The organism is Microcoleus sp. K4-B3, assembly GCF_036704615.1.
In the GTDB taxonomy this organism is placed as follows: domain Bacteria; phylum Cyanobacteriota; class Cyanobacteriia; order Cyanobacteriales; family Microcoleaceae; genus Microcoleus.
In genome coordinates this window covers 1-49,702 of sequence record NZ_JAUBSF010000046.1, presented here as the reverse complement: position 1 = coordinate 49,702, position 49,702 = coordinate 1, and the positions used below count along the sequence as shown (strand labels likewise).

The 49,702-nt window shown below is 45.6% G+C and carries 47 protein-coding genes, 1 tRNA gene, 1 other RNA gene and 2 pseudogenes; 27 read left to right on the top strand and 24 right to left on the bottom strand.

Annotation, left to right across the window (positions count from 1 at the left end):
- Positions 1-550: 550 nt before the first annotated feature.
- Positions 551-1,096 carry a LeuD/DmdB family oxidoreductase small subunit gene (locus QUA78_RS19220; protein WP_333303277.1) on the bottom strand — a complete coding sequence of 182 codons (546 nt, stop codon included), beginning with the start codon at positions 1,094-1,096 and terminating at the stop codon, positions 551-553.
- Between the two features lie 178 nt (positions 1,097-1,274).
- Here QUA78_RS19220 and QUA78_RS19215 point away from each other — a divergent pair, with 178 nt between their 5' ends.
- The 3 genes from QUA78_RS19215 (at position 1,275) to QUA78_RS19205 (ending at position 7,020) form a co-directional block, all read left to right on the top strand.
- A complete protein-coding gene (locus QUA78_RS19215; protein ID WP_333303278.1) occupies positions 1,275-2,150 on the top strand; it encodes a hypothetical protein in 876 nt (291 codons plus the stop codon).
- A 529-nt stretch (positions 2,151-2,679) separates the two neighbouring features.
- Positions 2,680-4,902: a GAF domain-containing protein gene (locus tag QUA78_RS19210; protein WP_333303279.1), complete on the top strand. Its 2,223-nt coding sequence runs from the start codon at positions 2,680-2,682 to the stop codon at positions 4,900-4,902.
- Positions 4,903-5,340: 438 nt separating this feature from the next.
- A complete protein-coding gene (locus tag QUA78_RS19205) occupies positions 5,341-7,020 on the top strand; it encodes an AarF/ABC1/UbiB kinase family protein (RefSeq protein WP_333303280.1) in 1,680 nt (559 codons plus the stop codon).
- A 531-nt stretch (positions 7,021-7,551) separates the two neighbouring features.
- On the opposite strand, the gene QUA78_RS19200 is transcribed toward QUA78_RS19205, so the two are convergent.
- Together QUA78_RS19200 and QUA78_RS19195 are read right to left on the bottom strand one after the other, a co-directional pair.
- Positions 7,552-7,624: transfer RNA gene (locus tag QUA78_RS19200), tRNA-Glu, on the bottom strand.
- An 84-nt stretch (positions 7,625-7,708) separates the two neighbouring features.
- A pseudogene (locus QUA78_RS19195) lies at positions 7,709-8,377 on the bottom strand (M42 family peptidase); the annotation flags it as partial.
- On the opposite strand from QUA78_RS19195, the gene QUA78_RS19190 reads away from it, so the two are divergent.
- The 5 genes from QUA78_RS19190 to QUA78_RS19170 all read left to right on the top strand — a co-directional run bounded on the left by QUA78_RS19190 (position 8,326) and on the right by QUA78_RS19170 (position 11,583).
- A complete protein-coding gene (locus QUA78_RS19190; protein WP_333303281.1) occupies positions 8,326-8,586 on the top strand; it encodes a hypothetical protein in 261 nt (86 codons plus the stop codon). The pseudogene QUA78_RS19195 and the gene QUA78_RS19190 sit on opposite strands and share 52 nt — an antisense overlap.
- Positions 8,587-8,763: 177 nt before the next feature.
- On the top strand, positions 8,764-10,482 hold the full coding sequence (locus tag QUA78_RS19185) for an ATP-binding protein (RefSeq protein ID WP_333303282.1): 1,719 nt from the start codon (positions 8,764-8,766) through the stop codon (positions 10,480-10,482).
- A gap of 240 nt (positions 10,483-10,722) precedes the next feature.
- Positions 10,723-11,007, top strand: a complete 285-nt coding sequence (locus QUA78_RS19180) for a hypothetical protein (RefSeq protein WP_333398968.1) — start codon at positions 10,723-10,725, stop codon at positions 11,005-11,007.
- Between the two features lie 208 nt (positions 11,008-11,215).
- Positions 11,216-11,353, top strand: a complete 138-nt coding sequence (locus QUA78_RS19175; RefSeq protein WP_333303284.1) for a hypothetical protein — start codon at positions 11,216-11,218, stop codon at positions 11,351-11,353.
- Between the two features lie 56 nt (positions 11,354-11,409).
- Positions 11,410-11,583 carry a hypothetical protein gene (locus QUA78_RS19170; protein WP_333303285.1) on the top strand — a complete coding sequence of 58 codons (174 nt, stop codon included), beginning with the start codon at positions 11,410-11,412 and terminating at the stop codon, positions 11,581-11,583.
- 50 nt (positions 11,584-11,633) lie between these two features.
- Here the strand turns inward: QUA78_RS19170 and QUA78_RS19165 are convergent, their stop codons facing one another.
- Both QUA78_RS19165 and QUA78_RS19160 read right to left on the bottom strand, forming a co-directional pair.
- Positions 11,634-12,371 carry a hypothetical protein gene (locus tag QUA78_RS19165; RefSeq protein ID WP_333303286.1) on the bottom strand — a complete coding sequence of 246 codons (738 nt, stop codon included), beginning with the start codon at positions 12,369-12,371 and terminating at the stop codon, positions 11,634-11,636.
- Positions 12,286-12,795, bottom strand: a complete 510-nt coding sequence (locus QUA78_RS19160) for a hypothetical protein (protein ID WP_333303287.1) — start codon at positions 12,793-12,795, stop codon at positions 12,286-12,288. The genes QUA78_RS19165 and QUA78_RS19160 overlap by 86 nt, the downstream gene beginning before the upstream one ends.
- A 22-nt stretch (positions 12,796-12,817) precedes the next feature.
- On the opposite strand from QUA78_RS19160, the gene QUA78_RS32935 reads away from it, so the two are divergent.
- The 5 genes and pseudogenes from QUA78_RS32935 to QUA78_RS19135 form a co-directional block, all read left to right on the top strand.
- Positions 12,818-13,372 carry a hypothetical protein gene (locus QUA78_RS32935; protein WP_445302375.1) on the top strand — a complete coding sequence of 185 codons (555 nt, stop codon included), beginning with the start codon at positions 12,818-12,820 and terminating at the stop codon, positions 13,370-13,372.
- 111 nt (positions 13,373-13,483) lie between these two features.
- Positions 13,484-14,002, top strand: coding sequence for a hypothetical protein (locus QUA78_RS19150; RefSeq protein WP_333303288.1), 519 nt, complete (start codon positions 13,484-13,486; stop codon positions 14,000-14,002).
- Complete coding sequence (locus tag QUA78_RS19145; protein ID WP_333303289.1) at positions 13,995-14,336, top strand: hypothetical protein; 342 nt, start codon at positions 13,995-13,997, stop codon at positions 14,334-14,336. The genes QUA78_RS19150 and QUA78_RS19145 overlap by 8 nt, the downstream gene beginning before the upstream one ends.
- 58 nt (positions 14,337-14,394) lie before the next feature.
- Positions 14,395-14,766, top strand: a complete 372-nt coding sequence (locus tag QUA78_RS19140) for a transposase (RefSeq protein ID WP_333303290.1) — start codon at positions 14,395-14,397, stop codon at positions 14,764-14,766.
- A gap of 26 nt (positions 14,767-14,792) precedes the next feature.
- Positions 14,793-14,985 (top strand): annotated as a pseudogene (locus tag QUA78_RS19135) (ISKra4 family transposase); the annotation flags it as partial.
- Positions 14,986-15,392: 407 nt separating this feature from the next.
- On the opposite strand, the gene QUA78_RS19130 reads toward QUA78_RS19135, so the two are convergent.
- The 8 genes from QUA78_RS19130 to QUA78_RS19095 all read right to left on the bottom strand — a co-directional run bounded on the left by QUA78_RS19130 (position 15,393) and on the right by QUA78_RS19095 (position 21,112).
- Positions 15,393-17,588, bottom strand: coding sequence for a diguanylate cyclase domain-containing protein (locus QUA78_RS19130; RefSeq protein WP_333303291.1), 2,196 nt, complete (start codon positions 17,586-17,588; stop codon positions 15,393-15,395).
- Entirely contained in the window at positions 17,585-18,193 is a 609-nt protein-coding gene (locus tag QUA78_RS19125; protein WP_333303292.1) for a chemotaxis protein CheC, read from the bottom strand. The genes QUA78_RS19130 and QUA78_RS19125 overlap by 4 nt, the downstream gene beginning before the upstream one ends.
- Positions 18,190-18,567, bottom strand: a complete 378-nt coding sequence (locus QUA78_RS19120; RefSeq protein ID WP_333303293.1) for a response regulator — start codon at positions 18,565-18,567, stop codon at positions 18,190-18,192. The genes QUA78_RS19125 and QUA78_RS19120 overlap by 4 nt, the downstream gene beginning before the upstream one ends.
- A 237-nt stretch (positions 18,568-18,804) precedes the next feature.
- Positions 18,805-19,335, bottom strand: a complete 531-nt coding sequence (locus QUA78_RS19115; protein WP_333303294.1) for a tetratricopeptide repeat protein — start codon at positions 19,333-19,335, stop codon at positions 18,805-18,807.
- Between the two features lie 273 nt (positions 19,336-19,608).
- On the bottom strand, positions 19,609-19,965 hold the full coding sequence (gene rplT / locus QUA78_RS19110; RefSeq protein WP_333109051.1) for a 50S ribosomal protein L20: 357 nt from the start codon (positions 19,963-19,965) through the stop codon (positions 19,609-19,611).
- A gap of 19 nt (positions 19,966-19,984) precedes the next feature.
- Entirely contained in the window at positions 19,985-20,182 is a 198-nt protein-coding gene (gene rpmI, locus QUA78_RS19105) for a 50S ribosomal protein L35 (RefSeq protein ID WP_194009999.1), read from the bottom strand.
- A 27-nt stretch (positions 20,183-20,209) separates the two neighbouring features.
- Positions 20,210-20,386 carry a hypothetical protein gene (locus tag QUA78_RS19100; protein ID WP_333303295.1) on the bottom strand — a complete coding sequence of 59 codons (177 nt, stop codon included), beginning with the start codon at positions 20,384-20,386 and terminating at the stop codon, positions 20,210-20,212.
- A 123-nt stretch (positions 20,387-20,509) separates the two neighbouring features.
- On the bottom strand, positions 20,510-21,112 hold the full coding sequence (locus QUA78_RS19095; RefSeq protein ID WP_333303296.1) for a hypothetical protein: 603 nt from the start codon (positions 21,110-21,112) through the stop codon (positions 20,510-20,512).
- A gap of 53 nt (positions 21,113-21,165) precedes the next feature.
- Between QUA78_RS19095 and QUA78_RS19090 the strand changes: the two genes are divergently transcribed.
- The gene (locus QUA78_RS19090; RefSeq protein WP_333303297.1) at positions 21,166-21,456 is read left to right on the top strand and encodes a hypothetical protein; all 291 of its coding nucleotides are present in this window, start codon (positions 21,166-21,168) and stop codon (positions 21,454-21,456) included.
- Positions 21,457-21,747: 291 nt separating this feature from the next.
- Here QUA78_RS19090 and QUA78_RS19085 read toward each other — a convergent pair whose 3' ends face one another.
- From QUA78_RS19085 to QUA78_RS19070, 4 genes are all read right to left on the bottom strand, one after another.
- The gene (locus QUA78_RS19085; RefSeq protein WP_333303298.1) at positions 21,748-21,909 is read right to left on the bottom strand and encodes a hypothetical protein; all 162 of its coding nucleotides are present in this window, start codon (positions 21,907-21,909) and stop codon (positions 21,748-21,750) included.
- Between the two features lie 655 nt (positions 21,910-22,564).
- Positions 22,565-22,897, bottom strand: coding sequence for a hypothetical protein (locus tag QUA78_RS19080; RefSeq protein WP_333303299.1), 333 nt, complete (start codon positions 22,895-22,897; stop codon positions 22,565-22,567).
- A gap of 279 nt (positions 22,898-23,176) precedes the next feature.
- Positions 23,177-24,232, bottom strand: a complete 1,056-nt coding sequence (locus QUA78_RS19075) for a hypothetical protein (RefSeq protein WP_333398967.1) — start codon at positions 24,230-24,232, stop codon at positions 23,177-23,179.
- 182 nt (positions 24,233-24,414) lie between these two features.
- Positions 24,415-24,912: a hypothetical protein gene (locus QUA78_RS19070; protein ID WP_333303301.1), complete on the bottom strand. Its 498-nt coding sequence runs from the start codon at positions 24,910-24,912 to the stop codon at positions 24,415-24,417.
- A 399-nt stretch (positions 24,913-25,311) separates the two neighbouring features.
- Between QUA78_RS19070 and QUA78_RS19065 the strand changes: the two genes are divergently transcribed.
- On the top strand, positions 25,312-25,509 hold the full coding sequence (locus QUA78_RS19065) for a ribbon-helix-helix domain-containing protein (protein WP_333303303.1): 198 nt from the start codon (positions 25,312-25,314) through the stop codon (positions 25,507-25,509).
- 208 nt (positions 25,510-25,717) lie between these two features.
- Positions 25,718-25,858, top strand: coding sequence for a hypothetical protein (locus QUA78_RS19060; RefSeq protein ID WP_333303304.1), 141 nt, complete (start codon positions 25,718-25,720; stop codon positions 25,856-25,858).
- 116 nt (positions 25,859-25,974) lie between these two features.
- On the opposite strand, the gene ssrS is transcribed toward QUA78_RS19060, so the two are convergent.
- Both ssrS and QUA78_RS19050 read right to left on the bottom strand, forming a co-directional pair.
- Positions 25,975-26,162, bottom strand: a non-coding RNA gene (ssrS, locus tag QUA78_RS19055) — 6S RNA.
- A 50-nt stretch (positions 26,163-26,212) separates the two neighbouring features.
- Positions 26,213-27,475: a 5-(carboxyamino)imidazole ribonucleotide synthase gene (locus QUA78_RS19050; protein ID WP_333303305.1), complete on the bottom strand. Its 1,263-nt coding sequence runs from the start codon at positions 27,473-27,475 to the stop codon at positions 26,213-26,215.
- A gap of 338 nt (positions 27,476-27,813) precedes the next feature.
- On the opposite strand from QUA78_RS19050, the gene purD reads away from it, so the two are divergent.
- The gene (purD, locus tag QUA78_RS19045) at positions 27,814-29,094 is read left to right on the top strand and encodes a phosphoribosylamine--glycine ligase (protein WP_333398966.1); all 1,281 of its coding nucleotides are present in this window, start codon (positions 27,814-27,816) and stop codon (positions 29,092-29,094) included.
- A 170-nt stretch (positions 29,095-29,264) separates the two neighbouring features.
- Positions 29,265-31,430 (top strand): ATP-binding protein, encoded by a 2,166-nt coding sequence (locus QUA78_RS19040; protein ID WP_333304295.1) that lies wholly within the window; start codon positions 29,265-29,267, stop codon positions 31,428-31,430.
- A 272-nt stretch (positions 31,431-31,702) separates the two neighbouring features.
- Here QUA78_RS19040 and QUA78_RS19035 read toward each other — a convergent pair whose 3' ends face one another.
- Complete coding sequence (locus tag QUA78_RS19035; protein ID WP_333304296.1) at positions 31,703-33,058, bottom strand: O-antigen ligase family protein; 1,356 nt, start codon at positions 33,056-33,058, stop codon at positions 31,703-31,705.
- Between the two features lie 34 nt (positions 33,059-33,092).
- Between QUA78_RS19035 and QUA78_RS19030 the strand changes: the two genes are divergently transcribed.
- On the top strand, positions 33,093-34,523 hold the full coding sequence (locus QUA78_RS19030) for an SLBB domain-containing protein (RefSeq protein ID WP_333304297.1): 1,431 nt from the start codon (positions 33,093-33,095) through the stop codon (positions 34,521-34,523).
- A gap of 396 nt (positions 34,524-34,919) precedes the next feature.
- Entirely contained in the window at positions 34,920-36,776 is a 1,857-nt protein-coding gene (locus QUA78_RS19025; protein ID WP_333304298.1) for a polysaccharide biosynthesis tyrosine autokinase, read from the top strand.
- Between the two features lie 246 nt (positions 36,777-37,022).
- On the opposite strand, the gene QUA78_RS19020 is transcribed toward QUA78_RS19025, so the two are convergent.
- From QUA78_RS19020 to QUA78_RS19010, 3 genes are all read right to left on the bottom strand, one after another.
- Positions 37,023-37,922: a S1 RNA-binding domain-containing protein gene (locus QUA78_RS19020; RefSeq protein ID WP_333203958.1), complete on the bottom strand. Its 900-nt coding sequence runs from the start codon at positions 37,920-37,922 to the stop codon at positions 37,023-37,025.
- A gap of 106 nt (positions 37,923-38,028) precedes the next feature.
- Positions 38,029-38,775 carry a dienelactone hydrolase family protein gene (locus QUA78_RS19015; protein ID WP_333304299.1) on the bottom strand — a complete coding sequence of 249 codons (747 nt, stop codon included), beginning with the start codon at positions 38,773-38,775 and terminating at the stop codon, positions 38,029-38,031.
- A 246-nt stretch (positions 38,776-39,021) separates the two neighbouring features.
- The gene (locus QUA78_RS19010) at positions 39,022-41,487 is read right to left on the bottom strand and encodes an ATP-dependent helicase (protein ID WP_333304300.1); all 2,466 of its coding nucleotides are present in this window, start codon (positions 41,485-41,487) and stop codon (positions 39,022-39,024) included.
- A 456-nt stretch (positions 41,488-41,943) separates the two neighbouring features.
- Between QUA78_RS19010 and QUA78_RS19005 the strand changes: the two genes are divergently transcribed.
- Together QUA78_RS19005 and QUA78_RS19000 are read left to right on the top strand one after the other, a co-directional pair.
- Entirely contained in the window at positions 41,944-42,951 is a 1,008-nt protein-coding gene (locus tag QUA78_RS19005; protein WP_333304301.1) for a DUF4349 domain-containing protein, read from the top strand.
- 18 nt (positions 42,952-42,969) lie between these two features.
- Positions 42,970-43,125, top strand: a complete 156-nt coding sequence (locus QUA78_RS19000; protein WP_333304302.1) for a hypothetical protein — start codon at positions 42,970-42,972, stop codon at positions 43,123-43,125.
- On the opposite strand, the gene QUA78_RS18995 is transcribed toward QUA78_RS19000, so the two are convergent.
- Complete coding sequence (locus QUA78_RS18995; RefSeq protein WP_333304303.1) at positions 43,122-44,216, bottom strand: RuBisCO accumulation factor 1; 1,095 nt, start codon at positions 44,214-44,216, stop codon at positions 43,122-43,124. The two genes, QUA78_RS19000 and QUA78_RS18995, sit on opposite strands and share 4 nt — an antisense overlap.
- Before the next feature lie 156 nt (positions 44,217-44,372).
- Between QUA78_RS18995 and QUA78_RS18990 the strand changes: the two genes are divergently transcribed.
- From QUA78_RS18990 to QUA78_RS18970, 5 genes are all read left to right on the top strand, one after another.
- Positions 44,373-45,317: a response regulator gene (locus tag QUA78_RS18990; RefSeq protein ID WP_333304304.1), complete on the top strand. Its 945-nt coding sequence runs from the start codon at positions 44,373-44,375 to the stop codon at positions 45,315-45,317.
- A gap of 326 nt (positions 45,318-45,643) precedes the next feature.
- On the top strand, positions 45,644-46,345 hold the full coding sequence (gene ubiE / locus QUA78_RS18985) for a bifunctional demethylmenaquinone methyltransferase/2-methoxy-6-polyprenyl-1,4-benzoquinol methylase UbiE (protein WP_333304305.1): 702 nt from the start codon (positions 45,644-45,646) through the stop codon (positions 46,343-46,345).
- Between the two features lie 89 nt (positions 46,346-46,434).
- Positions 46,435-47,667, top strand: a complete 1,233-nt coding sequence (locus QUA78_RS18980; RefSeq protein ID WP_333398969.1) for a DUF445 family protein — start codon at positions 46,435-46,437, stop codon at positions 47,665-47,667.
- Between the two features lie 168 nt (positions 47,668-47,835).
- The gene (locus QUA78_RS18975; protein WP_333205267.1) at positions 47,836-48,144 is read left to right on the top strand and encodes a DUF3493 domain-containing protein; all 309 of its coding nucleotides are present in this window, start codon (positions 47,836-47,838) and stop codon (positions 48,142-48,144) included.
- Between the two features lie 335 nt (positions 48,145-48,479).
- On the top strand, positions 48,480-49,055 hold the full coding sequence (locus tag QUA78_RS18970; protein WP_333307276.1) for an alpha/beta hydrolase: 576 nt from the start codon (positions 48,480-48,482) through the stop codon (positions 49,053-49,055).
- Positions 49,056-49,702: the final 647 nt, after the last annotated feature.

Here is a 49,702-nt window from a genome sequence, read left to right as displayed (position 1 = left end):
AGAGGGCTTTTTCATAGTTTTGAAGGTTGCTATACTGGCACAAATTATTATACCTTAAAAAAACCTCAAATGATTGCATAGCAATCATTTGAGGTTTTGGCAATTCTGAATTTCTTTGAAATTAAATCTGCGTGAATATCTGCGGAATGTGGGCTATAAATTTATGAAAAGGACTTTTGCAAGAGGTCTATTGTCTGATCCGAGACCCCGATTGCTTCCCCTAAATCCCGATCGCTAGCCAAGAAAACCTTTACTCAGCAACGCCAGAGTTCCCAAAAAACTCTAGCAAGTATCCTTACTTTAGGAATTACGGAAGTCTGACAAGTATTAAGGTACTCTACTATTTCAAACTTTCAATCGTCGCCCTATAACGAAAGTAGTAAATCACCCTACAAGTCAAGAGAAATGAGCCACTTGCGTAATTCTTATACTTGTTAGGCACTACTAACTTTCAAAATTAAAGTAGGCAGACATCCATAAAAACAAAATCAAGAAACCCGGTTTTTGTAGGCAATCCCCCCGTCGTTGCCCTCGGGTTTCTTTGCAGTCTTTACCTAGCAGCAATCATTCCCGTTTGGCGCGCGTAGTCAAACAACCCTCCGGCATCTATTACCGGACCTACTTCTCCTAAAGGTTTGAGCGAGAAAGTTCGATCGAGAGTGTGGTTGACAATTTGCTCTGCTGTAAAGTCGATCGTCACTTCTTGGCCCGTAGCAAACAAGTCGCACAGCCGCTCGACTGATTCGATCGGGTACAATTCGCCAGTAGCCGAGCAATTGCGAAAGAAAATGCGCGCGTAAGACAAAGCCACCACCGCTGTGACGCCCGCAGCCCCCAGAGCGATCGGAGCGTGCTCCCGCGAAGAACCGCAGCCAAAATTTTCGCCCGCTATTATAATCGGATACCGGGTTTTCTGTTCGCCGGATTCGATAAACTTACCGTAGCGATCGGGCAACCCAATCATCGCATAACTGCCTAGTTTCTCATACTCGTCCGGCTTCGAGGGAACCAGGGTCAGGTATTCGGCAGGGATAATTTGATCTGTATCGATGTTGTCGTCTACAACAAAAATTTGACCGCTAATTACTTTACCCATAGTTTATTTCCTGTTAGCCTCGCTTGATGCTGCGGTGATAATTTTAAGTGGATCGGTATGCAAGATTTGCATCTGTTCATTTTAACCTGGCAGTGTCAGTGTTAACCTGTATGAGTAAAAATTAGATCCGAGACTTTGGGTTAACAATTAACAGCTTGCTAAGCGTCAAGATAGTTTTATGGCGAATCCAATAGATGACATTGCTCGACAAGCTCGCGAGGGCTCGGTTGCAGCGATTATTCAAATCCTTAACGACAAACTGGCACAGCTAGGTGTCAGAGCCAGAGCCGTGTTTTCCCAGGGAGTGCTGCAACTGCTGTGCGAAGCTGCAACACCCCAACTGCTCGAACAGTCTAGCTTGGTCGATCGCATCCGAGAAATTTTGGAGGGCATTTCGCCCCACAATATTCGCCGAGTCAACATCAACAGCCGGCTTGTCCGAGAACACCAATTGCTGTGGCTCGAAGAAATTAGTCGCGATTCGGAGAATCAACTGCTGTGGTCTCAAGAAATTAAACTCAGAAAGCCGAATTTGTTCAAGCGTTTAGCAACGGCCCATTACGAACGCCAAGCTCTTGCAAGCAAGCGGGCTTTGCCGAGAATGGCTGCACCTCGATCGATGCAGGAACCGCGGCAATTTCAGCGCGGTATCGTCGGCGGCATCAGCTTGACCGTGCTGTTGCTCGCCGCAGCGGCCGCCATCCACAAAGGACTCAATTCCCAAGAGCTCAACAGCACACAAGCCACCACCCAAGCAATTGGCAATGCCGCTCCCTCGGAGGCAAAAGCTGCTTTAAAAATTTCTAAGGAGACTGTTAATTCTGCTGTTGACTCTTTTGCACAAGCAGTGCGAGTCGCCTCGCAAGCAGCCACCGACAGCAAAACCGCTCAATCTCGCGAGGATTGGTTAGTCGTAGCTGCTAAGTGGCAGCAAGCTTCGGATTTGATGGCCGCCGTGCCCTCTAAGCATCCCCGCTACACAACGGCTCTCAACCGGACGGCACTTTACCGCCAAAATAGCGATAAAGCCCAACAGGAAGCACAAAATAAGTAAGCAGGTAAGTCGGATAAATCTAACAAGAGAGTTTGCCCTGCTGCTCTAGAAGTTGTGAAAAATGAGTTTTTGAGAAAACACTCGCAAACTCTCAGCTATGTTATGAGTGATAACTTGGGGATTTTCAATTTTTGCGCTCAGTGTGACTCGATCGGCGGATTTGTATCAAAATAAAAATTTGTTAGGATCACAAACTTAAATAGGAAATATCACGGGGTGAGGAGAGGGGTGTCACTAAGCGGTCTGTAGAAAAGCTTCATACTATCAATAACGGTCCAAATTAGCGGGAAGGGGATTTATTATCATCCGGTCAAGGAGGGTAAAGTTCCTCCCGTACAGATCGAAGGGTAGAAAACAGGAAAATAGAACTCAGTCAAATCTGGGTATATTTTCAGATATCTAGTGACCCCCCGACAGGCTGCGCAAATACAGAAAGCAGGCTCATAACAGTCAAGGCGACAGTTATGGATAGGTTCTATATTTGCAGCGCGAGCCGGCTCAAACATCTTAGAATAAAGGCTTGGTTGCCATGATCGATCGCCAGGGAAATCAAGAGTTTACGTCGATCGACCGATCGCCGTCAGAGTCTTGCACTTTGCATTTACCGCAAATCCCAGAACCAGTATCAATCCAAAAATTTCTGGATCGTCTTATGCAGTACCAGGTCGATCCTGCCCTCCTCGGGCGACAAATTTGCCAAATTCTCGCGACCAGCTTTGATCGACAAATCCTGCTGCAAATAGCAAATACTTTGGGGGTTGCATGGGGGGCAGATTTCTGTTTGGTTGCTGCTGTGGTTGACCAGAAAGTAGTAAATCCGAATGCTTGCTGGCAAAATAGCAGCGATCGCCCAAATGCTGCCGATGCTGCAGCGGATTCAACTCAAACACCGGAACACTCCCAAACCACCAAATTAAAATCGCCTAGCATATTACTCGAACATCCCATCTGGGCAAACCTGCTAGCAAACGGCGAGACAGTGGCGATATCCGACTATCAAGATAGTCTGGCAGCTTCATCGCCGAATTTCCCTGTGACACCGCTGCCTTTGCGGGCAATTTTGGCAGGGCCTGCGCGATTTGGAGGGGCTGTAAATGGCATGATGATTCTTGGTAAGTCGCACCCTCACGAGTGGTCGGCAGCCGACCTGCAGCGCCTAGAAGCAGCATCGGACGGGATCGGTATCGCGATTTCTCACATTCAAAAAACTCAAGAAATTGCCAGCTTAAACGAACAGTTACAGCGACAAGCTAAATACAAAAATCTACTCATGTCAGTTGCTGCATCGATCGACACAAATTCAGAAGTCGATCGAATATTGCAGCAAGTTATTGAAAATACCGTCGATACCCTGGAAGTAGATAGAGGTCAAATCCTGCTATTGAAATATACAGATCCTCTCTTTAAAACTCGCTCCCCCAATCAAACGCCCAAAGCCAAAGTCGAATTAGTTTGCGAAGCCGCTCTGAAAAAAGATGCAAACCAACAGGCAATAGCACAAAGCGATCCGGCAAAGAAAAGCTCGACATCCAAAACAAAAAACAAGGAGAAAACTGCTAATTCCAAATCCAAAATTCCCAACTCAAAACCAAATAACTCTCCCCCTTTGTTGCTGTCGGAATCTAATTTGTGCGGCAAAGCATTCCACAGCGCGCCCAAGCCCCTCGCCCTCGCTGACGCAGACGAATTAATCGGCAACGAACAAGAGGGCGCCACAGAAATCTTGAAACTCCAAGGCATTCGCGGCTTGCTGCTGGTTCCCCTCACGGGCGATCGCAACCAGGAAACAGTCTTGGGGTTCTTGGTTTTGCAGCACTCCGAGCCGCGCGCTTGGAGCCCTGAAGAATTAGAAGTTCTCGAATCAGTCAGCGCTCAAGCGAGCAGGGTGATTATCCAAACTCAGACGCTCAAAGGAGCGCAAACCCTAGTCGAAGACAGAACCGCTCAGTTGCAGCAAAGTCTCGACGTGCAGGGGAAACTGTACGAACAATCTGCCATTCAACTAGAGCAACTACGCAAATTGAAGCTGATTAAAGACGAGTTTCTCAGCACTATGAGTCACGAGTTGCGCACCCCTTTAACAATCATGAAGCTGGCGATTCTGATGCTCAAACAAGCTGAACAGCCGTCAGCGAGTCGGGCTAAGTATCTAGACATTCTAGAGCAGCAGTGTGCTAAGCAAACCTCTCTGATTAACGATTTGCTGACCCTCAAGCAGTTTGAGCCTCACCAAGTCCCGATTTCTCTAATCAAAATCGATCTCAACCGTTTAGTTCAAGATTTAGCTGGGGATTTTGAGAAATGGTGGGCGGATAAGCAATTGACTTTGAAGGTGGATTTGCCCAAGTTAACCCCTTGCTGGGAGACCGATCCGGATATTCTCAATCGGGTGCTGCTGGAACTGCTGACTAATGCTGGAAAATACTCGGCTTCTGGAACGGCGGTAGTTTTAGAGGCGTCTGAGGTGGCCGGCTATATTATCCTGAGCGTTTCTAATTTCGGACGCGGCATTTCTGCTGCTGATTTGCCCTACATCTTTGACCAGTTCCGCCGCGGCACTGGCATTACTGACCAAGCTATCGCCGGTACGGGTTTGGGTCTGGCGCTGGTAAAGTGTTTAGTACAGCACTTGAATGGTACTATTGATGTGTCTAGCTGTCCGGCAGAAAGTTTTGAAGCTGACAAGTTGTGGCGCACATCTTTTACTCTGACTCTGCCACAATTTTCAGCGGAACTCTGTAATCTAGAATAATAGTTTGGTGGAAAAGCGGTTGTGAATTATTGGCAGCGAACAGGCGAAGACTTGCTTTTAAAGGGAGATTTGGATCTGGCAAACGCTACTACCAAATCCTCCTTTTTGATTTGTTTGTCTGGTTTCGCTTCTAAATTGCCGATTCTTCATTGCTGATTCTCCCCAAGACTTATATGATGTTCGGTTATTAACCCGTAATTAGCGTATTTGTAGTGAGTACGATCGTCCTCTCTTAATGAATTAATCAGGACTAAATCCCTTGCTGCAAACTGAATTATGATTGTATAACCGGAGATGATATTATGCAGTAGAGACCAAAGAAACTCAGTTTTTTAACTGTTTCAAAAGCCTACGAAGTATTTTCGTAAAAGCCGATTTAAGCGTCTTTGACTATCCTCTAAAAATTGTCGCGGTGCATGGAACTCGATAGCCAATATTATGCTCATAAAAGCTGCACCTAAAACCCTCCGTTGGCAACGTTCTAAATATTCGCCGCTGGCACGACAAATAGACATTTTTGCAGCGGCGGGAAAGTTTATGTTTTTTTTGTGGTGGGATGGACTGCTGCAAAATAATTCTCCTCATACTAGAAGAATTCGCGCTCATTGGTTGGTCAATACTTTGCTTAATTTAGGCCCAACCTTTATTAAAATCGGGCAGTCTCTCTCGACTCGGGCGGATTTGCTGCCGCTTGAGTATGTGAAGGAACTCGAACAGTTGCAGGATCGGGTTCCTCAGTTTAGTTCCGAAGAGGCGATCGCTCTTGTAGAATCAGAGTTAGGCAAGGATATTTATGCTTTGTACCGCGATTTTGACCCGTTGCCGATAGCTGCTGCGAGTCTGGGACAGGTGCACAAAGCGAGGCTGCACACCGGGGAAGATGTGATTGTAAAGGTGCAGCGTCCGGGTTTGGAAAGTTTATTTAATTTGGATGTGAAGGCGGTGCGCCAAGTGATGCGTTTTTGCGATCGCTATTTGCCTGGGACTCGCAAGTACGGTTTGGAATCTATTTATCACGAGTTTTTTAAGATTTTATATCAAGAAATTGACTACGTCCAAGAAGGTAAAAATTCCGATCGCTTTAGCCATAATTTTCGAGAATATCCTCAGGTTATTGTCCCGAAAGTCTACTGGCAATACACGACTAAAAAAGTGCTGACTCTAGAATACGCACCAGGCATTAAGGTGGACGACCGCATTAGTTTAGAGGCGATAGGAGTAGATATTGCGAAGCTCAACCAACTCGGAATTTGCTGTTATTTGAAACAGTTGTTAATTGACGGTTTTTTTCAAGCTGACCCGCATCCGGGAAATTTGGCGGTGACAGAAGATGGCAGCTTGATTTTTTACGATTTTGGGATGATGGCTGAGGTTAAGTCTCTGGCTAAAGACCAAATGGTCAAGACTTTTTTTGCTGTGCTGAGAAAGGATACTGACGAGGTACTCAATACTTTAATTACTATGGGCTTAGTTGAGCCAATGCCGGATATGATGCCGGTGCGCAGGCTGATTGCTTTTCTGTTGGATAAGTTTATTGATAAGCCGATCGACTTTCAAGCTTTTAATGAAATTAAGAACGAACTTTATATCATGTTCGAGCAGCAACCGTTTCGGTTGCCTGCAGAAATGATGTTTATTGTCAAGTCGGTGACCACTCTCGACGGCATTGCTAGAACTCTCGACCCTCACTACAATTTCATAGCATCCGCTCAGCCTTTTGTCAAGAGTATTGCAGTGAGCAAGGGGCGGGGAAATGCGATCGGAGAATTGGCAAGGCAAGCGCGAAGTTTTATCACATATAAGTTACGGCAGCCGAGCAAATCGCAAGTTTTTCTCAAACGTTTGGAGCAGCGAATTGAAGATGGCGAATTGCAAATTAGAGTGCGAAATATCGACAGCGAAAGAGCCTTGAAACGCATTAACTTAGCCCTGAAAACTCTAATTTTTGCTTGTCTGACTGGTTTTGTGTTTCTGTCGGGTGCAGTGCTGTTGGTGGGCGGATACAAAACGGGGGCGATCGCAGCTTTTGCTGTTTCGGGATTCGGCGGCTTATTTCTGTTGCGCTCGTTGTTAGATTTGTTGGTTAAGGAAAAGCTCGCTCAAATCGTTGAGAAATAAATATACTTGGGAATTGGGAATTGCGATCGTAGTCAGGACTTTAGTCCTGATTAAAAGCACTAAAGTCCTCACTACAAACTGCCGGAAATTTTATCGGCTAAGTCGAGCGCGAAAACTGCTTTGGAAAGTGCCTGGATGCTCTACAATCGCGAAAGGTTCAGAGAGCCGGCACAACTTTTAGAACCCACATTCTGCCCTTTGACTGTCACATTCAGATATTTTTGACGAAGCCATGAGGTTTGGATCTATTTTGACTAAATTCCAAGTCAACAGTCGCTAGTTTTTGAGAATTGGTTAAAAAGGAGATGGTTTTTCCTATGAAGGTCTGAAACTTTTTCACAGTAGGAGGTTCAGACTCGTCAAAGGCGAAAATTATCACGGTGTGACAGTCAAAGAGCGCAATGTGGGTTCTAACCCAAGACCCAATTTCTCGATCGCCCCAAAAACAAAAATGATACCTAGCGTGTGGATCGGGCTTTTTGCCTTTACCAGTTGCTAGATATCACTTTGATATCAGAGTTAAATTTTCAATACCCCCAGGGGAATTCGAATCCCCGTCGCATCCGTGAAAGGGATGTGTCCTAGGCCTCTAGACGATGGGGGCGCGTTGCGTTTGCTTGTGTTCCGCACCTTTATTACCTTAACTAATCTTTCCCAATCTGTCAACTACTTTGCGAAAGTTTTTTTTCTACTTGTCCCAAAGCTCGTCACAGTAGGCTTTGAGGATACGATCGCAATTGTCGGTCGCCCGCCCGGTGAGCAATCTCGAACCCGTGGGTGTTCTGGGTGGGGAAGCCCAAACAAGCGGCGCGGGCCACGTAGCCGAACTTCATGGCGATCGAAGCATCGCTCCCAAAACCGCTAATTGCGACCAACTGCACCTCTACGTCGGCTGCTGCGCGCAATTCCCCGTTCAACCCTCGATCGTACACTCCGTAGCCGTCTTGAACCAGCAAAACCGGGTTTTCCCCATCAAGAATCGGGTATTCAGCTAAAAGAGGAGAGCGCCAATTTCCAAAGCGATCGGCGCGTCCAACGGCTGGCGCTGCCTAAAATACAAAGCTCCGATCGCCCCGATCAATTCGCAGACGCCACCAAATAAACATTCACCCCAGGCTCTTTCAAACATTGCGCCAGAACTAGCAAAATAGCCACAGAAACCTTGCTGTCGAGGGTGTAGCTCGCGATCGTAATCCTTAAACCGCAGCCGGCGTTTGCGGTGCTTTCCGACCACCATCCGCGTTCTCGATCGAATTCCCGCCGACGCTAATTCCTCGGGGGTACATTTACTTTCGATCCAGGTATTTGCCCACTTTAAAGAAACATCTTCCTCCTGAGCTTTTTGAGGAGATTCGTTGGGGTTTCACCTCACCCCCGGACAAGCTGGTGACGCGAGAAGGAGCCGACCAACAGCAACCGTTACTGGTGGCGAATACACTGCTCGCTAACAAGGGCTATGATGCAGATCGGGGCGTGATTGACTCCCTCAATGCCGAAGGGAAGATCGCCGTTATTTCACCTCGGCACCACCGCAAGATCCTGCGAACTTACTATACGGAATTGTAAAAAGCCCGTCATTTGATTGAGAACTTTTTCACCAAGCGGCTGCTGTATCGGGCAATCGCGACGCGCTATGACCCGTCAGGCGGTGAACTTTCCGGCGTGCGATTCTTCTCCCTGCTGCGGTCATCTGGTTGAATTGATGACACGCCCTAAATTAACTTGACAGTGCCGTAAACTAATATGCCTGACCTCTTGAGCACCTTATTTTCAACTAATTTCATTCCTCACGGGCATTGTTACCTCTGGAAACCTGGGTTAGTTTGGCTGCACTTAACGTCAGATGCAGTGACTGCCCTCGCGTATTACTCGGTGGCGGTTGCCATTATTTACTTTACGAATGAGCGTAAGGATCTGCCTGCCCAGACGGTAATGCTGCTGGTGGGTTTCTTTTTTATTTTTGCCTTATGTGGCACAACCCACCTGATGGAAGTAGTGACACTCTGGCACCCCATCTACTGGGTTTCAGGACTGATCAAAGCGGCCACTGGTGCTTGGTCTTTCTATACGTTCACCTTTTTACTGATTCCCTTAATTCCAGTGGCGATCGATGCGCCCAGTCCAGCCCAACTCGCGCTTACAAACCAGGAACTAGAGGAGAGTCGCCGCCGTATCCAGGCGATTAATGTGGAGCTAGAGCAACGGGTGCAGGAACGCACCGCCCAACTGGAAGCGTCTAATCGCATCAAAGACGAATTATTGATGCGCGAACAAATAATTCGGGCAGAGGCAGAGGCAGCCAACCGTGCCAAGGATGAGTTTCTCTCGATTCTTTCTCATGAACTCAGAACTCCTCTCAACGCCATCTTAGGATGGTCAACGATGTTACGGCACCGAACCCTGAGTGAGGATAAGGTCGTGCGGGCTTTGGAGACGATCGAGCGAAACGCAAAGTCTCAAGCCCAGCTCATCGAAGACATTCTCGATGTTTCTCGCATCATTACAGGTAAACTGCGCCTCCAAGTCCGTCCCGTCAACCTCGTGTCGGTGATTGAATGTGCGATAGAGTCTCTACACTTGGCGGCTGAGGCAAAATCAATTCGCCTGCATAGCGTGCTCGATTCTGAAGCTGGTCCGCTCTTGGGTGATGCCGATCGGTTGCAGCAAGTTGTGTGGAATCTACTTTCTAACGCCCTCAAATTCACGCCTAAAGACGGGCGAGTCCAGATTCGTTTGGAGCGGGTTAATTCCCATCTTGAAATTACTGTCAGCGACACTGGACCAGGCATCAGCTCGGACTTTCTACCCTTTGTGTTCGATCGCTTTCGCCAGCACGACAGTACGACCACTCGCAGTTATGGGGGGTTGGGTTTAGGATTAGCCATTGTGCGTCAATTAGTTGAATTGCATGGCGGGACTGTAACGGTAGTGAGTCCAGGGATAGGACAGGGGACGACTTTTACAGTCAAACTGCCCGCGACGATTATCCATGCACCAGCCAGCGACCCAGAGCGATTAAACTCGATCGTGGAGGCGAATGGGAGGGTTGAGGTGTCGCTGACCCTTGAAGGCTTACAAATCTTAGTGGTAGATGACGAGGCTGACGCGCGAGAGTTGCTGAGTACGATTCTGCAAAAGTATGGTGCTGATGTCATCGCTGTTGGTTCGGTCAAGGAAGCGTTGACCATTATCGAAACCACAACCAATAGCAGCCCAGATGTTTTAGTGAGCGATATTGGGATGCCGGATGAGGATGGCTACTCCCTGATCTGCAAGTTACGGCAAGTTGAAGCGCAGCGAGGCGGTCGGCTACCCGCGATCGCGCTGACGGCTTATGCCCGGAATGACGATCGTCGGCAGGCACTATTAGCAGGTTTTCAGATACATTTAACAAAACCCGTAGATGCTGCCGAGTTAGTGGCGGTGGTTGCCAGCCTCACCGGACGTACAGCCAGGTGCTAAAACCCAGGTGTATTTAGCTCGTCCTTTTACTGCTTCTGTCGCAAAAACTGTTCAATAACAAATGTCGGGTTTGAGGATAATTGGCTTCTTGTCAGCTTGGGGTGAAGGCTAGGGCGTCGGTACAGTATTGAACATTGACAAAACCGGGTAGATATGATGTGTGAATTGAGGAGCCTGTTAAATTCTCACCATCAGGAAGAAAGAAAAAACCCTATGAGTCCTCCCTTATGGCATCCTCCAATGGAACTTTTAGACCATGAAGCGCTAATTATCAAAGGCATTAAACGAGCCAAGCTATTCACGTTTCTTCGACTTAACCGTTTATTCATCTTTAATGATGAGTTCCAAGAAGAACTCGCTACCATCTTTAAAGACAGCACCGTAAGTAATAGCCCAGTTGCTCCGGCACAAATTGCCAAGGCAATTATTCTGCAAGCGTATCTAGGGATTTCTGATGATGAAGTGATTGAAGAAATGAGTCGTGGCTCAACGTTAGCAGTTAGTTCTCGATTGTCTCAATTGTGAAACTCCGCCTTTGAGCAAACCCACTTTGATTAGATTCAGAAATGGCTTAATTAAAAAAGAATTAGACCAAGGTTGAATTGACCGCACCGTAGAAATTGCCAAGCAAAAAGGTGGGTTTGGCTGATCTCAACTCAAAGCGGCTTTAGATTCTTCCCCGTTATGGGGAGCTGGTAAAGTCGAAGATACATATAATCTATTAGGTCATGCTTTGCGTAAAGCAGTGAGTGCGATCGCCCGTGCTGGACAGGGGCGGGAGCTAGCAGAAATTGCCGAGTCAGCCGGTGCACCAATTCTCAATAGTTCCAGCTTAAAAACGGCCTTAGACTTAAACTGGGATGATCGGTAGAGCATCAAAATACACTCTCAATTCTTCTAAAAAGCTTATATTCTGTAGAATAATGGATGCAAAGCCAGTCTGATTGTGATGAGTTTGAAGTCGCCCAAGAGACTCTGGATGTTTCCCGAATGATTGAATATCAAAATGTGACTTTCGACTCTCAAAGCGTTCCGAGTTTAAGCAAAGGGGTGGCCGCATACCGTCGCATTGCTATTGAAGACCCAGAGCGGCGCCCCTGACAGGTGTAGGTTTTTTACAACGAGGAGGAGTTACAAGCATAAAAGGCATCCTATTGAGTTTGAGGGAAGGATCTCCAACGCTCAAGATGTATCGGAATATTGTTGAGTAGATTAGCCATCAGAGTCACAAAGCCGAGAATAAAACAAGACAAATGACGCTGTTTTTTGAGGCTCCGAGGCTGATTTAAAGCAATATGTCCAGGGGGAAGTTGTTGAAAATTTGAGGTAAGCGATCGACCCTCCTGAGTGCCACCCAAGATCACCATCCATAAAGTGGAAACAGCTAGCACTAACCACATTCGTTCGGCTCGTTGTGGTAAGAGTAAACGGGTATGATGCCATTGCCAGCCATCTGATTTGAGATCGCGGTAAACACCTTCGGTACAAGAACGCAGTCCATACCAAAGAACGTTTGCTTCTTGAGGTTTGAAGTCTGTCAGAATCAACCACGGGTCTTTGTAATCTAGAGCCCAACGAGCTAGGAGCGTACAAGAAAGAGGGTTAGTTTTAAAGCACAGGACTTCTGCGGCCCACGATTGTCCGCCTGGACGAACCAGATCTGCCAGTGGCTGCCATGTTTGTTGAGATGGCAGACGATAAGTTTCTTGATGGTTGATACGTAGGAAAGGATGCGGGCCCACACTTTTAATTAATTGATCAAGCCAATCAGCAGACAATCCTCGCTCGGTCGCCACGATCACCCTAAAGTTGGCCGGCATTACGCCTTGAACTTGGGAAATGAGTTTTTGCTGCGGAGGTTTCCAGCTTCCGGGTTCTGTGGCATTCACCACGCACGCCCGCTACTGGAATTCCCGACCCAGCTAACAAGATGTTCATCGATAGCACTGTAAATTTATCTCCGATGCTAGTGGCATCCAATGCTAAGCCAATGTCTTCGACATTTTTTGGCAGTAAGCTCAGCACCCACAACAGTAAAGGAGCAAAACAACTACCAACATCCAACTCACGACGGTGAAGTCCTTTTTTGGCTGGGGCTTCCTGATACCATTCTTTTAATCGCTGACGAACTGTATTCGTTTTTTCTCCGTTGATTTGGGCAATTAAATGCGAAACTTGGGTTAAGCTGCTAGATCTAGCCATGACTGTGCCAAAGCTCCATGTCGCTAACCCAATCGCTTGAGGTATCGACAAATGAGCCATTCGTTGAGACACGATACATGACCAATCTTTGAGATGCTTATTGTTCAGCATTGAGGTTGTTTCCGCATTCGGAGTGTTTCGTTCGATTGCCTTGATTATCGCCCGTGACAAGAGCCGATCGCCCGTGACAAGAGCCGATCGCCCACGACAAGAGCCGAGCCTCATCTGCTGGCGATCGTCAAAGTATCCCAAATGGGTTCCATACTACCTCCCTGTAAAAAACCTACACCTGTCAGAGGGGTGTCACTGGCTTGATTATAAAGCTGTTCGGCTTCATGACAGCTTTTATGCTGGATATTTTCAAGAAAATGAAGTCTTGATTGATTATGTCAATCGTCAGCCGTTAAATTCCCTACTGGCTTGTTTAGGCGATGGACACGATGGGATTTGGAATCTCATCGGTAAATTTAATCCAGACGGCAATCGCCGAGAAATCTTAGACTGGTTTCATTTACTTGAAAATCTCCATAAAGTAGGAGGGTCTAACAAACGGCTAGCACAAGCGAAAAAATTGTTGTGGCAGGGTCGTATAGATGAAACAATTAAGTTGTTTGAGTTGTGCCGTCGCCGTCAAGCGGAAAACTTTTGTAACTACCTAAAAACAATACTTCGGACAGTTTTGGAATAGGGACGCTCCGCGAGCAGAGCTAAAAAAGTCACTGGTATCTTAACGAAAAAGACAAAAAAAGGCAGTTTTTACGTTAAGCTCAAAAAACACACGAACTCAAAAAACTGCCTGATGAATATTATTGAATCAATCTTACAACAAATGCCAGGGATTAGTCAAGCGCAAAAGAAGTTTATGGTGATTTTATTTTCCACCATTTTACTTGTTTATGGCAAAGTTAATTTTACCAATCTGGGCCGTTATAGTTCTTTGAGTGAAAAGACCTATCCTCGCCACTTTTTTAAAGGCTTCGATTTTCCAGAATTTCATAAATATTTTATACATCAAGCCTTAAACCATGAGCGAACACTGATTGCAGTTATCGATTGTTCTTTTATTCCCAAAAGTGGCAAAAAAACTGAAGGAAAAGCTAGTTTTTATAATGGTGTAGCTGGCCGACCTGAAGAGGGATTAGAAATTTCTGTAATTGCTGTTGTCGAAGTTGAAACTCACTTGTCTTATAGTCGAGCGTGTACAACAAACTCCGTGGCGTCCGACAACAGAACTACCGAAAAATTCCCTAACTGCCAAGGTGAAAAAAAACTCAAAAAAACGGCGGAAAAAAATAGCTCCATCAAGCTCAATGCCTGAAATAACAAGAGTTGATGACTATGCTCAACATTTAATAAAGACTCGTTCCTTGTTGCCAGATTCTGTCCGTTACTTGGTCGCTGATGGTTATTATTACCGCTTTAAATTCTGGAATGCTGTACGTGATGCAGATTTAAATTTGATTGGTAAATTAAGAGTTGATGCCAACTTGAATTACATTTATACAGGTGAAAGAAATAAACGGGGCGCTCCTCGCAAATATGATGGTAAGGTTGACTGCAATAATTTGAAAAAATTAACTTTTATCAAAGAAGTTAAGCCGGTAGTCAAGCTTTATTCATTAGTAGAAGGCGAGTTGTTGTTTAAAATGTAAAATACGTTTAGCCTGTCTGTCTGAACTTCAACCCAACGGTAAAATCAAAAATATTTTATTGTTTAGTACCGATATTAATCTCCCAGCCCAGCAAATACTTGAGTATTATCAGGCTCGTTTTCAGATTGAGTTTATTTTTCGTGATGCCAAACAATTTACGGGTTTATCTGATTCTCAATGTCGCAGTAGTCAACGGCTTGATTTTCATTTTAATGCCAGTTTAATTGCTTTAAATGTAGCCAAATATGAAGCCTATAATTGTCACTTTTCTCCGGCTCCCTTCGTGTTTTCAATGGCCTCTTATAAACGCCGGGAATTCAATAGACATCTACTTTACACCTTTATTCACAAGTTAGATGTAGACCCTAACTTAATTTTAAATCACCCTAACCTCCCCTCCGTCCTCTCCTATGGTACTCTCGCTGCTTAAAAACTGTCCGAAGTATTGTAAAAAAACATCGACATCGAATCGTCAACTATCAACTCTTGTCCACTCAAAAAAATTGCTCGCCGAGGCTCGGGAGCTGTGGAATCATCGGTGAAACAGATTGATAGAAGATTGAAAATTTCCGGCGATGAGTGGCGAGCTGAAAATATTAATCAAATGCTTAAACTGAGGTGTGCTTACTTGAATGATTTAATAAGGTAGAAGTTTATAGACGCCTGCTTCTTTTCCATTCTCCTAGCTTCCTGTCTAAATACTTTAGATGTTCCTAAAAGCCTGTTTGGTTAGGGTAGGGCGAAAATTTTGGCGTTCTTTTCTATAGTTTAGAGCGAAAAGTTTTGTACCATATCATACTTTTACTCATTTACAAAACCGGGATGCTCCCTATTCTCCGTTCTCTCAAAACGACAAATTATCAAAAATTAGGAAAGGCGATAGATTTTGCATGCAGTTAAGTTTCTAACAATATCTTTGGAACTGGTTTGCAAAGTGCTGTTATTGTACCTCATCTATCTGAGAAACGCTAGATCCGGGTTTGGAAGACGGGCTTACAGTGGCATTCTTTTTGCGGACTGGTATAACTACTTTGGATTCACAAATATTGCAATTCGTCAAGCGCTGGTGGGAGAGGGCAAATTAGTATTCGGTATAGAAAAATCCACAGGAAGCATCGAAGCGGCTGTCCCGTTTGGCTTGCCAGCAGCAGGGTCGGGCTGGTAAAGTTGGATACGATCGCGCCCAAGTCGTTTAGCTTGATAGAGCGCTTGGTCGGCTGCTGCAATCAGAATTTCGGCTCCAGATTCAGATGCAGGAACAATACTCGCTACGCCCAGACTGAGAGTGACGTACGGGCTCACCTGAGAACCAGCGTGAGGAAGCTGCAAAGCTGCGATTTTGATCTGTATGTGTTCGGCTACCAGCACGGCGCCTTGAATCGCGGTATTTGGTAAAATAACGGCAAATTCTTCGCCTCCGTAGCGAGCTACTAAATCAGCGGGGCGATTGACTGCATTGCCGATCGCCCCGGCGACTTGCCGCAAACATTCGTCTCCCCCTGGGTGCCCGTAGGTATCGTTGTAACTTTTAAAAGAATCAATATCGCAGAGAATCAGGGACAGAGGCGTTTGTTCCCGCGCTTGTCTGCGCCACTCCATTTCTAAATACTGATCGAACCGGCGGCGGTTTGCTAGCTGCGTGAGTTCGTCTAAAGTTGCCAAGCGCTCTAACTTGAGGTTGGCCGCTTGCAACTGCTGATAGAGTTCTGCTTGCTTGATGGCGATCGCCAACTGGGTAGCCAGAGAAGACAGCAACTCTACTTCCAACTGCATCCACTGCCGGGGACTGCACTGGTGGGCCATCAACAGCCCCCACAACTCGTCTCCTTGCACTAAAGGCACTACCAAATAAGCTCTCACCGCGAATTGTGCGAGTAAGTCAATTTGATATTGGGGCAAATCGGCGGCCAAGACATCGGCGATCGGTCTGATCGCCCGATGTTGGTACGCTTCGATATAGAACTGGTCAAAACAGAAATTTTCCAGGGTTTCCCCCAACATCGGCTTGCAGTTGGGAGCTACAGATTCCACTGTTACCGCCCCCGTCGCCGGGGCCGCGCAGAGATTGCCGGTACAGCGGTTGAAGCGGACGATCATCACTCTATCGGCCTGAAGGAACTGGCGCACCTCTGTCACTGTCGTGCTGAGCACTTCGCCCAAATCCAGAGACTGGCGGATGTGCTGAGTAATCGTAGCCATCAGCAGTTCTCGTTCGTTCTGCTGCCGCAGCGCCTCTTCTGCCCGCTTGTACTCAGTGATATCTTGAGCGGTGCCGAAAATTTGTTTGGGCCAGCAGTCGGCTGTGCGGGCGAAAACTTGGTCGCGGCAGCGAAACCAGAGCCATTCCCCCGATCGATGTTTGAGCCGATAGTCCAACTCCAAAATCTGCCCGTCTTGGGCCCAGGAAAATTTTTGCTGGTGGGCTTTAAGCCTTGGCAAATCTTCTGGGTACACCAAACTCGAGTATAAAGCAGTTTGCATCTGTAAAATTTCTTGGGGAGTGTAGCCCAGCAATTTAGAAGCTTGACCGTTGACGTAGACGTTGCGCTGTTCGGTCAAATCGTAGATGTAGAGCAAATAAGGCGCCGCGTCAGCAATCTGCTGGATGAAGTGCTGGCTCGATCGCAATTCTTCCTCCACCCGCTGGCGCACTTGCACTTCTTCCAAAGCTTGATCGCGCATTGTGCGGTAAGCTTGGATGCGGTGGGTGAGGTCGGTCACGTCTTGAATCACCAGCAGCGCGTAGAACGATGGTGAATTGACCCCCGGCCATATTGATGACGAAACTGAGGATGGAGATGTCCTAGACAAAAAAGCACTTGTTGGTGCTCGGGCTCCGACAGTGCCGTCTGGTTGCAACTCAAGAGTATGGAGAACCCAGTCTCTAATCTCCTGTTCTTCTATGCCAGCCTCCAGGGTCGGCACAGCAGTCACAGTAGTTTGCTGAATTCGCTGCTGACCGTCTTGCCAAGTTGCCGGAATCAGGTGTTTGTGAATTTGAGAAGAAAAAATTGTTGGCGGGCCTCCTGCAAAGATTTGCTTGAAGCGAGTGGCGTACTTTAGCTGATTCAGGTGAGGAAAATGGGTTGTGATCTTTGTTCCCAATATTTGGCTGCGGGGAATTTTTGTCCACTCTTCCAGACAAGTGTTCCAAAACAGCACCACAAAATCATCTCGCAGCAAGCAGGCGCCGACTGGTACGCTGTCGAGAACCCCAAACTTTTCCTTAATAGTTTTGCTCTCCTCAATCATAGACCCCCGGCAAGTTGATTGATAGCAGTCAACAAGGTGTCAAAGGAATTGACATTGAAAATAAGAATGATATCTCCTTCAATGTGAAGCCTTTCTATCATGAAACTGGTCTGGGCTAATAAAACAACTGTATCAGTAGCTAAACCCCCAGATCTCAGCAAACTAGCAATCGTCCCTTCGCTATAAGTGGGAATTGAGTAGTTCAGGCGCTGCTGAAGTACGTTGCTGATTGCACCCATGACCCCATTAATTACAATATTTCCCACTTCACTCAGCGTACCAATTTTGACTGAATCGAGATCGTGAGTTCCAACTTCTTCCCCTGTGAGCATAGTCACCAGCATGGCCGCGCTGTTGGTGGGAAAGACTAGCTGGGCAATGCCTCCAAAGGAGCCTGTGAATTTTAGCTGGACGGCGGCGATTTGCTCGCCGTTGAGGTGCTGCTCTAACTCTTCTTCCACGTCGATGGGAGTCAAGATTTGAAGGTAGGGTATTTGCAAGCGGATCGGGGAGTCGATCATGTCGTTCAAGACCCCTGCTGCTTGACCGATACCGATGTTGACGAGTTCCTGCAAAGCATCGAGCTGTCGAGCGCTTAATTTCATTGGGTGCTCTCCTGGCTGGCACTGAGAGCTTTTTTGATCCACCCGATCAGTTCGTCTGAGTTGGGCATTTTGTGAATGACTGCCAGGGCTCCGAGTTCCATGCACTCGGAGTGGGTAGTTGCTTGGATGTCTGCGGTAATTACGATGACTGGAATTTTATATCCTCGATCGCGCATGGCTTGCAGGACTTCCCGACCTTCCATTTCCGGCATCAGCAGGTCTAAGAGCATACAGTTTGGAGTTTTAGTGCCGAGCAGTTCTAGAGCTTCTGGGCCGCTGGATGCTTCCCAAGTCTCGTATCCTTCTGCTCGCAGGATTTTGCAGATTACCCTGCGAGTCAACCACGAATCTTCGACAACGAGAATTGATGTCACTACGTTCTCCTCCTTCTATTGTTTAGGACTGATCGGCGTTGCAGGTATTGCTTTTATCTTCACAGTAATTTAAAGTGCTGGGACGGTGTGCGAGCGAGCCTGACTCGGAATTCCTGTTCTTAAAAACTAACGCATTAATGTGTTCGATAGTTTAGTATCTTGGACTATGGGAAGAAAAAACCCGGTTTCTGAATGAAACCAGGTTTGCGGGATCGGTATTGGTCCTAACATCGGCGCTCAGTTATAGATTACCAAACGCTTCCGGAGGGACTCTACTCGCTGTTTGGCAGTGGCATTGTCTGGATCGCAGGCGAGAGCTTGTTCGTAGATTTCCAAGGCTTGAGCTGTTAATTTCTTGCGCTCGTAGGCGTGACCCAGATTGTTGAGAGATGTAACGTATTCGGGCTGCAACTTCAGGGCTTCTTTGTACTGGCGGATCGCGATGTCGTATTGTTCTTGGCCGAAGTGTGCAAAACCGAGGGCGTTGTAAATAACGGCTTGATTTTCTTCGCCTTCTAAGTCTTTGGCTTTCAGGGCTTTTTGAAACAGTACGATCGCCTGGGAATACAGCTTCTTATCTAGATATATACTTCCTAATTCGTAGTATTCCTGTGCTGTTCCTTTTTCTACCGTCAATTTATTTTCTAAGCGTTCTAAAGACATTTCCAGGTTCCGAGTTTTGAGAATCTGGCGCACCACAAACCAGGAACTGCTGCCGAGTATAGCGAGCAGGACTGTCAGGTAAACAATGAGCAAATTACTATCCATGTTTTTCTTAAAATTAGGTAGGTGCTGTGGAAGGTTTTATTTATTTTAATGCGCTAGCAATCTCTGACATTTGCCTCTGCAACTGTATAAAAAACACGGAAATAGCGATCGATCGGCCCGATCGCGATTTCTGAAAAAGCAAGAATCCAGAAGTAAGAACAAAGAAGGAAATTTGGTTTCAACCTCCTAGATTTATCAGGAGTTTTCCTTCTCTGGCAGACAGTTAAATCTTTCTTACTTCTGCTTTCTGCATTCTGAAAATAAGGCGAACTTTCACACTCCGGCTCGATTGGCCATTTCCACGACTTTACCGAATGTTGCGGGGTCAATAATCGCCATTTGTGCCAGCATTTTGCGGTTGATTTCGATGTTGGCTTTCTTCATGTTACCGATCAGTCTGCTGTAGCTCGTGCCGTGCTGGCGCGATGCGGCATTGATCCGAGCAATCCACAGGCGGCGGAAATCGCGTTTGCGTTTTTTGCGATCGCGATAACCGTTACGCAGGGCCTGCATCACCCGTTGGTTAGCTGTGCGGAACTGTTTCGACTGTGCGCCTCGGAAACCCTTGGCTAATTTGAGAATTTTTTTGCGGCGCGCTCTGGCGACATTACCGCGTTTTACCCGTGTCATCTTTAATTTCCGTTAAACTTTACAAGTATGGAAGCATTAACCGCACGTTAGCGTCGTTGGTTTCGTCGATGACGACCAGCTTAGAGAGACGGCTTTTGCGAGCTGAACTTTTGTGCTGTAGCAAGTGGCTTTTGTAAGCTTTGCGGCGCACAATTTTACCGGTGCCGGTCGCTCTAAAGCGCTTTGCGGCTGCTTTGCGAGTTTTGAGTTTTGGCATGGACTGGTGTTATTTGGACACAAGCTTTTACTCTACCACGTTTTTGGTACTTTCTGCAAGGGAGATTTGCGGGTTGGCAGTTGGCGAGTTAGGGAGAGGGGGAGAGAAGGAGAGAATTTGACTATATTTTTCTATAATTAACACCCGTTTCAAACCAGAACGCAACTGTATGCCCGCGATCCAAACCCTTACGGAATGAGTCATTCCCCATCCTTCAATTTTTAAATCTAAAATCTAAAATGGTATAACCTTACATAGCGGCACCAATATTATCACCTTGGTTTCTTGCCACTTAAGTTTTAAAATTTTAGTTAAAAGCCGATCGCCCTAACCGTCGCGAACCATCCAAACCAACATCCCCAGCAACGGTTCTACCGGCGGCACAGGATAGTCATTGAGGTCAATTGTCAGAGTTTTTGACTCCAACTTCAGAAATCTCCAAACAGTACCGCTGCTGACACTTCCGTAAATTGTGGCGATCGGGATATTGTTAATTTCATTAAACTTTTGAGCCGCCACCATTTCTGCCGCGCACTGTCCCAACCCAACTTTTAAATCCGCTTTTTTCGCTTCAACGATGACAACAGCAGGCGCTTCAATCAATATTTGTTCGGGAGAGCGACTGATTAAAAAATCACAAACTCCGCTCAATCCTAATTCCGGTTCTACGGTAAAATCTTCTCCCGAAAATAGACTCACTTGCCGCTGTAAAATTTTTCTAACTTCGACTAAAATAGGACTAATAATCAGTTCCGATCGTGCTTTTTCAGAACCCGTAGCTGTAGCCAGTGGTAGTCCTTCTATTAGCGATTCTATCAAGTAGGAGCTAGGATGAATCGGCGCGGTTGGTGGCAGAAATCGCCCTGCTTCTACGGTTGTTAAGCCGAAATCGCGTTTAGCCTTTCTGAGTGTAAATTCACTGTAGGGCATTGAAAACACCATTTTTATGAACGCAGCAGTTTAGTAAATTTGAAATCAAAATCATGGCATACAGCGATTTTACACTGCGAAAAGTTAAGCAAAGCTTCGGATTGACCGCAGTTGAAGGCGGGCGCTTTTTGCCGGAAGTCGAGCCGATCGCGCCCAGTCCCATTCTAGCAGGCTTGCTAGAAGATGCAGTTCCCTGGGCGATCGCAGTAGGAACGGAAAAAGCTAAATCAGAACTAATTATCGCTCCCGTGCTTTTGGAAGTCAAACGGTTGCTGAACCGCCAAATTAGCGTATTTTTCGGCACTGATTTCACAGTCGATATCGCGGCGGGATTAAATTACTAATTAACGTGAACTCGACGGGCGTTCACGGGTGAAAAGCTTGCGGCTCTCCAGAGCGTACTATCGAGCGACTATATTGCCTCAAAACAGGACAATACCACGCGAGCGCCTTCGTGAGTTCTGCGTTGGGCCCTGTTGGCGCTCATTGTGGGCATCACAATCAAAGCTCGCGGTGTCAACTGCGATCGCCGGTCACAACGTCAAGGGACGATCGCACTTGACACTCTGCTGTTAACTGTCCTAACTAAAACTATAAATAAGAGGTTCAATATTATACAGGGAGAGTTGTCGAGTTCACGTTGGAAACTGTTTGACCATCCCTGAAAGCATCTCGACAGGCACCGTAATCTCACTGCCCAAAAGCACCTGTGCCTCGAAGCTTGCCTGAATCGTCATTGCTAAGTCAGTTACAGTCAGATGAACCTGTTGAGCTTTAGCATCTGCCACTATCAACACAGGCGTTGCTTGATCGGGGTATGAAAAAAATAAGTTGGAAATCGCGAAGCTTTGTGGATACTGGTTTATATGACTTGCATATTTAGCCTTTCATACCGTAAATCAGCAACGCCCAAAAACAAATCCTGGTCGAACGGTTTCAGCGCAAATCTGATAATTTGTGGATTCCCCAGATCTATCGAGATGGGGACAGGATCGAATTTGCCAGCATTGGCTTTGCTTGTGCGATCGCAACCCTCTATGAAAATATTGAGCAGCTATTGTAAACCCTGATCAGCCCTCAGTCCCCAAAGGCTAATCGCGCACAGAGAGCATATTCATTGAGTTATAGTGACCGCCAAAGTCAAGACTCAGCATCCCCAGGAAACTGGAAGACTGGAAGTGATCGTAGTCGGAGGCATTCTGGCACCCGATCAGGTGATCTCCCTAGATACAAATTTGTTATAACGTTCTCATCCTGAGAGAACTTTCCAAGATAAGCCTAACGTTCCCACTCACCGGACACAGTTAACTTTCGCAACCAGCAATAAATTACGCTGTTCCGGTGCAGTGGGCTTGTTAGACCGCTTGGAGTAGTAGTGCACTGCTCTCAATGAATTCTGTGAGTGCTATCTGCTCTGCTATCTCATTTACAAAGCTTCAGTTCAGAAAGAACCTACCATCCACTACCCTTACCTAGATCACTAATTTTTGTGGCAGCCATCTGAAGAGATGTCAGGAGATCAGAAGTCTTAATAGCTGGTTCAATCTCAGCAAAATCTATTCCGTCCTGCGAAGCAAGACTCAAGCACCAAGCATTTGCAGAGATGTCATCTGGAAAGTCAATGAATCCAACAGAGTCAGTACTTCTTAAGATAAAGCAACCAATAACATGACCACCGAAACTCTCGATGCCCACGCGCAATAGTTCTCCGATATCTTTCGGCTCTGCGATGAGATTACGCCAAGCACTAGGTGTATATCGTCCACGATAGAAGTAGGTTTTCATCTGCAAAAATTCCTATTGGTTGAAAGTTCTTTACTTTTGCTTAGTTTGTTGTAGACTACCTTTTTCCGTAGTCAAGCTTTTCCTTGCATAACAGTAAAAGGCTGCTTTGCTCTTATCTATTCCAAGCACTGCTAAACGTTAGACATTATCAAATGATTTAAAGACTATGCCCTGCTAAGATTTCAGTCTAACGGCTTGCGCTTTACCGAACGGCGGTAGAGTTTTCATCACAAGCAGACAACTCAACGCTCCGTTCAGTGTGCAAGCGCTTATTAAACACTAGTTAGTTTGTACGTCTAACCACGTCTTACCTTCTTGAAATGCTTCGATCATCTTTTGGTAGTCTGGTGATGGATTCATAGCAAAAGCTTCGGTCTCGATTTGAACAGCCTCCTTGAAATTACCACATTCAGCATAAACACAGGCTAAGGTATCAAGATTGGTAGCAACTCGATGAATGTTACATGCCTTTAATGCAAGTTCCAATGCTTCTTCTTTGGCAATGATTGAATGAACAGATTTATTAGAGGCAAATAACCATGCAAGATTATTGCGAGCAGCAGGGGAATGTGGATATTTTTTGATGGCAGTACGATACTCGTTTACAGCTTCTGGAAAGGCTCTTGAGCTCTCAAAGGTTATTGCTCGAATGAAGCAGAAGTATCCTTCGACATTTTCACTACTGAGATCGATCAGAAAAGTACCATTCACTATTAATTCTGGCGTAACACCATACTGTGCAGCATAGTCACTATCGGTAAACTTATTGAATCCATAGTTCGTATCCCAATTGACATACTTGTTATCATCCAATCGCCAACGGATAAAATTATGGTCTGGAACTTCGACCATTCGTAGTGGAATGTTAAGAACTTCCCCTATACAAAGATATAGAAGGCTACTGAGATCACAGTCTACAGTAAAAAATTTCTCTCCAGCATGGGTAAGAATATGTGACTGACGAAGGTCGTTTTCTGATGAGTAAGCAAGCCGCTGCTCAATATCTCTTGGCATCAATCCCTGACTGAAGCTACTTATTAGATGGTAAGGAATTGAACAGATAAAGTTTTCAGTTGTAACTACTTGTTCAATTTGGCGCAATATACTAATTGCGTCTTCAATAGTTGTAACCTTCCTTATTTTTACTTCACTCTGAACATGTTTAATTACAGAGTCAAGCTTCTCAATAACAAAGCTTGATACATTTTCCGCTCGACGGTCCTCGTCAAGGACACGATGACCAGATGTTTTGTACTGCGGTTTGTATGCTTCCGCCTTTTCTTCTAAAGGGGCAATTTTAAGGGGGTTCAAAAGCCGCTGCTTTAAATAAAACAAACTCCATCTCCTTGCTATGCTATTTTGTATGTCTAACTTGCGCTTCACAGGCGGTAAGTAGACGTAACTCAGGAGTAGGGTATACCGACCCTCCTGTGCAAGCGCTGGTTATGCTGGGATAGTAAATGCTCGAACTGCGCTATCAGTCTGCTACAGAAAATTAATAATGGAAAACCATCGTTCTAGCTTTTCATCTGCCAAACATTCTGATCGCTGTAGATGAAGCTGTAAATGTGCATTTGAGTTTCATCCAGTCCGAGAAATTCGTAAATGCGAGCGTGTTTTAAGTTTCGTGCGTAGCTAAGAATAAGCTCCATGTCACTCGACTCGTAATAGTAGAGTGGGAACACTGCGCTGTAATCCTTTTCGGATTCCTTGTATACAAGATTTATAGTTGCTGTATTGCATCTTCCCCACATGTAACTTGTCGGACCGCCCCATGCAGCTTCTCTTGCTTCAGAACCTAACACTTGTTGTATTTGTTGGGCTTGGTCTGGCGTGACCTTAGAGATTTCTAAAATAGTGAAAGCAGTGATGGTTTCGGGGTAGTGCTTTGGGGAAGTATTGACAGGGAAAATCGATGGTATTACAAGAATTTCGCCAAGGTTGAAAAACCAAGTGTCGATGGAAGCTATCACATCTTTGATGTCGTTAGAATTAGGCAAACTAATTGTGTTCATAGATCCTTGTTCCAAAAATACGCGACTTCATCGGCATAACTATTAATAGACTGAAAGTTTCCGCCTAAGATCCCATTAATAGGTAGATAGGCAGAATGATTCGGCATAACACCCCAAATTCGTACTTAGGTAGAACCTTTCTGGATACTACGCTGCTGAAGGTAAATATCCGGACGCTTTCCGCATCTTTTCAAATTCATTGCGGGGATGAGCAGATGTTTCATTAGACACGCCGTATCCTATTCTTCCACACTCGTGATCAACAGCACCATTCTAGTCTATGATTCTCGGCAGTCCGTGGTAATTTCTTATATAAGATTAGTAACCGCAGCTATGGAGACTTAAAAACTGAAACGGAAAGGGCGAGATCAGCTTTATGAGGAACTCAAAAAGCCGACCATGATTGCACTCACTCCCACCGGAGTGGAAAAGCTCGATGAGTTAGCCGCTGCCTTCTCTATGTCTCGTTCCGAATTCATCGAGCGCATGGCTCGGAGAATGTTTTCCGTACAAGGAATCGAGTCAACCCAAATTTATGATGGAGAATCTAAAACCCCATGCCCTTTAAAGCTTGAAAACACCAGGAAATCGTCTTGACGGGTGAAGTCCTGGTGCCTTCGATGCTTCGGTTAAAACCAGAACGACCCTATCAACGATATGCCCTTCCCGGTTGGATAGGTGGCGACCTGCCCATTAATGACAGGTTAGCAAATTACTCGATCCTTGAAAAGAGCAGAGGTTCTTACCTCGCAAGAATCTAAGTATGGTGTTTTGGTTCCATATAGTTCTTTTCAACGATTGAGCCATGATGCAACCCAAACCCAGCGATCGCGAGGACAGCGCTCCCATCCTCGAAGCCTCCACCCAGTTAGAATTAACTGAGGTAAAAGTTCTTCCCTCTCAGTCCACCCGGACTAAAATCCGCAAGCCACGCAACCTGCCTTGAACATAACCACCTCTATTTACAACCAAGTCAATGGAGATGATTGCCAGTTGAGCGCCTGTTATCAGTGCGACGCAGGCTTTAAAAAAGCCTCCAAATTGGAGGGAGTATGGACAAGATGGCTCCCCGCAACGCCGTCTTACCTCAGCTTTTGACCTGGTATTTTACCAGGTGGGTACCGTTGGCTCGGACTTAAAGTTTCTGGGTACAAGCCCAGTTTACTGCTGTCCAAACATCTTGATTCCCGAGAGTTAAGAGTTATAGATCAAAAAAACATTATTGGCAGTCACCAACGTCGCAGTAGAACCTTTATTTAATATATACCAACTAACCAGATTTTGGCAAGCTTCGAGCAATTTAACTTGCATACCAGATAGATTCAACGGTTTGAGCGATCGCCAGTGCTGACGATCGCCCTTGAGCCACCAAGTCCGCGTCGAGCACAACTGTAACGTGACCGAGTTTGCGGCCCGGACGCGATACTTTCTTACCATACCAATGTACAAAACCACCGCTAATTTGTGCCAGTTGTTTTCGTTTGGCTAAATAGTCGGACTCAGCCGACTCGTAGCCGAGCAAATTTACCATGACAGCACCTGCACATTTCAGAGCCGAATTGCCTAAAGGCAGTTGACAAACTGCGCGCAAATGCTGTTCAAATTGTGAAGTTTCGCAGGCATCGATGGTAAAATGTCCCGAGTTGTGAGTGCGGGGTGCAATTTCATTGACTAACAGCTTATTATCAGCGGTTAAAAATAATTCAATGCCGAATACGCCGACAGCTTCTAAGCTGTTGAGGAGAATGCGGGCGATCGCACAAGCTTCAGTTTTCACATCTGAACTAATATCAGCGGGCGCAATCACCAGGTGGCAAACTTGATTTTGCTGTTGGGTTTCTACGATCGGATAAATAGCAATTTCCCCAGTTGCCGATCGAGCTGCAATCACAGCCAACTCGCGATCGAACGGCACAAACTCTTCTACTAGCAAAGACTGACCTTGGAGTTTAGCACGAATTGACTCAAAACTCCCTCGATCCTTAACAATAAAAGTACCTTGGCCGTCATAACCGTGGCGGCGAACTTTGACGACAAAGGGAAAGTCGATCGATCCAGCATCCGAGTCTCCTGCAATCTGCACGGTGTCAGAAACAGAAATTGCCGGAAAGTCGATCGCCACCGCCTTCAACAATTCGGGGGGCAAATTCGCACTGCAATCCCATTCCCAAAACCTCGGAGTTGGCAAACCCAAACCTTGTAAATAACAGCGTTGAACGTACTTATCCAACAAAGGAGAAAGCGACGACAAACTCGGCTGAAATAACACACCTTGCTGTTCGAGCGGCCGCAAACCATCCAAATCCACAAACTCATTTTCAAAAGTAATAACATCGCAGCCAGCAGCCAATTGAGCCGTAGCCAAAACATCATCAACAGCAGCCAAAACAGCACCAGCAGCAACAGAAACTGCCGGATCGGTAGCATTAGGAGTTTGCACTACCAATTCAATATCTAGCGCCCTAGCAGCATCCCCCATCATCGAAGCTAGCTGGCCGCCGCCGACAACGCCTACACGCTTAAAATTGGCAGGCGAACTCGCAGCGGTTTGATTTGATTTCATGTGAGTAAAATTCCGCAAAGTCAACCTGCCTATCTTATCGCTGTTTGCCCCCGGATGAATTACAGTAATTGAAGAATTAAAAGCCCAAAAATAGTTTTAATTGCAGGATTAAATCGAGGCCGAACCTAGAAAAATTTGGTGGCTAAAGTTTTTAATTATTGCACGCTCCGAGCCATTGAGAAACAGGCGTCGAACCCCACTCCTCAAGAAAAGTGCCACATCTAGCAATTCCCTAGCGCCAAGCATGGCATAATTGACAGCACTGCAAAAAGCAGATAGACAGATGCCAACACTGAAAATCAGACATTCAGGGAACAAAATTTATAGGTGAGGATACTGTGAAAGTTTTAGTTGTGGGGAACGGAGGTCGCGAACACGCGATCGCAAAAAAACTGCTAGAATCTACGCGGATTAAACAAGTATTCTGCGTACCGGGCAACGGCGGCACAGCTACCACCAAAGGCTGTCAAAATCTGTCGCTCAACATCGACGACTTCCAAGGCATCGAACGCTTTGTGATGGTCAACAACATCGGATTAGTCATCGTCGGCCCCGAATTGCCCCTATCGCTAGGCATCGCCGACTATTTCCAACAGCGAAAAATGATGATTTTCGGCCCCACCCAAGCCGGCGCCCAAATTGAATCCAGCAAATCCTGGGCCAAAGAATTGATGCTCGAAGCAGGCATCCCAACACCCAAAGCTGCCGTATTTACAGACGCAGAAGCAGCCAAAGCATACGTTCTGGAACAAGGAACCCCAATAGTCATCAAAGCAGACGGACTCGCATCAGGCAAAGGAGTAACCGTTGCCACCACCGTCAAAATGGCTCACAGCGCCATCAACACCATTTTCCGAGGCGAATTCGGCACCGACAACATCCGAGTCGTCATCGAAGAATTCTTAACAGGTCAAGAAGTCTCGATTCTCGCCCTCACCGACGGCATCACAGTGGAACCGTTGCTGCCGGCCCAAGACCACAAAGCTATCGGCGAAGGCGACAAGGGAGCCAACACCGGCGGTATGGGAGCCTACGCCCCAGCGCCCATTGTCACCCCGGAACTCATGGAAAGGATTCAAGAAGAAATTCTCGAACCCACCCTCGCAGCACTGCAAAAACGCAAAATCGACTACCGGGGTGTACTCTACGCAGGTTTAATGATTACGCCCGAAGGAGAACCCAAAGTCTTAGAATTCAACTGCCGTTTCGGAGACCCCGAAACTCAAGCGGTTTTGTCGCTGCTGGAAACTCCTTTGGAAGATTTGGTGCTGGCCTGCTGTCAGCAGCGTCTCGGTGAATATTCTATTCGCTGGAAGTCGGGGGCCTCTGTGTGCGTAGTTTTAGCTTCTGGGGGTTATCCTGGAAGTTATCAAAAAGGCAAAGTTATTACAGGTATTGAGGAAGCTGAAGCCAAAGGAGCAGAAGTTTTTCACGCCGGCACCCAGTTGAAGCAGCAGCAGTTGGTGAGCGACGGCGGCCGGGTTTTGGGCGTCACTGCGGCGGGAGAAACTTTGGAACAAGCTATCTCCAAAGCTTATGTAGCAGTTGATTGCATCCAATTTGAAGGGGTCTACTGCCGTCGGGACATCGGTCGCCGAGCTCTGGGCGATAAAAATTAGGAATTCCGGCATCGACCGCCATCCGAAAGCCAAGCAATCTCAATGTAGAAATGTAACAATGAAGTTTGGTATCTCTGCGGTGGCGGTAGCGGACAAGTCGCAGCAGAAAATTCGATCGGGAACCAACGGAATTGATCTTGCTTTTAATATTGAACTGGTGAACTGGTGAAATGCTGGCCATACTAAACAAAATCGGAGAAATTATTGCCCGCTGGTGGTCGGATTTTACCCTCCAGACCCGCCTGATGGCCGGTGCTACCCTCGTAGTGTCGTTAATTATGAGCGGCCTGACATTCTGGGCCGTGAATACTATCCAGCAAGACGCCCGACTTAACGATACTCGCTACGGCCGCGACCTCGGCCTGCTATTGGCGGCAAATGTGGCGCCGCTGATTGCCAAAAACGATCGCTCCGAAGTCGCCCGCTTTTCCCGCCAATTTTACAGCAGCACCTCCAGCGTCCGCTATATGCTTTACGCCGACGAAGCAGGGGATATTTTCCTGGGGATACCCTTTTCGGAATCGGAGGTGGAAACTTCTCTGACCCTGCGCCGCCAGATCAAACTTCCCGATAATTTTCTCGCCGACATTGAGGCGAGAAATTTAACTTCTTTGCCTTTGGTGCGGCAGCACTTGACGCCCGATGGAGAAGTTACCGATGTATTTGTGCCGTTAATTCATGAAGACAAATATTTGGGAGTTTTGGCGATCGGCATTAACCCCAATCCCGCAGCAGTTATCTCTTCAAATCTGACTAGGGATGTCACTTTAGCAGTATTTGTGACAATTTGGGTGATGGTAATTTTGGGGGCTGTATTTAATGCTCTGACAATTACTCAGCCCATCAAACAATTAGTCTTTGGGGTCAAAAACATCGCCAGCGGGGATTTTAAGCAGCGAGTCGATCTGCCTTTGGGGGGAGAATTGGGCGAGTTGATTGGCAGTTTTAACGAGATGGCCGAGAAACTAGAAAGTTATGAAGAACAAAATATTGAAGAGCTGACAGCGGAAAAAGCTAAGTTAGAAACTTTGGTTTCAACTATTGCTGACGGGGCGCTTTTATTAAACGCAAATTTGCAGGTAATTTTAGTTAATCCGACGGGGATGCGGATTTTTGGATGGGAAGGCAAAAATGCGATCGGAGTAAATGTTCTGAACATTTTGCCTTCGGAAGTGCAGCAGGAGTTGGCCAGACCCTTACACCAAATAGTGGCGGGCGAGCGCGAAGGCGGCGAATTTCGCATCTCGATGAGCGAACCAATTAACCGTACAATTCGGATTGTTTTAACTACAGTCATTCTGCACAAAGCGCCCGGTGCCGAACCGCTGTGCAGAAGCTGCGTCCGCCACGAGGAAGATACCTGTACCGAGCCACAACGCCCGGTAGCTGTAGAGTGTACTTTCTACGAGCAAACCTCCAAGCATCAAGGTTCCGGAAATTACCGAGAAAGTCTCAAAGGCATTGCAATGACAGTGCAGGACATCACTCGGGAAGTAGAACTCAATGAGGCTAAAAGCAATTTTATCAGCAATGTTTCTCACGAATTGAGAACGCCTTTATTTAATATCAAATCTTTTATCGAGACTCTCCACGAGTACGGAGAAGACCTTCTAGAAAGCGAGCGTAGGGAATTCCTAGAAATTGCCAATCGAGAAACCGATCGACTAACTCGTTTAGTTAACGACGTGTTAGACTTGTCGCGGCTCGAATCCTGCCGAGTTTATCACTTGGATGCTGTTGACCTCCCGCAAGCTGTGGAACAAACCCTGCGGACTTATCAGTTAAATGCTAAGGATAAAGGCATCGAACTAGAGCAACAAGTTGACCCGTATTTGCCGCCTGCTTTAGGTCATTACGATTTGCTGCTGCAAGTATTTGCAAATTTAGTAGGAAATGCCTTAAAATTTACGCAATCCGGCGGCAAGGTGGCAATTCGAGCGTATTTGCTAGAGTCGGAGGCAACCACCCACAAAGGTGGCCAATCCGGGAACCACAACTTGTCACCAAATGCCGGACATTTTCCGGTAGTGCGGATTGAAATTTCTGATACTGGAATTGGCATAGATCCCGAAGACCAACAAGCAATTTTCGATCGCTTTTTCCGGGTAGAAAACCGAGTACACACTTTAGAAGGAACGGGATTAGGTCTTTCTATTGTCAGAAACATTATTGACAAGCACCACACTAAAATTAATTTAGTTAGCGAAGTTAATGTGGGTACGACTTTCTGGTTCGACTTGGCAGTTTACCAGCCGAAACAAACAGTAGAGATGGAAAATTCTAGGCCAGTGGAAGCAACGGTGGAGAGTGAAACAATTGCGAGTCATGTTAAGTAAACACGACTTACGCATAGCCTTCTACATATAGCGTGTTCTAGGGACAATCCCCCGTGGTTGCCCCTCTTCATAGGATGGTTGCCTAAGTTGTGGTAATTTAGCCCAATTAACGTCAAACTCGATGGCTATTATAACCCAGACTTTTTACAGCCGTGTGGGTTCTGGGTGTTCTGTTTTTTTAGGTGTGTCTACTTAGTTATTGGAGTTTAGACTAAAAAGTGCGATCGCACTCAAGTCTCCAGATTAATCAGCCTGACCAAATGCTGACATCATCAGTGTTGATTATCCTTAGCTGTCCTATCTAAGCTCAATTTTACCGATAAAACTATATACCAACACCAATAAGTACCAATACCAAATAATCCCCCCTCTGTCAAATTAGTCATTAGCATAAATGTTAATAGATACAAAGGCAAACCTGACTCGGGAAAACTTTCTTTAACTAGGTACTTTATACCTCTAAATATATTATTAAAAAATGATAAAATAAACAATAACAATCCGACCCAACCCAGGTCGCAAAGTATATCAAGAAAACCATTGTGAGAGTGTGGTGGCACAAAACCTGAGTTAGCTACTATAATTCCGTAAGCTGGGTTTTCCAAGCGACGCCAAGGCTGCCAAAATCCTGCCATTCCATAACCAAATAGGGGATGATTTTGATTAATTCGATCAATAATTAAAGGCCAAAAATCGGTTCTACCCGTTAAAGTCATATCTTTTTTCAAACCATCAACAACAATAGCCTCTAAATTATTTAACACCAAAATACTTATACCTATACTACCCACCAAAAATAAGATAAAGCAGAGAAAAGCCCATTTAACAGGTAATTTTTTTAATAGGGCTAAATAACTCCACAAACTGATTAATACAAGTGTCAAAATCCGACTAGCACCGCTACAACCTTTTTGCAATCCTATTAAAGCTATTAAAGTTATAAATAATGATAAGTATCGATATTTACGATCCTTAACAGCATATAAAATCCATAAAGAAGCTGTATTAGCCATTTGAAAAGAAAAAGGGTTTTTATGACCGAAAACTCCTGTCCAACAACCGTCCGGTGCTGGATTTGGTTTCACCACTCCCCATAAAGCTAATAAACCAGTTAGCCATCTCAATAATCCATAAATTTCCAACCAACTATACACTTTCCCTACATAAATAGACACCAGTGTTATTCCCCACATAGCAAAAATAGCACGAAAAGTAATTTCAGGAGTTTGTGACCACAAGCCAGACAAAGTCATGATCGACAAAAACAAACCTAAACAAATGTCTCCTGCTATCCATTTAATGACTACAGAGACTGTTTTTTTTGTAGTTTTAGTTAATCGGGGAAATAAGATTAATATCATGGCACCATAAATGGCAATTTGACCAATAATCGTTGGGGGTGTGCTTTCTAAGTTGTATAAAACTTTAGGATGGAGTTTGGTAAAGGGCATCGCTACGATCCCTGAACCACCAGTGATGGTAAAAAAAAGTATCCCCACAAAAATTTTTTCTAAAGTGGCACCCAATTTGGGATGGCGTGCGACTAAAATATAAATAGTCACAAAGATGACAATCGCTAAACAAAACAGCATCAACCCAAACATCGGCACTCTTAAAATATCTTTCATGGCTTGACCTCTATCATCAAATTTGTTACTACCTATGAAATGGCTTACCCTTCCTGCCTTACAAGTGCCAATGCTGGCGCTGGTACTCACTCTCTCTTACCCTCAAACAAACCTCGCTCAGTCCCCACCCCCCACAATAAGCATTAATACTGACTACTATCTAGGTGGTGGAGACAATATTAGAATTGATATCTACGATCTGCCCCAGCTTAGTGGGGAGTATCAAATTCCCGCTGGGGGAGCTATTCAAATCCCGATTATTGGTAGTATTCCCCTTCAAGGATTAACTTTACAAGAGGCAGCCCAAGTTATTACTAGAGCTTATGGCCGGGTCGTAAAAAGACCTTTAGTTACCATCAGCTTACAAGCTGCCCGCCCGCTCAATATTTGGTTATCTGGTGAAATAAGTCGTCCCGGCTCTTACTTATTGCCCCTAGCTAATGGAGGTGGAAATAGACCATCAGTTCAGTTTCCCACCCTTCCTCAAGCTTTAGAAAAAGCTGGGGGTATTCGAGCTAGCGCTGATATCCGCCGGGTAATTGTCCGACGTCGTATCAAGGCTAACCAAGAAGTAACTATCACTTATAACCTGTGGGATTATTTACAAACTGGTCAAACAAGCCAAGACATCACGTTGCGAGATGGAGATCAAATATTGGTTCCCCCTCAAGAAACAATTAATTTAGCAGAAACAAATCAAGTTAGTGAATCTAATTTTTCTATACCCGCAGAGCAACCCCGTACTGTCTCAGTATTCGGAGAGGTGAAGCGTCCCGGTAGATATGTAGCGATCGGTGGTGATACCCAAAATGGTCAAAGAAGCAATGGACAACCGACCATCATTCGTGCTCTACAACTAGCTGGTGGCATCACATCAATCGCCGATATTCGCCAAATCCAACTCCAACGTTATACTAGAAATGGCAAACAACAAATCCGCACTATTAACCTCTGGCAATATTTGCAAGAACAAGATACCTCTCAAGATACTATACTACAAGAAGGGGATATCATCTTTGTCCCGACAGCGACGGTTATCGACCCAGGAGAAGTTTCTGTTCTAGCTACTGCTAGCTTTGCTCCGGGGACTGTGCAAGTGAGTGTTATCGGAGAAGTCAATACTCCGGGTGGGCTCAAATTACCTCCTAATACTACCTTAAATCAAGCAATTATGAGTGCGGGGGGTTTCAGATTAAGTCGCGCTAACTCTAGAGCCGTGGAACTGATCAGGCTGAATCCTAATGGAACTATATCCCGCTCGGAAGTAGCAATTAATTTGAATCAAGGAATCGATGCTCAAACCAACCCACTTATTCAAGATAATGACATAATTATAGTGGGACGATCGAGGACTGCTACCTTGGTAGACACCATTACCACTGTTCTCACACCAGTTAATAATATTATTGGTGGAATTCTTGTTCCCACGAGACTTATAGAGCTACTCAGACTCTTAGGAAATTAGAAATTAAACAACATTTCTATTATGGATAAAAAACTGTTTTCTTCTCTCAAGAATGACCTTAATGGTCAATATCTGTCTGTCCCCTCCGCTAATTACCTAGCTAGTACCCCAGAAGAGGATGACCAAGTCCTTGATATTAATTGGGTAATAGCTGTCGTCAAACGTCGCCTTCTGGTGATGGCGATAGTAGCTGCCAGCATAGCTACTTTGAGCGGTACTTTCGTGCTCAGGGCTGCCAAAAAATCTATTACTGAGTATGAAGGAAAATTTACAGTTTTAGCAGAACCCCTTACGACTGACGATCGGCTATCAAAGCTCTTAGTCCAAGCTCAAAATAACAGTATAGGCATCACAGACTTGAACAAAATTAAGTCCTCAGCGGAAGAAGGTTCATCGGTGGACTATCAAAGTTTAACGCGGGTTTTAAAAAGCCCAGAAGTGCTAATACCATTAGTTAATAAATTGCAACAAAGATATCCAAATTTTGACTATAAAAATCTCAACAGCCGCTTGACTATCCAACGTGTTACTTTCTTGCGAGATGGGAAGCAGGGGGGTACTAAACTCCTAGATATTAGCTACCGCGATCGAGACCCCAAGCGCATCAAATATGTGCTGGAAGAAATGGCCAAATATTACGTAGAATATATGGGCAAAGAGCGCTTAAGAGTTAGCAAACAAAGTATTGATTTTATCGCTAAACAAATGTCACCCCTCCAGCAGAAAGTAGATAACTTGCAACAAGAATTACAAATATTAAGAATTAAGTATAACTTTAATCAACCAGAACTACGCAGCCGCAGCCTATCAGATCAGCTAGATAGTATAACTAATCGTCGTCTAGAAGTGCAAGTACAACTAGCAGAAAGTAGGCAGCAATATGAAAGCTACAAAAAAAGATCTTTAAGGGGCGATAATCGTTGGATTGTTGATATTAGCCCCAAGTCTTATGAAAGTTTAATGAGCAAAGTAAATGAAATAGAGTCGCAATTAGCTTTAAGCTCTACTCAATTTTATGAAAATAGCCTTCCCATTCAATCTTTGCGGGAAAAGCAGCAAAGTTTGCGCGATTTAATGCAAAGAGAAGCTGAGTCTGTCCTCTTTCAGATGAAATCACAAGTAGGACAGTTGGAAGCTCGCGAGCAATTGATAACTAATAGCCAAAATTTACTGCAAGCAAAAATCACTCAAATGCCCCAAGCTCAACGTCGCTATGATGACATACAATTAAAACTAGAACTAGCTAAAGATACTCTGAAACTGTTCCTAGAAAAACAAAAAACTTTACAACTAGATGCTGGTCAAATTGATAGCTCTTGGCAAATTATATCTAAACCACAGTTAGTCACAGACGAAAAGGGTAATATCTATCCAGTAACAGAAAAACCAACTCGCCGCCAACTAGCGATCGCGATAGTTATTAGCAGTTTACTAGGCATTGCTATAGGTTTTCTAGTAGAAGTTTTAAATACTGTTTTTCATACTCCAGAAGAAATTAAATCAGCAACTAAACGCCCTCTTTTGGGAGTAATTCCGATCGCCAAAGCAATAAAAATTAAATCTCGTAGAGGCGAAAGTGTTCCACCTAAATTCACTAGCGTCAGTTCAACTACTAAAAGTGCAAGCTTAAAACGAATAATAGTATCAAATTACAAAGATTTTCCGGTGATAGAGGCATTTCACTACTTATACACAAATATTCAGTTATTAAATGCTGAACACCCGATAAGTTCTTTAACCATCACTTCGACCATTAAAGGTGAGGGTAAATCCACTGTAGCAGTTTATTTAGCTAAAACTGCTTCTGCTGTGGGTAAACGAGTATTATTAGTAGATGCTAATATGCGTTTTCCTCAAGTGCACACATACCTTGGCCTATCAAATATGAGAGGTTTAAGCGATACTTTGACTTCAGATTTAAGCTTAAATGAGGCTATTCAGCGATTGCCCGACGATGACAATCTTTTTGTCCTCACTGCTGGTACTGTTCCCCCAGATCCAATTACATTACTTTCTTCCAGAAAGATGCACTATTTAATGGAACAATTCCTAGTCTTATTTGATTTAGTAATTTACGATACGCCACCTTTAATTGGTTTAGCGGACGGTCATTTACTAGCTTCTCAAACTGATGGTACAGTGCTGATAGTAAAAATTGAAAAAACCGATCGCGGCATGGTAAGCAAAGCCTTAGATCAACTAAAGGTAGCCGATTTTAAAGTATTGGGAGTAGTAGCTAATGGGGTTAAATGAGGGTAAAATGGCGTGAGAGAGGCGAAGGAAGAAGTAAGACAATTTTTTTAGTTTTTAGTTTTGAGAGGTAATAAATTACTGGATATGGGTTTGGAGTTAGCCTATAGTTGGATTATTTTGGGAAACAGGTATAAGAAGTCAATGTAAAATGCAAGATTAAGTAAATCAACCTAATTAAACGTAAAACGATCGGGTTGTTAGCTCCCCGACTTCTTAAAGAAATCGGGGTGGTAATTAGATCGAGACTTAAGAAAGAGCCTTTCTAGCACGTTCCGATCGCTCTTCTGCCGTATCCATAACATCCGCCATTTTATCCACCATTTCCCCTGGATAATTTTCCAGTACCCGAGTAGAAAGCGAAATGCGGCCGCGACCTTCATCGAGGTCAACTACCAGTGCTTTCAGGGGTTGACCGGGAGCAAAGAGCTTTCCAAGGTTATCAATGTATTTTTGGCTGACTTGCTTGATGTGCAGCAAACCGCTAACTCCTTCCAAGTCCACAAACACGCCAAAAGGCTTGATGCTGCTCACTTTTCCTTCCACCAACTGACCGATTTGCAAATCCTTGAAGGCATTCGATTGAGTTGCCATCCGCTGGGAAAGTACGAGTTTTTCTCGATCGCGATCGACCTCCAAAAAATTAACGCTCAAAGATTGACCGATCAGCGATTCTATGTTATCGCGTTCCACTAAGTGCGATCGGGGAATAAAACCGCGCATTCCCTGAACATCTACAGTCACGCCGCCCTTATTTGCGCCAGAAACCCGCACCTGAAGAACTTTTCCAGTTTCCTGCAATTCAATTAAATCTTCCCAAGCTTGCTGAATTTGTAACTGCCGCAGAGACAAGGTAACTTGGCCATCTGCATCTTGTTCGCGGATAATCAAAAAGTCCCGTTCCTCATCCAGCGGAACCACTTCCGACAAATCAGTTACCGTTCTCAAAGCAGCCTCTTCGATCGGCAAAAAAGCCGAAGACTTGCCGCCGATATCAACATACGCGCCGTTTGAGTCGTACTCGAACACTTTGCCGCGCACTACTTGTCCCTTCTGGAACTCGTAATTGTGCTGTTCGAGGGCTTTAGCAAAATCATCCATTGAAAAGGATGCTTTTGCGCTTTGAGAACCTGTAGATTTGGAATTCATGTCAGTTTAGTTGTCAGTTGTCAGTAATTTAGTTGTCACTTGTCAGTAGAAAAATTTTCCCACTCTCCCCATCTTCCCATCTCCCCATCTCCCCATCTCCCACTCTCTAAGCTGGTTGAAGTTGCTGATGAAATAGCTGCTTCACCTGCATCCACGAGTCGGCTGCTGCCGTAGCGTCGTAACTGCCGCGGTGGTCGCAGAAGAAGCCGTGATCGGCATTGTAGCGGAAAATTCGGTGAGAAATACTGTGTTTTTGCAATTCTGCGGCGATTTGGTCAACTTGTTCTAAGGGAATGCTGGGGTCTTGAGTGCCGAAAAAGGCGTAGAGAGTGCCTTTAATGTCTGCTGTGCGGGCGATCGTCGGGGTTCCACCGCCGGGGGTTAGAGTGGCGACACCAGCGCCGTAGAACGACGCTGTAGCCTTGATTTCGGGCAAAGTAGCGGCGAGGTAGGCGACGTGTCCCCCAAAGCAGAAACCGATGCAGCCAAAACCTTGCTGTTTGACAGAGGGTAGAGTTTTGAGGTAATCGATGGCGGCTTGGATATCGCCGAGAAGTTCGGAAGCTGTGGTTTTTTCTTTGTATTCTCTGCCGATTTTGATAGCTTCGGGTGTGTAGCCCGTTTCAAAGCCAGGGGCTTGACGCTGGTAGATAGCCGGGGCGATCGCCACATATCCTTCTTTTGCTATTCTTTCAGTAACTTCGCGGATGTGCGAGTTGACGCCAAAGATTTCTTGAATCACAATAACTGCGGGAAATTGCCCTTCTGCTGCGGGTTGGGCTAGGTAAGCGGCGATTTGCAAATCTCCGTTGGGAAATGTGACGTTAGCTGTGCGAATTTCTGAGTTTGTCATAGGGAGTTTTAATGCAATTTTATTTCATTTGCGAACTAGATTTTTTTTTTACCGCAGAGGGCGCAGAGGGCGCAGAGAAATAAAAGAGAAGTTTTGGAGAGAGATTGTTGGTATTATACCCAGATTTTGGACTCCATAAACCCGGCTAAGTATTTTTTTTGGCTCAAGCTTTTCTTCTCAAACTTCGCGGAGTTCGCGTCTTCGCGGTTCGTTAAACAAATCTCTGTTAGTAACTAATCCTCAAATTTAGGAGATCGCATTACCCGGAAATCTCTGCTTTAAAACAGGCATTACCGGACAAGGTTTTTGCTCCTGCAAATTCTCCGGTTTGTTCCAAGTAAAAGGCCCTTTCTTCTCCGCAGCCATCCACAGCAAGCTTTTTGCTCGCGTCATCGCCACATACAGCAGTCGAAACTCTTCTGCTGTTTTCAAATAACCTGCTTGTTCCCATGCTTCGCCTAGATTTGGTAAAGGATATTTTTCGTGCAAACTTGCTCGAATTTGCGCTCTCGCTACCTCTGCTAATGTGAAATCTCCTAAAAATCTCGCTTGTGGCAAAACTCGCAAACTTCCGGGGATGGTTTGTTCGTGAAGGAACGGCAAAAATACGCAATCCCAATCTAATCCTTTAGCTTTGTGCATGGTAATAATTGTTAGTTGACCTTTGCTGGTATACCGTTCTTCTATTTTGTCGTCTGCATCAACAGGTTCAAATCTTTCGGAACTGACAATTTCGCTCAGTACGTCCAAAATATTGCGCATTGAATTATTGCCTGCTGTTTGGATTGCTACCCGTTCTGCTAATTTGTCGGCGGTGGCTAATTCTGTTTGGTCGTATTGCAGCGCTAAGGCTAAAAATGAGATGATTTGGTAGGGCGGCAGTTCTAAGCTAGCTTGCAGCAAACCGCAGCAAAAATAGCGGCATTTGCGAACGGGGTCTGACTGCTGCGGGTCTAGCGGGCCTGGGTAAAGGAATTGCTCGGGGCTGGTAGCAAAAGCATTGTAGTCTTGTTTGGGGATGAGTTGTCGATCGCTCAAAATCTTTAATGCTGCTTTCAGGTAGTCTGGAGAGTGCGGGCGATCGAGGAATTGCAGCAGTGTTAAGATTTCCCAAGGTACTTGAGAATGTCTGTCCCGCTCTCCCACATCCTCAATTTTAATCCCATATTTCCGCAAATCAAAGCTTAATCCGTGTTTTTGAGGATTTTCTAGCACTTCTTTGATAAACTTGCCTTGTTTGTTTTCCCGCACCAAAATAGCCATCGATTTCAGATTTTCTAACGGCAATTTTGCACTATTTTCCCCATCGCTAGCTTCCGTGCCTGAATGGATAGCTTTTTCATTCCTTGCGAATTCAAAATCGGTGGGTAAAAATTCCTCAACTAACTCAATTACCCGCTTGCCAATCAACTCAACTGTATGGTAAATATCGCGGGGAGTATGCAATTCTAAGCCCCGACCAATGGGAGCCGGATTGGCATTTTGCTGCGGGTCATCGCTGGGTACTGGCTTAATAGTTTGGTCGCGAAAAGGCTGTTCTGTTCCCGCTAATTTCGAGCTATTTACCCATTTCAACATAAAGTTAGCTGCATCGATAATCACCTGGGTGCTGCGACCTGCACCGTCCATTGTCGCTAACTTATTTTCCACTTCGCACTCATCGCAAAATTGGTTAAAATAAATCGGATCTGCTGGTGTAAAAGTAGAATTAATTGCTTGATTTGGGTCGCCAACTCTGATAAAATTGGGAGGTGAGTTAGGACGCTCAGGAGCGATCGCCAATGTTTCCAAAAGCCGAGTTTGCAAAGGTGTCGAATCTTGGGCTTCGTCCTCAAAAACGGCAAATACTTGCTTTTGCTCGATCGCCCTCGCCCTCGGATTGTCCAACACCCGCAAAGCTGCTAAAATCATCTCGTCGTAATCGATGAATTCGCGACTCCTCAACAAAGCCTGATATTTTTGATATAAACCCCCAGCTACCGCTAAAATCTCATAACCGTCCCCAGTATCAAGAGCGCTCATTTCTAACAACTGTTCGGGAAACAAACCAGAAGATTTTGCCTCGTGAATTACTGTTTTAGCTACCTGCGGCAAAATTTCCGTCCGCAAAACCGATTGTCGCCGCAGCCTCTCCGTTTCCTCTCCGTCGAATTGCTGTCCTTCCAACAAAACTTGATATCTGCGGGGATTTTCGGCAATCCAAAGTTCTACACAGGTGCGAATTAATCGGTGACTTTGAGTGGGAGTAACTAAAGTTGAATTTTCTAAATTTAAACCCGACAAATCGGGATGGCGCATCGCAATATTCAAAGCTAAACCGTGCAAAGTGTGCACCGCAAAACCGCCTTGAGATAAAGACAATTCTGCCAATCTTTCCCGAATTTTAGCTTTAATATTAGCAGCAGCCGATCGCGTAAATGTCACGACAATTAACTGGCGGCGGTTGTGAAGCTGGTTGCGGGCGATCGCAATTGCCGACGCAGCAGCCATTCCCGTAGACTTCCCGGCCCCTGGAACCGCCGAAACAGCAAGGGGACCGCCTTGCCAATCCGCCATGTCCTGCTGCCCCGCACGCAAGCTTTCGCGAATTTTAAGGCAAGCTTGTTCTCGCAAAACGGCCGCAAACCCTGATTCGGAAAGCGCTGAGGCTACATCCGGGCGATCGATATTAGTCGTCGATCGCATAAAATCAGTATCAAATTCATCTGTCATTCGATTTTAGATTTTAGATTTTAGATTTTAGATTAGAAAAATATTTGTCGCGTTCAGCCTTTTTAAACGGTATCAGACACCGAGTTGCTTTAGTTGCGATCGCCTATGCCCAGAACCCAAACCGTCAATCGATTTTAGATTTTAGATTTTAGATTTTAGATTGAATAAAGCGACCTCGCTCATAAATCCGGGGGTTGGCGATGGGGAGCAAGGAGCTTTTTTCTCGCTCCACGGATGAATCCGGGGACTTGTGACCAAATTGTTTTCGGTCATCACACCGATATTTATTGGCTTTCATCTGCGTTCATCTGCGTTTATCTGCGGTTAAAAATCCCAAAGTATTCAACCTCTACCGTTTCCATTTCGGTATCGGCTAAACTAATCCTATCTATTCGAGCTTAAATTGAAACCAGCATAAAATTCAATACCCAAGCCTTTTTTAGAGGAATCACCTAAATGAAAACTCACCTCAAAATCAATTCCCCCCCGCCCAAGCCAAACCCAAACCCAGCCAACAGCAGCACAACTCGTTTGGCTGTGGCAGTATTCTTAACTATATCTTCAGCCATTGCTTTGCCTAGCTGCGGAGGAGATCAATCGACCGGCAGCGCTCCACCCGGCGGAGCTTCATCCAGCATCCGTGAAAACCAAGTTCCCGCATCGGCTCCACCACCCCCACCCGCATCCGAGCCAGCAGCCCAAAGGTCAAAAACTCCTGGTGCATCAAAAAAAGCCGCAGAAACTCCAGCAACCCGTCCCCAACTGATTAAAAAAGCCGAACTCAGTGTAGTTGTCAAATCTATTGACGCCAGCACTAAATCTGTTACTAATATTGTCGAAAAACAGCAAGGCGATATCTTGGGTTTCCAAAATCAAAAGCCGCCGGATTCCAGTGTCCGCCAAACCGCGTCTGTGGAGATTCGCGTGCCTCAAGAACGGTTAGAAACTACTTTAGACACTTTGGCAAAACTCGGAACTGTAGAGAACCGTGCTCTGACGGCTGAGGATGTTACCGATCAATTAGTTGACAATGAGGCTAGGCTGCGGAACCTCCGCAAATCGGAAGAAATGGTGTTAAAAATTATGGAGCGATCGGGTTCTATCGGCGACGTGCTCAAAGCTGCTCAAGAGTTGAGCAATATTCGGGAGTCGATCGAACGCATTGACGCTCAGTTAAAAAGTTTGCGAAATCAAGTAGCCTATTCGACTATTAGCTTAACTCTAGAAGCAGCAGTATCGGCTCAACAAACTCCCGAACCTTCTCTAGGTTTGCGCGTGCAGGAAACTTGGGGGAAAGCGACTCATTCTGTGGGTGAATTGACGCTCGGTTTGTTTGGTTTGGGTATTTGGCTGTTGGCTTACAGTCCTTATTTGCTGTTAATTGCGGCTGCGGTTTACGGCTTCAATCGATTTAAGAAACAGCATTCTGTTCCGCCAATTCAAGAACCGAAACCGCCTCAGTAGTCAGTAGTCAGTAGTCAGTTGTTCGTTGTTATTAGCTTTCCAGTCAACAGTCAGCAGTCAACAGTCAGCAGTCAACAGTCAACAGTCAGCAGTCAGCAGTCAACAGTCAACAGTCAGCAGTCAACAGTCAACGGTCAACAGTCAACAGTCAACAGTCCACTGACATCTGACTAATCATCAATTTGCCATCCATCTTTGGTATAGTCTTCATCCACAATCTTTTTCGGACGCATCACCAGAACAACTCGCCCCAAAATAGGAATATCCGGGGATTGTTCAAACCAGTACAATTCTAAATTGCCAGCGTTATCGGCTAGGAAATAACTGTCAGCATCCCACTGTCTTTGGGCTCGATCGGCAATAATCAAAACTTCTTCTACTTTGCCTTGCAGCGGTACCGGCAATTTATCGCTCATTCCCAAAACCGCCACCGGATCTTCAGCGTTCAAAATTACCTGCCATCCGGGAATCGCCACCCAAGCTCCCGCTCCGGAAAATTTTACCATTCGGAACGGCTCGATTTCCTCCGGTAAAGGCACTGCCAGCAAATCTCTGGTAGAAAGCGGCAATTTGCCTACAACCGGGACAACGCGCGGCAATTGTTCCTCGGTATCGAGCCGGTAGACTGGCAAGCGGGGCGCTTCCCGTCTCGGAACTACGGTAAAATCGACGAGCAACTGCTCGATTTGCGCCCTAGCGGTTGGGCTGCTAGCTAATTTTAAACCGCGAGCAATTAAGCGCGATCGCTCTTGCAAATCGCTTTTCTGTCTCGCCAATTGCCAGCATTGGTAAGCCATAGCATCGCCGGGAGTGTCTGTGAACCCTTGAGGGAGACTCCCGAAGTGCGAAAACTCCTTGATCGCTTTAGCAACTTGGCGAGCATCGTCAACATCCAAATTGTGGGTTAGCATCAAAGCTGCTGCCCCGGCCCGCTCTACTTGAGAGAGAATCCGAAACTCGTATAAGATATCGCTACCTTTGCCCAGGAAGTGCGATCGAACTTCGTCTGAAGCCCCAGCATTGACCATGCTGGTGTAAACTTGGGCTGCGACGCTTACTTGATTTTGCTGAATTGGCTCAAAACCAGTTTCTTCAAAAATCCTTTGAGAGTTGTAGCCAGCTTTTAGCAGTGCGGTGCAGGCCTGCCCCCACTCTACCCAAGTGCCTTCTTTTCGGCGGAGCGATCGAATTAACTTTTCGACATCCACAGCATTGGTGGAGGGTGCAGATGCAGGAGGGGATGAATCTTGCGGTGTATCAGTCATAATTGAATCAAAAACCAGCGTTAAGTTATGTGTGATTGGATACCGGCAAGGCTCGTGTCGCGGCAGAGCGATAGATTGATAGTAAGTGAGTTATGAGACTATTGTTACAGAATAGTTGCTCGCCTAAATTTACAAAGGGGAGTTTATCGTATTGTTATGGATAATGCCATTTCAGAGCTCGATCAAATTAAACGCCAGCTCATGACACTACACCGACCGAAAAAACCCAAAATGCTGGTAGTAGACGACGAACCAGACAATCTGGATTTACTCTACCGCACTTTCCGACGAGATTTTAACGTGCTCAAAGCTGAGAGCGGAATTCGCGCCTTGGAAGTCCTCGGCATCGAAGGCGAGGTCGCCGTGATCATTTCCGACCAGCGGATGCCAGAAATGAAGGGAACGGAGTTTCTGAGCAAAACCGTGCCTCAGTTTCCGAATACGGTCAGAATTATCTTGACTGGTTTTACGGACATTGAAGACTTGGTGGATGCCATTAACTCAGGACAGGTTTACAAGTATATCACCAAGCCTTGGGACCCGAACGAATTGAAAATGGTGGTGCAAAAGGCAGCCGAGACTTATGAAGTTCTCAAGCAGCGGACTGAGGAATTGGATCGCGCCCAAAATCAAATACAACTGTTAGCAACAATCATGCAAACGGCTGTCGATTATCCGAGTTTGGATGCAAGTTTAGAGCCAATTGCTACTGCTGTAAGCGATAATTTTTTGGCGGATGCTTGCATTTTGCAACTGGTGGAAGGAAATGTTTTAATGCCAGTCCAAGGCAGTCACACCACCAGCAAAACTGTGGAAAATTGGCTGGCAGAGGACCCTCTGGTTCAAGAGGCAATCGCCTCTCAAACTATTCAGGGTGCTGTGAATATTGCGAACGACCCAGCCCTAGCGAGCCTGCCGCACTATCAGAAATGCGGCATTCAAGCTCACCTGAGCATCCCGGTGATTCACAAAGGTCGATCGATCGCCCTGATTTCCATGCAGTGGAAGCAACCTTGTTCCCTGCGCCCCGACGAACTCACAACAATTCACCTCGCCGCCCAAGAAGTTGCTTTGGTATTGACGAGTTTTCAGGGTCATTAGTCATTAGTCATCAGTCATCAGTCATCAGTCATCAGTCATTAGTCCTTAGTCATCAGTCGGCTCTCAATCTTGAGTCGAAAATGATAGCAAACCAATGATTCTAGACACTAGATCCCGGATCGCTAACAAATAAAAAAGCATTAATGACTGGCGACCGCATGACATGAATAGACGGATTAATTATTTTTTCTGGCTGACAAGTTACCAATCACCAATTACCAATTACGAATCACCAATCACCAATCACCAATCACCAATCACCAATCACCAATTACCAATTACCAATTACCAATTACCAATTACTAATTACCAATTACCAATGACAAATGACTAATAACGCCGAACAAATTAAAACTATATTTAATCGAATTGCACCAGTTTACAACCAATTGAACGACTGGTTGAGCTTTGGGCAGCACCGGATTTGGAAGCAAATGGCGGTGAAATGGAGCTGTGCGGGCCCCGGCAATACTTGTTTAGATTTGTGCTGCGGCAGCGGGGATCTAGCTTTGCTGTTGGCAAAACAAGCAGGGCCGACCGGTTGCGTATTTGGAGTAGATTTTTCCGCCGAACAATTAGCTGTTGCGGCCAGGCGCGATCGACCTTTTCTCACCCCTGTAAGTCCCATTTCCTGGGTAGAAGCTGACGCCTTAGACTTGCCTTTTGCTGACAATTACTTCGACTGCGCCACCATGGGTTACGGCCTGCGCAACGTGACAGACATCCCCCGCAGTCTTCAGGAATTGCACCGCGTACTCAAACCCGGTGCAAAAGCCGCTATTCTCGACCTCCACCGCCCCAGCAATTCCATAATGCGGAGCTTTCAGCAGTTTTATCTAGACACTCTCGTAGTGCCCATTGCTCAGCAATTTGGCATGACTCAAGAATATGCCTACATTAATCCTAGTTTAGAAAAATTCCCGATCGGCCAGCAGCAAGTCGCGATCGCCCGCCAAGCCGGATTTGCCAACGCCACCCACTATCCTATTGCTGGAGCTATGATGGGAGTATTGGTATTAGTCAGTTGACTGTTGTCAGTTGTCAGTTGTCAGTTGTCAACAGTCAACAGTTAACAGTTAACAGTCAACAATCAACAATTCCCAATTCCCAATTATTGATGAATCCCTCTGACATTTGGCTGTTGTTGGCCCCACCTGTAGTGGGAGGAATTATTGGCTATTTCACTAACGATATAGCAATCAAAATGCTGTTCCGCCCCTATCGAGCTATTTACATCAAAGGGCGGCAGTTGCCTTTCACTCCAGGCTTGATCCCCCGCAACCAAGAGCGCTTGGCAAAGCGAATTTCCGACACAATTATGGGTTCGCTGCTGACGCCGGAGGAACTGCAAAACTTGGCGCGCCGCCTCCTACAAACTGAGCGGATGCAGTCGATAATTCTCTGGCTGTTGCAGTTGGCGCTGGATCAGGTAAAAGCAGACGCCGAGCAAAAAACCGCTAAAATTCTCGCTAACATTCTGCGAGATTTGCTGGGGGAATCTGTGCCGCGAATTCTCAAAGTTTTGGCGCGCCGGGAAGATTTTTTAGAAGCTCAGCTAAATCAAATTTTTGACCAAGTTTTGCTGGAGATTCAGCTAACTGAAGCTCAGGCGGCTCAGCTTGCTGAGTGGTTGTTGCAGGTAGTAATACCCCCGGAAGTGCTGCGGCAAGCTTTAATTGACTTTTTGACGGATCGCAATATTTCGATCATCGATGAAGGGTTTCGAGAAAAAACCAGCGGCACTTATTGGGTAGTAGCCAATTTGTTTGGTTTGCGCAACACTTTAACTCGGCTGCGGACTTTTTGTTTGGATGACAAAGAAGCGACAAATCAGCGGTTAGCAGAGTTAACTATTTCTTTGGGAATTCGCGGGCGAATTCAGGAATGGCTGCAAAATTTGTCGATGCAAAATTTACCGGTTTCGACTGTGAGACAGTTGCGAAAAACTATGCGCGACAGCGTTCGCAGCTACGTTCAGCAGCGGGGTACAGAGGTACTTGAGGGGTTGAGCAAATCTATTGATTGGGAAAATATTTCGCGGTTGATTCTCAATCGATTGCAAACTTCAGCGGTGATGAGCGCTTCCCTGGAAATTGTCAGCAAAGAACTGGCTTTGGTTTTAGAGCGCTATCTAGAGCGGGATTTAGAAAATATTGTAGCTCAGGCTATCCCGATTTTGAATATCGACCAGGTGATTGTCGATCGAGTAAAAGGTACTTCTCCTGAAGAGTTGGAGTTAGCAATTCAGGGAATTGTCCAAAGCGAGTTGCAGGGAATTGTAAATTTAGGAGGGATTTTGGGTGTTTTTGTCGGCTGTTTGCAGACAGTTGTGATTTGGATTCAGCGGTGATTTATTTCGGCAGTTGTGAGATATTTGTTGTAGTCTAATATTGACTCGATTTGCGCACACAGTACCAAAAACGCGGTTTTTCGGCAGTAGTTGCCACCTAAGCCAGAGGGTTTTTGGTAGAAACCGGGTTTTTGTGGCCCCATCCTAATTTACCTATTTCCTAAATCTATGCCAGCCCCAAATTCGGACGATCGCACATACATCCCAAAAAACCCCCGCAACCTCAGCCGCCAACAATACGAGCGTTTAACCGCAGAAATGGCAACTCCCTACCGGCCTCTGCGACAGTTTGTTTACGTAGCTTGTGGTGCTTCGGGCTTTATCGGCGGCTTAGTTTTCCTCGCTAAAATTGCCTCGGGCAGGGAAATTGGTTCTGCTTTGCCCAACTTTGCCCTCCAAGTCGGAGTTGTGGCCCTGATGGTGTTCCTGTTTCGCTGGGAGCAGCGCGCCGAGGGTCGATCCCCGAAGTCGAAGTAACAAAAATTTACAAATCGACACAAAAATCTATCTGAGGCAAGGAAAAGTTAGAAATATAAAGAAATTATTATGAAATCCTGGTTTGTCAGCGATCCCTGTAATGATAACGATGTGGCTTCAATTGGGGTCAGCAAATTTAAAGACCCTAATCATAAACCGCTTGTAATTCGTTCAATTGGGGTCAGCTTTCATAAAGACCCTAAATATATAAAATAAATTTAACCCCAGCGCCAGCCTTCACTGATAGAAGAGCTGGCGTTCGGCATTTTGCTAGGAGCGGGAAATTGGTAGATGTGTCACAGTCGAATTAGAAAAAGATTTTGGGAGATTTTACTATGAGCAAGCCATTTTTCCAAGGGCGGTGGACGTTATATTTAGCAGCAGGCGCGGGAATTGTATTTTACAGCAGTGCAGCGGTAGCTGCCGAAAAGGTAGTGCTCAAATACAGTGCGATCCGAATGACTTTACCAGTCAGCGAATTAGAAATTTTTGCAGAAACTGGGAAAATGTCGCCCGCCTTAGAAATGTTGCTGGGAAAGGCAAAAAAAGACCCGGAAGCGGTTCGCCGCAGTCTGACGAGACCGATAAAAGTCAGTCAAAGCTTTTTGGATCGGACGCTCAACACTAAGGTTGGGGAAATAATTCTTGATGAAGTGGGCCAGGTAATTCGCACTCCTTCTGGGAATGCAAATCGAGAAGCTTTGCGCGAGGCCTTGGTGCTGTCTGCAACTAATGATAACGAGATTACGCTGCTGGAAGCGATGAAGAATTATCCGACTCCAGAAGTTAACGTTGAGGGCGATCGTTTAGTTGAAGCTTACGGCAAACTTGTCGCTTTGTCAGAACAATTGGGCGGCGTTTCAGAACGGCTGCAAGATATTTTGAACAAGATTCGTCTGCCTAGATTGTAGTGGATTTTGTCAAGCGGGGTTGATTGCTTCGACCTAGCACAGAATGTTGCTCAACCTGCATAAATTACAGGGGAGTCACATTTTATTTGTGCAAAATTTGCCTAATTTTGACACCTGTTTAAAAAAATAATTCAACGGTAGACAAGCTCCAAACCTGACTGCAATCAGTCATTCCCAAATCTTAAATCTTAAATCTTAAATCGTATAACTTGGCTGTACAATCTATCTCTGGATAGATGTTCGACAGTTTACAAAAAGTTTATATCGTCGAGTATAGGTATTTGTTGTGAGGAAAGTATTTGAACCAAAAAATGCGGGAAAGAGCTTGTGTATCCCTCATAAACTGAAATAATATCGGGTGGACATTGCAGATTATCTATCTTAAAATATGGAAACGCTGTCAGAGTAGAGCGAGGCAGAAAAACGGCTGGTCATCAGTAAGCTCGTGGTATAAAAAATGCCATTAGGCAACGTATTAGCAAAAACTCTTGAATAAAAAAAATGAAATAAAAAACGCTGAGACACCATTAATTAAAACAGTCCATCCATCAACTCTATTTACTGGGTAACATTAGGAAAATGAACAACAATCCAATTCGTTCAAAAGACCGTTTCTTGGTTTTCGGCGCTCCGGCGATCGAAGATGC

What these genes read in the sequence shown, in the direction of transcription:
- QUA78_RS19220 (WP_333303277.1), bottom strand. Translation starts at nt 1,096, where the DNA reads ATGGGTAAAGTAATTAGCGGTCAAATTTTTGTTGTAGACGACAACATC.
- QUA78_RS19215 (WP_333303278.1), top strand. Translation starts at nt 1,275, where the DNA reads ATGGCGAATCCAATAGATGACATTGCTCGACAAGCTCGCGAGGGCTCG.
- QUA78_RS19210 (WP_333303279.1), top strand. Translation starts at nt 2,680, where the DNA reads ATGATCGATCGCCAGGGAAATCAAGAGTTTACGTCGATCGACCGATCG.
- QUA78_RS19205 (WP_333303280.1), top strand. Translation starts at nt 5,341, where the DNA reads ATGCTCATAAAAGCTGCACCTAAAACCCTCCGTTGGCAACGTTCTAAA.
- QUA78_RS19185 (WP_333303282.1), top strand. Translation starts at nt 8,764, where the DNA reads ATGCCTGACCTCTTGAGCACCTTATTTTCAACTAATTTCATTCCTCAC.
- QUA78_RS19180 (WP_333398968.1), top strand. Translation starts at nt 10,723, where the DNA reads ATGGAACTTTTAGACCATGAAGCGCTAATTATCAAAGGCATTAAACGA.
- QUA78_RS19170 (WP_333303285.1), top strand. Translation starts at nt 11,410, where the DNA reads ATGCAAAGCCAGTCTGATTGTGATGAGTTTGAAGTCGCCCAAGAGACT.
- QUA78_RS19160 (WP_333303287.1), bottom strand. Translation starts at nt 12,795, where the DNA reads ATGCTGAACAATAAGCATCTCAAAGATTGGTCATGTATCGTGTCTCAA.
- QUA78_RS19150 (WP_333303288.1), top strand. Translation starts at nt 13,484, where the DNA reads ATGAATATTATTGAATCAATCTTACAACAAATGCCAGGGATTAGTCAA.
- QUA78_RS19145 (WP_333303289.1), top strand. Translation starts at nt 13,995, where the DNA reads ATGCCTGAAATAACAAGAGTTGATGACTATGCTCAACATTTAATAAAG.
- QUA78_RS19130 (WP_333303291.1), bottom strand. Translation starts at nt 17,588, where the DNA reads ATGATTGAGGAGAGCAAAACTATTAAGGAAAAGTTTGGGGTTCTCGAC.
- QUA78_RS19125 (WP_333303292.1), bottom strand. Translation starts at nt 18,193, where the DNA reads ATGAAATTAAGCGCTCGACAGCTCGATGCTTTGCAGGAACTCGTCAAC.
- QUA78_RS19115 (WP_333303294.1), bottom strand. Translation starts at nt 19,335, where the DNA reads ATGGATAGTAATTTGCTCATTGTTTACCTGACAGTCCTGCTCGCTATA.
- rplT (WP_333109051.1), bottom strand. Translation starts at nt 19,965, where the DNA reads ATGACACGGGTAAAACGCGGTAATGTCGCCAGAGCGCGCCGCAAAAAA.
- rpmI (WP_194009999.1), bottom strand. Translation starts at nt 20,182, where the DNA reads ATGCCAAAACTCAAAACTCGCAAAGCAGCCGCAAAGCGCTTTAGAGCG.
- QUA78_RS19100 (WP_333303295.1), bottom strand. Translation starts at nt 20,386, where the DNA reads ATGACTCATTCCGTAAGGGTTTGGATCGCGGGCATACAGTTGCGTTCT.
- QUA78_RS19095 (WP_333303296.1), bottom strand. Translation starts at nt 21,112, where the DNA reads ATGCCCTACAGTGAATTTACACTCAGAAAGGCTAAACGCGATTTCGGC.
- QUA78_RS19090 (WP_333303297.1), top strand. Translation starts at nt 21,166, where the DNA reads ATGGCATACAGCGATTTTACACTGCGAAAAGTTAAGCAAAGCTTCGGA.
- QUA78_RS19080 (WP_333303299.1), bottom strand. Translation starts at nt 22,897, where the DNA reads ATGAAAACCTACTTCTATCGTGGACGATATACACCTAGTGCTTGGCGT.
- QUA78_RS19070 (WP_333303301.1), bottom strand. Translation starts at nt 24,912, where the DNA reads ATGAACACAATTAGTTTGCCTAATTCTAACGACATCAAAGATGTGATA.
- QUA78_RS19065 (WP_333303303.1), top strand. Translation starts at nt 25,312, where the DNA reads ATGATTGCACTCACTCCCACCGGAGTGGAAAAGCTCGATGAGTTAGCC.
- QUA78_RS19060 (WP_333303304.1), top strand. Translation starts at nt 25,718, where the DNA reads ATGATGCAACCCAAACCCAGCGATCGCGAGGACAGCGCTCCCATCCTC.
- QUA78_RS19050 (WP_333303305.1), bottom strand. Translation starts at nt 27,475, where the DNA reads ATGAAATCAAATCAAACCGCTGCGAGTTCGCCTGCCAATTTTAAGCGT.
- QUA78_RS19040 (WP_333304295.1), top strand. Translation starts at nt 29,265, where the DNA reads ATGCTGGCCATACTAAACAAAATCGGAGAAATTATTGCCCGCTGGTGG.
- QUA78_RS19035 (WP_333304296.1), bottom strand. Translation starts at nt 33,058, where the DNA reads ATGAAAGATATTTTAAGAGTGCCGATGTTTGGGTTGATGCTGTTTTGT.
- QUA78_RS19030 (WP_333304297.1), top strand. Translation starts at nt 33,093, where the DNA reads ATGAAATGGCTTACCCTTCCTGCCTTACAAGTGCCAATGCTGGCGCTG.
- QUA78_RS19020 (WP_333203958.1), bottom strand. Translation starts at nt 37,922, where the DNA reads ATGAATTCCAAATCTACAGGTTCTCAAAGCGCAAAAGCATCCTTTTCA.
- QUA78_RS19015 (WP_333304299.1), bottom strand. Translation starts at nt 38,775, where the DNA reads ATGACAAACTCAGAAATTCGCACAGCTAACGTCACATTTCCCAACGGA.
- QUA78_RS19010 (WP_333304300.1), bottom strand. Translation starts at nt 41,487, where the DNA reads ATGACAGATGAATTTGATACTGATTTTATGCGATCGACGACTAATATC.
- QUA78_RS19005 (WP_333304301.1), top strand. Translation starts at nt 41,944, where the DNA reads ATGAAAACTCACCTCAAAATCAATTCCCCCCCGCCCAAGCCAAACCCA.
- QUA78_RS18995 (WP_333304303.1), bottom strand. Translation starts at nt 44,216, where the DNA reads ATGACTGATACACCGCAAGATTCATCCCCTCCTGCATCTGCACCCTCC.
- QUA78_RS18990 (WP_333304304.1), top strand. Translation starts at nt 44,373, where the DNA reads ATGGATAATGCCATTTCAGAGCTCGATCAAATTAAACGCCAGCTCATG.
- ubiE (WP_333304305.1), top strand. Translation starts at nt 45,644, where the DNA reads ATGACTAATAACGCCGAACAAATTAAAACTATATTTAATCGAATTGCA.
- QUA78_RS18980 (WP_333398969.1), top strand. Translation starts at nt 46,435, where the DNA reads ATGAATCCCTCTGACATTTGGCTGTTGTTGGCCCCACCTGTAGTGGGA.
- QUA78_RS18975 (WP_333205267.1), top strand. Translation starts at nt 47,836, where the DNA reads ATGCCAGCCCCAAATTCGGACGATCGCACATACATCCCAAAAAACCCC.
- QUA78_RS18970 (WP_333307276.1), top strand. Translation starts at nt 48,480, where the DNA reads ATGAGCAAGCCATTTTTCCAAGGGCGGTGGACGTTATATTTAGCAGCA.